The following is a 57,671-nucleotide window of genomic DNA, read 5'->3' on the forward strand; positions in this document are numbered from 1 at the left end:
CACTTCAAAAATCAATTTTTTGAAATATCACTACCAAAAACCTGCTTTAAGTCTAATTCATTTTTTGTAACATTAAATACCATTTAAAAACTGATAAAAAAAAGCTGCCCTCTTTTAGGACAGCTTCCCTGTATTTTAAAACCGTATTAAGTCTCTAAAACTTACCACTTCCATCGGGCTGATACACATATCTAAATGTATAAAACCTCGACTGGCTCTCCTGGGTCGGCCGAGCAGGGGCATCCTTGTAATAGCTCAGAATTTCGAACTTGGCATATCGGCCATTGTGTGTGCGCACCACAAATATGCGCCCTGGTATCGGAAATACTAAGTGTGTATTGATATCGTAGTTGTACCATCCCTGGCCACTACCGGTAGGTATCGCATAGGTGCCCGGGCCGTCTTGTCTGAAGGTGGACTCTGCCGGAGCCTGTTTTACTTCTTCCAGCAGACCGTTTACCATACTTACAGCTGCCACGCCTGTACGATCGGGTTCATCATTGATCCCGATGCGGGCCCCACCGTTTACAATTATGGTCAGTCCCCTGAAGGCAATATCCCAGTGGTCATCGTCTACCACAGTGCCCTTCTCAAAGCTGAATTTCGTAAAAGGCCCTCCTACAGGCTGTCCCATACCACCGGTCTGGGGTGCAGGAATGTTGGTTGCCGTGCGTATTTCAAGGTTTGAAGTGTCGGAAGTGTTTGACTGTTCCTTGTTGCAAGCGACGAATAGAAACGCGATAGTTGCTAGAATTGATGGAGTTCTCATTTTGATAGAAATTGAATGTTAATTATATAATCTTTGGTTTAGAGAGAATGCCTTTCCAATCAGGATAGTGATAGGCAAGCAGCCCTGTATTGGTCAGAAACATTACAGCTGTATAGATCAATTCGCCCACATCGTGCGGCTCCAGAAATATGTGAAACAGTAAAATTTGAAGTGTAATCGGTACTGAAATCACCAGTCCGACGATCCGGTAAAACTGTGTAACAAGGAGCAGTCCGGCTAGGAGCTCGCTGATACCCAGAAACTGCCAGAAGTATCCGGTCTGTTTCATGCCAAAGATGTAATTTCGGATCTTCAGCACATGGTCCGGGATTTGGTCCCATTCGCCGTTTTTGATGTTTTCGATGTGATGTCTTGGACCTACGGGCTGGCTTTTGAATTTTTTGATGCCACCATTGATTAGAATGATGCCCAATGCAAGCGATAAGATGGAAATGAATAGTCGGATGTTCATCACAATTGAAATTGAAGTTTAGTAAAGAGTTGACGTCCTGGTTGATTGGTCAAAAAAACTGGATCTATGTAGTTAAAGAGGTTCAGCGCGCCATATTGCAGCTGAATGTTTTTGGTCAATGAATGATTGACTGAAAGATTAACAAGCCATACAGGCTTTGAAAAGGTGTCATACCGGTCGAGTATTTCATTTTGATTGGTGTCAAACAGTCCGAAAGGACTGCGGTAGAATATTCTGATAAACAATTGCGTGTGGTCAGCTGGCGTATATTGAATCTTGGCATTAGCCATGTGACGGGAGCGGTTGAAGAGGCCGTGGTAATCGCCGGTACTGAGACGTATGGTTTGTAGAGATTCGGGGTTACGGGCAAAGAACTTACCCTCCCGCAGCTGACCGATGACCTCCAGATCGCCGGTGTAGAGCAGCTGATATCCTGCCTGTACGCGCCACTCAGGACTGATGATGTAGCTGCCATTCCACTCCAGTCCGGCAGTATATACGCGATCCACGTTCAGATAGGTAAATACATTTTGGCCGTTGACTTTAGTGGCGACGGCTCGCACATCGATCAGGTCACGTATCAGGTTGCCGAAAAAATTTATATCCGTAGAAAAAGCCTTATGCGTGTAGTGGAAGCTGAGATTGGAATTTACAGAACTCTCTGGTCGAAGCGGATCTCCAAAATCGCTGTGCCGGATGGCTAGAATCTGTCCGGCCTGTTGCAGTTCCTTAAGCCTTCGCTCCACTACATTGTACCCAAAGACCGAATAGCCTACTGCGGGCAAGGTAAAGTCGAAATACAGCTGCCGCAGGTCCGGAGCTTTATATCCATAGCCCATAGACGACTTCACCGTAAATCGGTCTGAAAATCGGTAATTTATGCCCAGTTTTGGGGAGAATTGGGATCTGAACTGGTGATGATGGTCGTATCGGTAGCCCGCTACCAGACTGAATCGACCTGTGTACCATTCGAGCTGTTGAAAGATGTATTCACTTCGTAAATAAGCCGGCTCTCCAAAAAGGCTTCTGTTTAGTACTTCTGAGGTAAGACCTGCTCCATTGGTGACCAATGCATTTTTCACTCGTAGCACATACCGGACTTCTGGCCTGAGAAACCACTGGTTGTACACATTGCGCTCAAACATGGGGTCGCCAAATTCCGGAAGGAGTTCCTCGGCCCATGAATGGGTGGCATACGCATCGAATACTAAGAATGAGCGATTGCTAAAAGTGTGCTCGGCAATCAGCGCTATGTTTTGATCGCTGAGTGTGGACGTGCCTTCAAAAATTTTTTCGACAGCACTGTTCAGAAGTTTGTATTGCTGCCTCTGCTCAAAGAGTCGGTAATCAATGCGTACACGTGACTTATCTGAGTGGCGGTATCCGTAGCGAAGCTGTGTCGTAATGTTGCCAAACGGCTCCACTGTGTTGAACACTTCGCTTTCTGACAGATTGAATCCATCTGATTTGAAGTAGTTTACAAACACTGATGCGTCATGTTTACCATGGGTGCCTGATACGCCTGCCGACAAATCATGTGTGCCGAAGGAAGCAATTCGATAGGCTGCATTTCCGCTGATACCCGGCTTGTTATCAGGTTTTTTGGTAATGATATTGATCACACCCGCCAATGCCTCACTGCCATATAGGGCTGAAGACGCACCTTTGATGATTTCGATGCGTTCGATATTCTGTATCATAAAACGCGATAGGTCAATTACTCCCGAACGCCGTCCAAATACAGGCTGACCGTCGATCAATATCAGTGTGTAATCGGCTTCCATACCCTGCAGTTGTACTCCTTCCACACCTCCAAATGACGGTACGGTAATCAGTCCGGTCATTTCTTGCAGTATCTCGTTGAGCCTTGATACTCCTATTTGCTCGATATGTTCCCGGGTGATGATTTCGATGGGAACGACCACATCCGATTTCTTCACGGCATTGCGAGTGGCTGTCACTACTACATCGTCGAGATATACATCAATGCTATCGGGCGGTGTCTGGCTTACGACAGCCCAATTCACAGTCAAACTGAATAGAAAAATAAACTCTATGCGTCGCACACAGCTCATTCACCCAAAAATTGAAGAATGGCAGAACGGACTTCGCTCTGAGGTGAGGTGGGGTCGAGGGCGTTGATGGTCACAAATGATGGCTTACCTTCACTGTCGCGTTTCAGAATTACCAATTCACGGCGACGAAGCTCCTCATCCCAAATGAAGCGTACTGTATTCCAATACTGTTGGTTGGATGCCCACCATTTTTGTGCAGCAAAGCATCTACTGTCATCGACTTTGCGGTAGATATTCACTCCTTTTTCCTCTGCAATGAGTTGATTCACATTATTTTGGCGTGCGATTTTTTTATTGTCCTGTAAGTGAACCCAGCCATCAGGAGTGATTTCATGCCTGTTATTTCTTTTCAAAATATTGTAATCACTTCTTTTTGTGAACTCACGCCGGGGCAGGGGAGAGTTTGCAGCACTTTCCCAGTACGTTTTTCCGTCCACAAATACCCATGTGCCGTAGCCTTCATATCGGGGGCTGTCATCTACCTGAAAGACGCGTTGCGTCCATGTGCCTTTTGCATTTTTGGGTGTGATGCGCAGCTTTTGCCAGGTGTCATTTCCGATGTAGTCGAGCAACTCTGTGTTTTGATATAGCCAGTCTTGTCTCCAGTGTTTTACTATGGTAGTATCATCCATTATGAGCAGATGCTGAAGAACAATTTTGCCGGGCTTGTCTTCCACGGCCACTACCCACTCCAGACCCTTCTCTTTATATACACCGGAAGATTGGTATCCTTCGTGCTCGCTGTGAACAAATGTTTCTGCAAAGAGAAATTCCACTTCATAGCAGCCGCACATAGCTTTGATAGCAGAGCGCTCACGGGCTTTCTGAGCTATGAGCGCCGAGTGAGCCATTGCGAAGATTATACTGATGAAGGCAAACTTTTTCATTTTATATTTATTTAGACTAATTATAAACAGCGCAAAAATATTTATTTGGAATAATTCTAAACAAACTCCCTTTTATAAGAAAATGTTAAAGCGAAGCATATTGTAAAATGCTCAAAATCAAGTATTCGATTTTTGTGCAAATGCCTGTCTGAAAAGTAAAATCAGCCTGGCTATGCTTCATAAAGTACAATGAGCTGAAGGTGAAATAAGCAGATGCGATAAATCGTACGGAGAGAGCGGTCTATGTACCTTTGTCAAGAAATCAACAGACCTCTATATATGTCACGACCTGTTACCCTTGGTGAGTTTATTATTGAAAAGCAGAAAGATTTTCCATATGCGTCCGGAGAACTTTCACAGCTGCTTAGCTCAATTAGACTGGCATCAAAAATTGTAAACCGTGAAATCAATAGAGCTGGTTTAGCAGACATTCTGGGATCCGTAGGCCAGCAAAATATTCAGGGCGAAACCCAAATGAAACTGGATGTCTATGCCAATGAAGTTTTTATCAACGCCCTGAAAGCCAGAGGTTTGGTGTGTGGTTTGGCATCAGAAGAGAACGATGACTTCATCGCATTCGACGAAGAGCTTCACAAAGACAGCAAATACGTGGTACTTATCGATCCACTTGACGGTTCATCAAACATCGACGTAAATGTATCGGTTGGGACCATCTTTTCTATTTATCGACGCCTTTCTGCACCAGGTACTAAGGTGACATTAGAAGATTTTTTACAGCCAGGTCACAAACAAGTAGCAGCAGGTTATGTGGTCTACGGAAGTTCTACAATGCTGGTATATACCACAGGCCATGGGGTTAACGGATTTACGCTTGATCCATCCCTTGGGGTTTTTTTGCTGTCGCACGAAAACATTAAGATGCCAAAATCCGGAACGATTTACTCCATCAATGAGGGTAATTACGTAAAATTTCCGGAAGGAGTGAAAAAGTACATCAAATATTGCCAGGAGAGCGACCCAGCGACCAAGCGTCCATACACAAGCCGATACATTGGCTCATTGGTAAGCGATTTTCACCGAAATATGCTCAAAGGGGGTATTTATATTTATCCTCAGGGGACAAATGCTCCTAACGGCAAACTTCGCCTTTTGTATGAGTGCAATCCCCTTGCATTCATCGCTGAGCAGGCAGGAGGGTTAGCTACTGACGGATACAGCAGAATACTCGACATCCAGCCCACCGAGCTTCACCAGCGCGTTCCTTACTTTGTAGGAAGCGCCGACATGGTCGCCAAAGCCATGGAATTTATGAACATGTACAAGGACTAAACGTATAAAAATAAAAAATCACTGACACCTTGAAAAGAGATTGGAAAACAATTAAAGAGTACGACGAAATCCTATTTGACTTCTACAACGGTATAGCACGCATCACCATCAATCGCCCGCGTTATCGAAACGCCTTCACCCCAAAAACCGTGAAGGAAATGATCGATGCCATGCACATATGCCGCGAAAATCCCGATATCTACGTAGTAGTATTTACTGGTGCCGGCGATAAGGCTTTTTGTGCCGGTGGCGATCAAAATGTAAAAGGAATCGGCGGCTATGTGGATGAACATGGGGTGCCACGCCTCAATGTCCTTGATCTGCAAAAACTCATTCGAAGCATTCCGAAACCTGTGATTGCAATGGTAAATGGCTACGCCATTGGGGGTGGTCACGTACTACACGTGGTGTGCGACCTTACCATTGCCAGCGAAAATGCTATTTTCGGACAAACAGGACCAAAAGTAGGCAGCTTCGACGGTGGATTTGGTTCATCTTATCTTGCTCGTATCGTAGGCCAGAAAAAAGCCCGTGAGATCTGGTACCTCTGTCGTCAATATTCAGCTAAAGAGGCCCTTGAAATGGGACTTGTTAACTGTGTAGTGCCGCACGATCAGCTGGAAGATGAAACTGTAAAGTGGTGCGAAGAAATCATGGAAAAAAGCCCGATTGCCCTGCGGATGATCAAGGCCGGACTAAATGCCGAACTGGATGGCCAAGCGGGTATTCAAGAGCTTGCAGGCAACGCTACGCTGCTTTACTATTTTACAGAAGAATCCCAAGAAGGTCGCAGAGCTTTTCTCGAAAAGCGGAAACCCGATTTTAAGAAGTTTCCAAAGTTTCCGTAGGTGATGAGGACTTTTCTATTTTATTTGAAAAACCACATGGCAATATAATTACAAATGTGCTGCCTTTGCCTTCTTCAGAAAAGATATAAAAACGACCATCATGTTCCATTACAATTTGTTTACAAAGTTTTAATCCAATTCCGTATGAAATTTCACCATCAGTACCTGGTCGGCCTTTAGGCATTTCATCTGATAATATTTTTTCTATATCAGTTGAAGGTATGCCTATACCACTGTCAGTAACTTTAATGGTCACCTCACTACCAGTAAGAGAAATGCTTATTTTGACAACACTTCCTCTTTTACTAAATTTGATTGCATTGTTTAAAAGATTATTAAATAAACTCCAAATTTTGTAAAAGTCAACATAACAATAACAAGTGTTCTCATATTCTCTTTTTAATAGTATATTTTTTTGTAAGGCCATCAAGCTGTTAGCCTGTATGGATTTGTCTGCAATAATGTTAATACATTGCAATTCTTTTTTAGTAATTCCTTTAGAAGAATTTAGAAGATAGTTGATATAATCAAGTGAAATGGAAGTTTGTTTTTCGATTAATTCCAAATATTCACGTATTACTTCTGATTTTGCATCTGCACTAGCAATTTCCGCTAAACCTTTAATACTTAAAAGAGGATTTCGCAGGTCATGTGCTAAATGTTTTATAAGAAACTTATTATATTGTTGAGAATCTTTTAATTGATTAATAGTTTCTGTTAGTTCTGAATTTTTCTTTTTTAATTCTGAACTAAGAAATCGCTCGTGATTTAAAAGTATCTTATTTTTTTTGATTTGTCTGTAAAGCATGTAAAGCATAATTAATAATATCACAGAAAATAAACTGATGAAAATAATTTTAAACTTGTCTTTTTGGATTTTTTTTAAATACTTTTCTTGAGATATTACATTTAATAAATTTAAATATTCTCTGGTTGCATTTATTTTGTTTGATAATAAAATTACAGAAGAAATACTGTCAATAATTGATTTAGATAAAAGTTTGGATTTGTATGCACATTCGTAATCATTTAACTTTGCACAAATTTGTGATTTAATATCATAAAACTCTGCTGACAATTTATCTTTATAATTATATGAGTAGATTTCAATGCTATCAATAATTTTTTGAGCTTTTTCTCTCTTATTTTGTTTTAAATATGAAAGTGCTAACAAAACTCCTGATCTGAAACGAATTTTCTGATAATAATTAGAATTTGAATAATTTGAATTTATTAAATAAAGGAGACTATCAGCTTTTTTATAATTTTCCTTTTGTAGATAATATTTTGCATAAATGTATTGTAAATCTGTTTTAAACATTTCGATATATTGTCGACTTTCCGGATCTAAAGTCAGAATTGAGTCAATTAGCGAAAAAGCTCTATTAATGGGTACGTTTGCACTGTCATAAAAATGAATCTGAATATAATTATTTGCAAGTAATTTTTGAGCGTGAAATAGTAAGAATAATGATTTATAAATTTCTAAATCTTCAGTTGGACTATACGTTTGTAAAATTCTGATCACTTCATTCAAAAAATCTTTTGACTCTAAATAAGATTCCTTGTTGTATAAAATATTAGCTAATTGAAATAACCGAGCTGCATGTTCATATTCGTTATATGTATTTTCCTGCCTTGTATGGTAAAGGATTTCGATAAGATATGAAGTAGCTTCATCAAACTTTAGTAGCTTGTTTGCTACCATTGAAGCATTATTAAGTGCTATTTCATAGTATTTTGGATATTCATTACAATATTTACGAATAATATTTAGCGCAAGATCGAAATACTTTTCGGATGAAGCATATTCTCCTCTCCAGTAGAGATGGTGTCCGTAAGCTTTGTATTTAATACTTTGAATTATTTCATGATTTTTATAGGATAGTAGTACACTGTCTAAGTATCTTGTTAATCGAATAGAATCAGTATAATAGTCTGATGAAAAAAGGTTCTCAAAAAGATTAACAATCTCGTCATCTGTAAGATTTATCTTTCGATTATGGCTGTAATTTGGCCCACATGAAAAGAAATTAATGGTAAAAAGGTATAAATAGATTATCTTGGTGTAATGGAATGAAAATTTTTTTCTTTGTAAATTTGTAATATTGTTTTTATATAACAAATGAAATATCTTTTTCATCAAAATATAAACTATAACAAATAAACAAAAATTCCTGAACATAGAAATTTTTTTTTATTGAGTGGGTAGAAATTTTTTTTTAAAAATAAAATTTATAGTTACGATTGCAACTATAATGTCCATGCTGAAAGTATTTGCTCAAAATGAAACAGACGAGCGTGCTTTAGTGAGAATTCAGGACGGAATAAGCCTACAAAGAGACACTCTTTTTCTCTTAAATCTTCGTTTAAGAATTCAAAATCGCTTTGGAATACTCTTAAACGATGTGACCAATACTCCAGAATTTGATGCCAGAGTTCGCAGGCTTAGGCTGCGTTTGGATGGTTACGTCTTGAGTCCAAAAGTACAATACTACGTTCAGTTGTCTTTTTCTCAGGCCGATCAAGAGCTCGACCGCAGCAATACACCTCAAATCATTCGCGATGCCATTTTGTACTATGTGTTCTCAGATAAATTCTACATGGGATTCGGACAATCAAAGCTGCCCGGGAATCGCCAACGGGTTATTTCATCTGGTAGCTTACAATTTGTCGATCGATCTTTAGCCAATGCCACTTTTAATCTCGACCGCGACTTTGGATTTTTTTTCTATTACGATACGGATATTGGAATTCAAAAAATCAATGTAAAAACAGCCATTACCACGGGCGAAGGCCGTAATGCACAAATCACATCAGCAGGGCTGTGCTATACAGGTAGGGTAGAGTGGTTGCCCTTCGGCAAATTTGTAAATGCAGGTGATTTTACTGAAGGCGATTTAGAAATTGAAAAAACCTTCAAACTTTCTCTGGCTGCTGGTTATTCCTTTAACCAAAACACCAGCCGCACCGGCGGCCAGATTGGAGGGCAACTCTTCGAGCGCAGAGATTTTTCGACCTTCATAGCCGATGGTATTGCTAAATTCAATGGGTGGGCTTTTCAGGCCGAATACTTTCGTCGGCACACTATTAACCCAATTACGCAAAACTCCGATGGTCAAATCGCCTTTGTGTACAATGGAATTGGCTATGCCGCTCAGTTGAGCAAATTCTTTCAGCCGGGCTGGGAAGTGGCATTGCGCCTAGCTTCTACAGTTCCTGATGACGATATTAAAGCCGTAGCTACGCGTTTTGATGAATATCTAACCGGAGTATCTCGATATCTGCGAGGCCATCGCATCAAAGCACAATTAAATGGCGGGTATATCGATCATTTTCAGCCTTCTGGCCGACGAAGAGATGCATTGCTTACTTTTCAAGTGGAATTTGGTTTTTAGACGCTTTGCACAATGCCTGGTTTATACGTTCATATACCTTTCTGTCACAAGGCTTGCTACTATTGCAACTTTCATTTTTCTACCAATCTTAAATCCTTACGCAGTACACTGAGTGCTATTCGAAAGGAAGCCGAGCTACAGGCTGAAAAATTTCGAGATATTACATTCAATACTTTATACTTTGGTGGGGGTACACCTTCGCTTTTAGATCTGGATTATTTGTCGGAATTGATTTCCGTAATTTGGAGTGAATACAAGCTGCACTCCATTGAGAGCACTTTAGAGGCTAATCCTGAAGACATTACCTCAAAAAAGCTCGAAGGCTGGCTTAAGTTGGGTTTTGACAGACTGAGTATTGGCATTCAAACTTTTGATGATGCGCAACTGAAAACCTTCAACCGCAACCACACGTCCTCTCAAGCCAGGCAATGCATTGATGTAGCAAAAAAAACCGGATTTAAGCACTTCAATTTGGATTTGATTTTTGGTTTTCCAGGTCAAACGCTACAGCAGTGGGACGACGACCTTCAGAAAATGCTTGAAATTGGTCCTGAGCACATCAGTGTGTATGCACTCACACGCGAAGAAGGTACAGCTTACAATCATTTATACAAAAAGGGAATGTTCAAAGATGTTGATGAAACCCTGGTTTCAGATATGTTTTATCTGGCGCGCGAGCGTCTTACTCAAGCGGGGTATCTGCACTACGAAGTATCCAACTACGCTCTACCCGGACATGAAGCAAGACACAATAGCAATTATTGGACAGGTGATTTTTACTTAGGCTTGGGACCTTCGGCACACAGTTATATACACAACACGCGATGGTGGAATTTTTCAAACAATGCTCTGTACGAAAAAGCCCTTTTTACAAAACAAAAATGGTATGAAGAAGAAACATTGACAAATAAAAATCGCTTCAACGAAATTATTATTACGGGAATTCGAACATCCAAAGGTATTTCTATTGAAAAATGCAAAAATATTCTAGATTTTGATGAATTTTCTGATTGGTATATGAAAGTGGAGAGTTTAATAAAAAAAGGAATATTTAAACTCGAAGACGATCGTATAATTTTACATCCTGATTACTTATTCATTTCTGATACATTCGCTGTGCAACTTCTTATTTAAAAAGAAAAATTAAACTTAGATTTTTTTGAAAACAATGCTAAATAAGGCATAAAGAAAGAGAACAGAAACACACCCGCTTGTCGCTGGAGAATCGACTCGGTAAACATTGAAAATACAAAGATCAATACGATGTATTTAGAGGCAGGATGAGCTGAAAAAAACATTACAATTGCCAATGCGCCAATGAGGCTTATAATTCCTATACCACGCTCTGCTATTGCTTGTAAAAATTGATTGTGGTAATTGTATGAGCCATCGCGTAGGTAATACACTTTTTCACCGTCCCAAAACTCTGCATCCACATGCTCGAGTTTGGCCATTAGCAACGAATCAGCAATTCCTGGTTTAAATCCTGTTATGGGAAGGTTTCTACAGACACTTTTGGCTTCTTTCCAAATGAAAACTCGGTGGTTTGTCTGTTTGTCGTTTTTTTTAGCTTTAATGCTTCTAAACTCGTCGATCGTTTCTTGAATACGGCGATGTACTTCTGATGAGAAAAGTGCGCTAAAAGATATTGCAATTATGCTGATTATTAAATAAAAAAATTTTTTTTTGTTAAGTGAGTTTTTGATTGAATCAAGAGTATATGCGATCAGAAGTATAGAAAGTATTACCCATTGCATTCTTGCAGCAAGCAAAACAACAGAAGATATCAGAATAGTCGCTAAAAAAAAAGAAAATACTTTGTTTTTAAAAGTTTTTCCAAAAAAAAGAAAGGCCAGTGAAGTGTTGTAATACATTCCTAAATAATGCACTGGTAAAAAATAAAAAGGTGATCTTTTGGAATATTCTAAGGGTATTTTTTGTAATTCAATTTGAAGAAAATAGACTAAAAAAATAACAGCTGATATAGCAGTAGATGCAACAAAGATTTTTTCTAAAAGTCTAAAAAATGAAGCTTCAAATTCTTTATAATACAACACAAATGGAATCCCCCAAAAGAGCATGGAAATCTGAACAGATAAAATTTCAGAGGTCCGTTTTGATTTCGAAAAGAAATCAATACCCAGTAAATAATAAACAACTAAAAATGCAACAACCCATGAAGCTTGTTTGTCAAATGCAATCAAATGACGGTGAAAAGGAAACATCATAAGCCAACCGATACCAGCTATCATGATGCCAAGGGATGCCGGAAGAAAAGTGGGCTGTAACGGCAAAAGAGCGGTAAAGTAGCACAAACCAATCTGAATCAAATATTTGCTCGTGCTATACCACCCGTTTCTGAAAGACATCAGAGTTTTAATATTTTTCTATATTGTTCTGGATTTGATAGTACTTTGATGGCTTCAGCTACTTCGTTATCAGCTGTGAGTGCTTTTTGAATGCGGCCTTCTTGATAGGCTACGCGCGACACAATTTCTTCCTCTAAATAGCTCTTTATTTCCGCCTTGTTGTTTTCGATATCGTCTTCTTTTGAGTGCTGGAAGCGTTTTTTCAGCTTGAGTAGTTCGCTTTCAATTTCGCTGAAGTATTGTTCGTCCTTGGTGGTTTCCATGATTTCCTGAAGGAGTTTTTCAGTTCTGGTTTGGTAGCTGAGCTCTTTGTCTTTAAGCCAAAGTTTGAAAGCATTCCAATCGCTCTCTGACAGTTGAAACTTTACATCGATGTTGTTTTTGCCTTTTTTTGCCACATATTCGGTAGCCCAGTCGAAGATTAAATTGTTTTGAATTAATGCGGTAAGTACGGGGCTGTACTTGCGAGGTTCAGTTACGATATCGGGGTCAATGCCACCACCGTCGTACACTATGCGGCCATTGCGAGTAGTGAAGCTTCGACGCAGCGAATCGGGGATGGATGAGACAGAGCCATCCTCATTTCTTTGAGAGTAATTAATGGCTTGAATACAACGACCTGAAGGGGTGTAATACTTACTTACGGTCACCTTTAGCTGTGCTCCATAGGAGAGTTTACGTGTTTGTTGTACTAAACCCTTTCCAAAAGAACGCTGTCCAATGATGACACCTCTGTCGAGGTCTTGAATAGCCCCTGATACGATCTCTGATGCAGAGGCTGAACCTCTGTTGATCAGTACTACTATGGGCAAATCAGTGGTTACGGGATTATCAAGGGTTTTATACGAGCGCTCCCATTCTTTTATTTTCCCACGAGTACTTACGATTTCCTGGCCTTTTGGGATAAAAATGTTTGAAACATTTACTGCTTCGCTGAGCAGACCTCCCGGATTGCCTCTTAAGTCGAGAATTAAGCCTTTTAGATCGGCATTTTTCTGAAGGTCAGCGAGTGCTTCTTTAATCTCTTTTGAAGCCTTGTCAGTAAAGTTTGTTAGGTTAATATATCCTATGCCGGGCGCCACATAGCCACAGTAGGGTACGGATTTTAGTTGAATTTCTTCGCGTACAATTTTTAAATCCAAAGTTTGGTCATCGCGCTTGACTTTGAGCATAAAACTTGTGCCAGGGCTTCCTTTTAATAAGGCGCTCACTTCGCTGTCGCTGAATCCTTTGAGGGATTTGCCGTCTATGGCTAGCAGGAGGTCGCCGGGGCGTACACCGGCTTTGTCGGCAGGTGCATCTTTGTACACACTCACTACCATCACATAGTCATCGCGCTTTCTGATGCTTGCTCCAATACCGCCGTATTGGCCGGTTGTCTGTATTCGGAAGTTTTCGATTTCTGATTCTTTGATGTAAGTAGTATAAGGATCTAAAGAACTCAGCATGGAATTGATGGCTTTGTCCATCAACTTTGCCGGATCGGTCTCATCTACATAATATAGGTTAATTTCCTTAAAAATATGGGAGAAAATGTCCAGCTGCTTGTGGATCTCAAAGTAGTTGAGCGAAGTAGCTGAGATAAGTAGCAGTGCGACAAGTGCTATTTTTACGCTGAAAGATTTTTTCATATCTGTGTTTCTTCGATTTTTGAAGGTAATTCTTGAACCATTTTTTTAAAAGCCTCGTCAATTTCAGCCCACAGGGGCATCTTTTTTCCAATGTAAATAAACAACACAGCAATATTCTTATTGTGCAAGTCCAGGAGATTTTTGTGTAAGCGATAGCCCTCGCGCAAGAGACGCTTGATGCGGTTGCGGTCATGAGCTTTTTTGAAAGCCCTTCGAGGGGCAATAAAGGCTACACCGAACGGTTGATTTTCAAGCCAAAGAATTTTGATTGGAAAGAAAACTGCAGACTTGCCGTCAGCAAAGAGCGCATCAAAAACCGCCTTTTTTTTGAGGATTTGAGATTTGGGAAGCCTGAAATCGGCCACGGAGTTGAAAGTCGAATCTACCAAAGTACCCGGGGCGGGACTTGAACCCGCACCCACATTTCTGCGGACAGGATTTTAAGTCCTGCGTGTCTACCGATTCCACCACCCGGGCCAAATGAAAAACCCTCCGATGAACGGAGGGAAGCTCAGAGCGAGAAACGGGACTCGAACCCGCGACCCCGACCTTGGCAAGGTCGTGCTCTACCAACTGAGCTATTCTCGCAAGCGGGCTGCAAAGATATACACGCCTTATTGGTTTGCACAAGGGGGCATGTGAATTTTTCAACCCAATTTTAAAATTTCTTTTGATTTGAAATAAAATGCCTGTTTTTCAGCATTACATTTTTTAATTTTCAACGAACTACCTCTGCTATTCGGTACATTTCTACTTCACATCCTTTGTTGTTTCTGAAAAAGTAGCGCAGTGTGATGCGAAGTCTTTCTTGACAAGCTCCTGATTGCTTTTCTGGCACCCCTCTGAACTGAAGAAAATGTTCAAAACTGGTATTAGTCTGTTGTTTCGGGCTGTTGGTGGTAAATTGAATGGAATTAGCCACAGGCGTATTTACCACCGTAGGCGTATTTGATACTTTTACGCAGGCATTTGTCATACCGGCAGGCTGTATGATAGGTGGATTCTGCATCAAGCTCTGCCAAGGGGTAGGATTGGCATTAGGACATTCAGTTCTTCGCTCAAAGTTTATCAAGGAAATGGTGAGTTGTGTAAAAAAGGTTTCACTCAGCGGAGAAGTAGTAGCTATGCCTGATAGTACAAATCCGGGAACCTGTGGAATGGTGGGATTTGAGAAGGTTATGTTAACCTTGTTACAGCGATTGCTGCTGTCGCAGAGCGATGGGTAGGGCCTAATGTCTTGACGGCTGACGCAAAGGATTTGTCCATTAGCAATTATTAAATCAAAGGTGAATTGTGGAGTGCCATTCGCTGGGGCGAGCTGAATGTCGTATTCGAAATTAAGAGTGCCTCCTGTCAGATTGCCGACTGAAAATGTGAGTTGGTAGGAATGGTTGAGCGTGCCACTTGTAGAAGGGGCAGAGAAGATTGCTCTAGCAGCAGTGATCACTAAAATGCCGTTTACGCCATTTCCACTTATTCCATCGAGAGCGTGCGACATGCGAAGCTTGGCGCCTGATGGCACGTCATGGCATTGTTACGCAAGCGGATGCATTCAGGTATTGGTTGTGGAAAAGATACAGACAGCGTGCTTGCACATCCTCTTATACCTCCTGAAAAAGAGGTACTAATCGGAGTGTTTACCGGAATAGGCGAAGTTGCCACTACTTTAATAGACTGCTGATGCGTGCACGCTCCTAGGTTTATCGGTGTGGCCAAAGGCGATGAAGTGATATTGGCTCCGTTTAGATTCAATGCTAAATGCAGATCGATCCATGAACAGGTTGATTGGTGGTTAGCGTAAAATTAATCGTGTACTCAAGGGAGTTACCAGGCACAGGAGTGACAGATTCTACAGCAAATTAACAGCTCAGTTGAACCTTTACATTCATTGTTAATGTTGTAACGACTAGAAATACAATAGTTGAAGTTGTTCTCTAAGGTTGTGAATATTTGTATCGCTAAGATTTTCATGTTAGGTATTGTGATGTAAGTTGTATTTAAAAATAGTTCAAAATTGTAAATGAATACATGTTTTTTTTTAAGCCATAAATCTACTTAATCAATAGCAACTTAAAATATTAATTTGATTATTAGGTAGTTTTGTCCCTAGCGTTAAGAGTACAAATGATTAAACTCATCAATGTTACCAAATCCTTTAAAAAAGGGGAATTTGCCATTAAAGATCTCAACTTTACGCTTGAAGCAGGACAAACTGCCGGGCTGATCGGCCCAAATGGAGCCGGTAAGAGCACTACTATCAAGTGTATTGCCGGCCTTCTAAGGCTTGACTCTGGGCAAATAACAATTGCTGGCTACCCACATACATCTATAGATGCAAAGCGCAGAATGGCCTATGTTCCCGAAATGCCAGAACCTTATCCGTTGCTCACGGCATGGGAACACATGCAGTTTGTGGCTCAAGCCTACGGAATACGCAACTGGAAACCGAGGGCTGAGGAGCTCTTCGAGCGGTTTGAAATGGTTGACAATCGCAACAAGCTCGGCCGGGAACTCTCTAAAGGCATGCGGCAAAAGGTGAGTATATGTGCGGCATTCTTGCACGATCCTGATTTTATCATGCTCGATGAACCGCTTGTAGGCCTTGATCCGAAAGCTATACGTGAGGTAAAGAACTTGATCGAGGAAGAAAAGACTAATGGCAAAACCTTATTGATTTCTACTCATATACTCGATACCGTTGAGCGTTTTGCTGATCGACTTCTCATTATGCGCACGGGAGAGTTGATTTGGAACGATTCGCCCCTTGCATTGCGGCAGCAATTTGGTGCTGAAGTTCAAACATTGGAAGATATTTTTTTCACTCTTACTCAAAAGTCAGCTGACGATGCACGGGTTTAAAACTCTTTTATTTAAAGATCTTCTGACGTTAAAAAACATTTTCTTTTTGGCGCTTCGCAAGCCGTGGAGGTGGCTTTTCACCCTTGCTTTTATAACGTTTTTTATTTATCAACGCTTCTCAATTGCTACTGGCGAAGTAGATGTATATCCTCATGTTGATGATTTTTCTCTGCCTTCAATTGATGAACAGGATAAAATACAGGTGTTTTTTGCAGCTTTTATTGGTTTGATTATATCCGCTGTTTTTATTTTCATTCTAACCCGAGCAGTAAAACGAAATACCTCATTTTTTACCAACGCTGATGTACATTTTCTGTTTTCTGGACCTTTTAATCCACGACTCTTGCTCATGTATCAATTGATAAAAAGTCTTTTTCCGGCCTTTTTTTCTTCACTATTTTTACTATTGTACTTTTTTCTTTTTATTAGTCCAGAGAGCTATTTCGTTTCTGTACAGCAGGTGTTGCTTCTGGCAATTCCGATGACACTTTTTATCTTTAGTATAAAACCTTTGAAATTTTTGATTTTTAGTTATGTGACGAGGGGTAATGCTGAAGTACGTGTCAAAAATGTTCTTTTCGTGCGAAATTTTTTTGTGGTAGCCGTTCTTCTTGCCTTCGCTTTTTCTTTTAATGAAGGTAGTCTTATTCATGTTTTAGAAGCCGTTTTTAATGAAGGTACATTTCAATTTGTGCCTGTTGTGGGCTGGTTTCACACTTTTATTATGGGCTTAATGGCTGGTAAGCTGGTAGGGTGGGCGAGTATTTTGATTGGAATATATCTTATCGCTTTGCCTCTTGGAGTGTATTGGTTAGGCGATCAATACTATGAAGACATTCTTGCATCTACCGAGCTAAAAACACGTGCTGAGCAGTTTCGTTCTGGTGAAGTTCAAATGAGCGATGAAGTAGAATACAGTTGGGCCATCAATACGAAAAAAATTCGAGAGCATCGCAACTTTGGAAAAGGGGCTATAGCACTATTTTGGAAAAACTGGGTAATGTCGTACCGCCAAACGGGTATTCCTGTTTTAGATGCTACATCTTTTTTCGCTGGAATTCTCGGGTTACTATTGGGTATGGTTATTCACTTTGGCTGGGTTGGCATTGAGGATTTCAGTGGTTTAATTGTTTTAAGTTTTTTGTTTTTAGCTTTTTTGTCGTACAGTGCAGGGCATATGCGCGTACGCATAGGCGATTTGACGCGTCCTCAATTTATACTGATTCCTGATACAGTTTCTCGTAAATTGTTTTATTTTCTACTGCTTGATCTTTTACAGGTGGGGGCATACACCCTTTTGTTTTATATCCCAATTGTGATTTCCTATGGGGCGCATTTTGATCTAATTCCTGCAACGGTTATTGCTGCAATTGCTTTTTATCTTTTGGGTTTTTTATTTCAGCTAAATGTCCGATTGAGAAGTACCAATGTAATTGATCGTTACATCTTTTTGCCTTTGGCATATTTAGGTTTAATACTCTTTGGTCTATTGCCTTCATTATATCTCTCGATTGCTTCTTTTGGATTTTTTAAGTCATATGGAGCCGCTTTTATGGCTGTTGCCATTGTTATCGGTATGTGGGGCATTTTACTGTACATTTTTGCAATAGAGCAAATTGATCAGTTAGAATATTGATTTATTGAAATTTCTTTGTTTTTCGTTGCTCCATTCAATGCTCGAGGCAATGTATTTTTCTTCGTCATTTAGTGCTGATTTCTAGAAATAGAATTTTGAATTGCGGTCAATAATTTTAAAAATTTTCAACAATTTAGGTGATTAACAAAAGTTCCGAAAAATAAAGACTACAGCATACTAAAAAGAAAAACCGGCATGTGCTTAGGTGCAACATGCCGGTCATCTACCTGCTATGAAAAAAAACCCTACTTTTTACTGTGCTGACTGATTAGCTTGGTCGGTGGATGGTGTTTCAGTCTCTTCGTATAATGTTCCTTGTGGTTCTTTTGGATTGGCGGGTGTGGTTCCTCTGAGCGATTTTACATAGCTTGCCACATCCTGCATTTGAGCGGGTGACAGCATGTCTTTCCAAGCGAGCATACCTTTTTCCAGTACACCGTATTTGATTACTTTGAAAATATCCTGTATGCTACCGCCATGGATGTAGTAATCGTCTGTAAGATTCGGACCTACCAATCCACCGCCATCGGAGGCATGGCATGAGGCGCAGTTTTGTTCGAAGATCTTCTTACCAGCTGCCAAGTTGGCCTCAGCAGTAAGGAATTGTACGTTGTTTTCGTCGATGAGGTTGGCAGCAGTTTTTAGGTACTCTTCTTTCTGTTTCTCAGCTAAGGCAAGTTCTCTCTCGAGCTCTTCGACACTTGATGGGCCAGTGCCAAGTACGTGGAAATGGATCAGATAAATAACAGAGTAAATGATGGTAAAGTAGAAGCCCCATACCCACCAGGGTGGCAAAGAGTTATCAAGCTCCTTGATGCCGTCGTAGTCGTGATCGAGCATTATGTCGGCCTCTTTTTCGATAGGCTTAGCCTTAGTAAGCGCATGCATAATGCGCTGATAGAGGGAGGGTTTTACAGCTTCTTCAGCTTCTTCTGTTTCAGCTGCCACTGTCGGAGCTGCAGATGCTGCCACAGCCTTCTTCTGAGCTACCATCAGTTCTTTGATGGCGTTAAATGCGTTATTGACAGTGACGAGCGTAACAATCAGAAGAACAAAGGTGATGAAAAACATCCAGAAGAAGACATCGTTGAGAAGCCCATACCAGTCGAAGCCTGAAGAAGCAGCCGGCTGCTGGTCTTGAGCCATTAAGGCCACACCGGCTAAAGAAAATAGGAGGGTTGATACTTTTTTCATACGATTAGTTTTGAGGGTTTGAATTTGGGTCATCATTCAGAGGCATCTGGCTGAGCTGTTTCATGGTGTTTTTATCGGCCAGGAAGGTTTTGATCAGTATGGCGATAAAAACCGACCCAAACAGTATTAAAGAGATGATAGGATAGATATCCACATTATCGATGGTGGCCAGATGATGTTTTACAAACTTGAGCATGGCTACTTATTTTTGAGCTGTTTGGTTTTTCACCTTAATATCAGTACCCAGACGCTGTAGATAAGCTATGAGCGCGATGATTTCTTCGTTGGGTTTTACGCTGATGTTGGGGTCTTTATTCAACTCGTCAGCGATCATTTGGGCTTGAACCTCCAGATCGATCAAAGCATTGTCAATTTGCTCTTGTGTATAGGGCACGCCCAATTTGGCGAGTTGCTTCATTTTCTTTTGGGTGTAAGCTGTATTAAGGGTTGCGTCATTCTTATCGGTAGTGAAGAGCCATGGATAGCGCGGCATGATGGAGCCTGGGCTCATGGAGGTAGGATCCCACATGTGGTTGTAGTGCCAGCTGTGCGGATACTTACCACCCACGCGGTGTAAGTCGGGTCCGGTGCGCTTGCTGCCCCACAAGAAGGGGAAGTCATACACATACTCACCAGCTTTAGAGTACTCTCCATATCGGGCTATCTCACTGCGGAACGGACGTACGAGCTGAGAGTGGCATGCATTGCAACCCTCGCGGATGTAGATGTCGCGACCTTCGAGTTCCAGAGGTGTATAGGGCTTTACAGAGGCAATTTTTGGAATATTGCTGTCCACCATTAAAGTTGGTACGATTTCAACAACTCCACCAATCAGAACAGCAATGAAAACCAGTACAGTGAAGAGAACGGGCTTTCTTTCGAGAGCACGGTGGAAGGATTCATGACCATGTGCACCATGCGCAGCCAATGCTGGTGCTTCAGCTGGTTCTTCAGCCAAAAGCTTACCCTTCAGCATTGTTTTGGCAAGGTTGTAGGTCATCATAATGATACCGGTCACATACAGCAGTCCACCGAAGGCACGTAGGGCGTACATTGGGATGATTTGTGTCACTGTTTCGAGGAAGTTGCCATACACCAATGTACCATCGGGGTTAAACTGCTTCCACATCAAGCTCTGAGTAAATCCGCTGATGTACATCGGCAGTGCCCAGAAGAGGATACCGATGGTACCTATCCAGAAATGGATATTAGCTAACTTATCAGAGTAAAGCTTTGTCTGATAGAGTCTTGGAGTAAGCCAGTAAAACATTCCAAAAGCTAAGAACCCATTCCAGCCCAGAGCACCAATGTGAACGTGGGCAGGCACCCAGTCAGTGAAGTGTGCTATGGCATTTACGCTCTTAGTTGAGAGCATTGGACCTTCGAAGGTAGCCATACCATAAGCTGTAACGGCTACAACGAAGAACTTCAGTACAGCACTTTCACGCACCTTGTCCCAAGCTCCGCGCAAGGTGAGCAGACCGTTGATCATACCACCCCAAGATGGTGCGATCAGCATCACTGAGAATACAGTACCCAGTGACTGAGCCCAGTCAGGCAAAGCGGAGTAGAGCAGGTGGTGCGGACCAGCCCAGATATATATGAAAATAAGCGCCCAGAAATGTATGATTGAGAGTTTATAAGAATACACCGGGCGATTTGCTGCTTTTGGCAGATAATAATACATCAAACCCAAAATCGGTGTAGTAAGGAAAAACGCCACAGCATTGTGACCATACCACCACTGTACCAATGCGTCTTGTACGCCAGAGTAAATAGAATAGCTCTTCAGTGCATGAACAGGAATTTCAAGATTATTAAAAATGTGTAATAGTGCTACAGTTACGAAAGTGGCGATGTAAAACCAAATAGCAACGTAAAGGTGGCGTTCTCTGCGGATCAGGATGGTCCAAATCATATTAACACCAAAGGCTACCCACACGATGGCAATGGCTATGTCGATGGGCCATTCCAGCTCAGCGTATTCCTTGCTCGATGTGTAACCAAGCGGCAGGGTGATGGCAGCAGCTAAAATGATTAATTGCCAGCCCCAAAAATGAAAACGGCTGAGAAAATCGCTTGCCATGCGTGTTTTGAGCAATCGCTGAAGCGAATAATAAATACCAGCAAACATCGCATTGCCCACAAAAGCGAAGATCACAGCATTTGTGTGCAATGCCCTGATGCGGCCGAAGGTAAGGAACGATGTGTCAAAATTTAGCGCAGGGAAAACTAGTTGAAGCGCCACTGTTAGGCCCACCAGCATTCCAATGATTCCAAACACAATGGCCGCAAGCATGAAGTCCTTGACCGTCCGGTTGTCGTAGTTAAACTTCTCCATTTCCATAGTCTAGAGGGTATTAGTTGTTGTTATTTTTGGGGTTGTTTGTTTTCATGTTCAGCTGTTTCTGGTGTTCTCACTTCATTGTCAAAAAGCATCCGAATGGCAGGGGTTACGTCGTCGTCGTACTGACCCGAGTTTACACTCCATACAAAGGCGATGAGAAAGCCTGAGGCGATTATTACGCTGATAAAAATTAACAGGTAGATGATTTCCATAAGATCTTCAGGATTTGATAGCAAAAGTGGAAGTCGCTTTTATTTCTATGTATGACTGCCCTCAAGTCATTTAGTGATTTTTGTCATACAAAAGGACTTCGTCAATAAGCCAGAGTGTAAGGCACGTTAATTGAATAGTGAATGGCAATGAAAAAGATTAATACAATTCTTTGGATTACTATTTATATCAAATTTTTGATTTCTAGCCTCCCAGCACAAGTTGTTACTAGCGAAGAATCTGATTTAGACCAGCTTGAAGACCGCATCATCGACAGTACGTACATTGCAGAATACGAAACTTTTCAGGGAAAACCGAAGGTGTTGCACGCCGAACCTCTCTTTATCGACTTAATTCGCGACCTAGGTGCACGAAAAGGGGAGGCTGAATGGAATGTGGGATTGGGTCTTTTTAATAAAAAAAATTATGATGAAATTCTCTTTTTTGTTGAATATGAATGGGCTGTGATCGATCGTCTGGGTCTTGAAATCGAAATTCCGGTAAACTTTTTCAGTCCTCATTTGGGGGCAAATCCGAATGAAAGGCCGCAGAACCAAATCGAGAGCATAAAACTAGCAGCTCAATGGACTTTTTATGTTAACACTCACACCGCTACCTCTCTTGCTCTTGGTTACTTAAACGAGACATTCTTCTCGCCTTTAAATACCCTCAAAAGACGCGTCTTTGCTGAAAATAAATACAATCCTTTTTTGATCGCAGCTAAACGATGGGGCAACAACTGGCATTCACTAGTCTATGCCGGGCCTCAGATTTTTCACTCGTTTAATGGGCTTCCATCCCACTCTCAAATTGAATGGAATTCTAATGTTCACTACATGTTGCCAGGTACGCGCAATTTCATCGGCCTTGAAGTAAATAAATATTTAACGCGAAACGATTTTTTTGCAGTCTTTAGGCCTCAAATGCGCCTTCAGATCAAAGACAATTTTCTTATAGGTATTGTAACCGGAATTCCTATTTCGTACACCTATCAAAACCTCAGTACATTTTTCCGAATTATTTGGGAACCAAGCCATATCTGAAAATTATTGAATTTGAACGGATTCTCACGGTACAAAAGCACACTAATTCTTTTAATTTTTCATTTAACCAATATTTTGCAATGATCCACGATTTCACTCATATAATCAGCTATAAAACTCAACTTTTTTTCTATGGAAAGAAATCCAGGAATCTTAGGGTCAACCACTATTTTTTTAACTATGCTATAATTTTCAGATAATCGAATAAGTTCTTCACCACCGTAGATTAAATCCTCAAAAACTTTTTGAGCATATAGCTGAACGCCGGGGTTGGAAATACTGACTGGAATAAATTTTTTATACAAAATTTCTTTCTGTTTTTTTCTTTGTAAGTAGGCATACGAAAGGGTATCTAATGGTATTCTCAAGAAGTTCGGCAGCAAGATACCTTTCGAGGAATTTTCAACCGATTTCATCACTTCCATCTGATGGTAAAGAATCAGATTAACGTGTTCAATGTACTCTAAGGAATTCCAGCCTCTTTGATCCTTATTTTTTAATTGATCCTCTTCGTGATAATAAAAAAAATTTTGTGCTGAGATTAGGCACTTTTGTATGCTTTTTATTGCCCCTTGTACTTCTGCATTACTCACTTTATTCATTGTAAAATTTTTTCATCCAAATATTTTGTCTTACATCTTTAGGATAACATTCATTCTGCTCACTTGGTTTTAATGCCAAATGATCGATGTGTTTTTTTAAAGAGACCTTCAAAAAATTTTCTAATCGGCTTATTTCCTCTTGATTTTTTTGAATCAAATCTTCGTACTTTATGTGGTGAATATTCGAATATGTGTACGAAAGTGCTTGTGTGATGTAGGTGTTCCAAAGGCTAAATCCTGCAATAGGTTCGTCAAATTCAGCTTTATAAACTTCACCAGATTTTTGATTTCGCTTTTGTAGGGAGAGTGCAACATCCCATCCGTTACGAATAAGGTGTATCACCTTCGCTTGTGGAAACTGATTTAACCAGTAGGGGAGAGTGAAGGTGTTTCGAGGGTCTTTCCAGCCCCAGCGCCTATTAATCAGCTTGTAAAAGATGTATTTGCCGTTGCCTTTCAGATCAAAATGAATTTTAAAAAGTTCTTCAGAAGACCATTTATCAAAATGTTCAAAAGCAGGTACAACAGGCTTGTTCCAGTCGCCACCGGACTGCCACATTGCGCGCTGATTGATGCTCAAAAAGTGAAATGCCTCAAAATTGTGATCGCGCTTCACCCCCATATGAATACCAGCTCTGTGTAAGACCTCAGCCAAAAAGGACGTACCCGATCTATGCATGCCCATAATGATGACCGGCCTGTATAACTCAGGATGGAGAGGATCGAGCAATTGGGCAATGTGTCTTAACATGAAGAGCGGCAGCTAAAAAGCAAAGTAAATAAATGGCGTGAGGTCAGCTGAAACTGCTTGATAAACAAGAAATACCGCAAGCACAAAACTGCTCAGCTGCACGGGTCTGGGAGCCTGACAGAACCACTTGCGGTAAGAAATCTTCCAACGCTCTGGCAACCAATGCAATACAAATCCGATACCCATAAGCCAAAAAACACTGGAGTAGCCAGAAAGCACCTGTGGAGCCACTGACCAATCAAAGTGATATGCTATCTGACGCAGCATGGCGATGGCTTTTTCCCAGTCTTCACCTCTGAACCAAGTGCGCGTAAAGGTGATGAAATTAAAGGTAATAAAAATTCCCAGAAATTTCACCAAAGGATGGTTCGGGTTTTTCCAAGGTCGAATTTTTTTCCATTGTTTAAAAATTACCAAACCTAATCCATTAAGCCCCCCCCACGTCACAAAATTCCAACTGGCGCCATGCCACAAGCCGCCAAGCAGCATGGTCATCATCAGGTTAATGTTGGTATCCACTTCTTTTTTGAAAGGTGGATACAATTTTCCAATGAGCCAAACCAGTAGCGCGAGGGCAGCAAAACCAACAAAAATCCAAAGACTTTTTGCTAAAAAACTGATAAAGACCAATATACTAAACATTGAAAAGTAACTGAAAAACGACCCTGTGCGATTGCCGCCCATCGGAATGTACAAGTAATCTTTCAGCCAACTCGATAAGCTCATGTGCCATCGCTTCCAAAACTCACCGACATTTTTGGACTTGTATGGAGACCAGAAATTTTGCGGCAAGTAAAAGCCCATCAATAGTGCCACACCAATTGCAATATCGGTATAACCCGAAAAGTCAGCATACACCTGTAATGTATATCCATAAAGTGCCAATAAATTCTCAAAACCGCCCCAACGCTCCGGATCAGCAAATACCCGATCAATGAAATTAACAGCTATATAATCGGCCAACACAATTTTTTTCACCAATCCGTTGATGATCCAAAAGATTCCCAATCCAAACTCTTCGCGAGTGATGGTGTAGGGCTTGTAGAGCTGAGGGATGAACTCTGAAGCCCGCACAATAGGGCCTGCCACCAGCTGTGGAAAGAAGCTTACATAGAAGCCAAAATCTAATAAATTTTTTACCGGTCTGATTTGATTGCGATATATATCTACGGAGTAACTAATCGTCTGAAACGTGTAAAAAGAAATACCTACCGGAAGTAAAATTTTATCTACCCTAAAGCCTGTGCCAAAGATGGAATTACTAAATTGAGCAAAGTGATTAATAACCTCATATTTAGTATTGAATAAGGCGTTGAAATTTTCCGTAAAAAAGTAGGCGTATTTAAAATAAGCTAATACCGAAAGATTCAAGAAAACACTTAAACCTACCCATACTTTCTTAAGCGTTGGATGCTTAGTTTCATAAATTTTTTTGCCGATAAAAAAATCTGAAATAGTAGAAAAAAGCAGGATGAGAATACTGAGCCCTGAAGACTTGTAATAAAAGAATAAGGAAACAAAAAACAAATATGCGTTTCGCAATAATCGCTTTGGATAAACAATCGAATAAAATCCTAAAACTACTAAATAAAATCCCCAAAAAAAGAACCTTGAAAAGATGAGTGGTTGATCGGGTTTGTAAGTAAAAATATCAATGAACCAACTCCACATTTTTCAGTGTATTAAAAGATGTAGAACGATGTAAATGATTGGCAATTCTATTGATTATAGCTGCACTGATAGCATGGCCAAGAAGTTCATATCCCTTAGGAGTAAAGTGCACTAAATCAGCTGACATCATACCAGCTTGTCGCCAACGTTTCGATGAGCCCAGCCCACCCATGATTTCAAATACATCGATCACTCCAGCTTTGTATTTTGTGGCCAATTCATACACAGCTTCTCGAGCTAAAAGGGCGTTTTTGTTTGGATATTTTTTCTGATAATAACTGTCGGTATTTGTGAGAAAAATAAAAAAAACATCTCTATTCCCTTTTTTAAAAATGTCCATTAGCTTTTCGTAATTTGATTTAAATTGCTCTTTATCGAATTTTCCGAAAGGTACATTTGCATCGTTAATGCCAATTCCAAAAATTACAACATCAGCTCTTAAGAGGCGAACCTGACGAGCAAAATCAGGCTCTCGCAAATAGGAAGAGGTGTTGGCTCCATTCACACCAATGGCGTGATAAACTAAAGAAGGTTTATCCAAAAAAAACTGAATGCCTTGTAATACAAATTTTTGTGCAGAATCGACATAACTTCTTAAAGCAAATTGGTTTGAAGTTGTGGCATTTTCGAGCACAAATTCCGTATATCCAACAGTTGGATTTTCCCAGGTGATTATCACATCTTCTTGTCCTGTCCATACCGGTTTCATGTACTGTGGTCCGAAAGGGTGATAGATTCTAACACGGTCGAAAAAGTATTCTCTGCTGTTAAGCGGAAAAAGTTGGACAGAAAATGTCGCCTCAGGATCGTATGTAGTGGCCGTAATACCGCATAAACCAAATTCAGCAAAGTGCCCAGGCACCGACGATCTATGGCCATGCCATTCGCCTGTAAAGGTTGTTTTGAAGTCAGCCGGATTATTGGTTTCAGCCATTTTGTACGGAAAAATTAAACCTCTCTCTCCGAAAAATTGTGGATGAAGGTGTACTAAGTTGTTTCTAATGGTGTTTGGAAGAGTGCCTCCTTGTACATGTGAGCCGCCAATGTGAACCAGATTAATTTTTCCAACTTTTCCAAGGCTGAGCTTCTCAAGTTTTTGAACAAAAACATTGAATGAAATATTACCGCCCGGAAGGTGCAGATGTATTTTTTCCGCTTCGATGAGGGAACTTCTATGCAGTTGGCCATACATTTCGGTGATCGGTTGTGTAAGCACTAACTCTGGCCAGATGATGGCAATGATTATCAACCAATAACTAAGGTGAAGCCGTGGCTTGTGTTTTTTCTTGATTTTTCTCATGAGCGGGGTGATGCTTTGAGAGATAGGCTTTTTTGTCTTTTTCAAGTTCTTCAAACAGGCGTTCTGCAGCTAATCGAGCCCCCGCCGGTGTAAAGTGTATGTAATCTGTTGTTGCCAATGGAGGCTTTGCCTGAACCCATTCTACCATGCTGCCTTCACCGCCCATAGCTTCAAGCAAATCGTAATATGCTGCACCTGCCAGGGTAACATAGTGCAGAAGTGAGTCTCTAAAGTCTGAAAGCAAAGGATGAGTCACAAATTGGTCTTTTACCTTAATAGCCATATCACTCGGACCAATGAACAAAACAGGAGCATTACCCGAGAGCTTTTTCAGGAATTGAACTTGTCGGGCAATGTTTTGTGCAGCTTTACCGGCATGTTCGCTGTCGCGCAAATAGGGCAAAGCGTTGCCCCCAAATTGCATAATGATGAGGCCAGTATTTTCTCGCTGCATGAAGCGACTTATCTGAGAGGCGTCACACCGGCTAAACGTAGTGCCATCGGCCCCACGCATGGGCACATTGTCGAGTACTAAACCCACTTCCTGCTCCAGACTAAGGCTATACACATCAGGACTGTGCTGTGCAGAAAATTCCATTCGGATGTGACTGCCTGATGACTGGAGTTTTATCGTGACCAAGGTATCTTTTTCAGGAAGAGCTGGGATTTTTACTTTTTTCAGCACTGATCCATTTTCCAGAACTGTTAAATCGAAGGGCCAGTGATTGTTCCCGAGCAGGATTTTTAGTAGAGAGTAGTTGCGAGACCTTAAAAAGCCTTTTTTAGAGGCACTCACCTCTATCCATGCGGTTACTGCTTCCCTGCATTCAGAGGTATCAATGGGTGTAAAGCGTGCAAAACTCAAATAGGGGCCAAATCTACGATGGAGTATGTCGGGACTTTGCGTACCATAAGCCGTGTAGCGCACCCAGTTAGGGCTATTCTGATGCTCGGCTGATAAATGTGGAATCCAAGCATTAGCTGGTAAATAACCCATTCCTCCGCCACCATGCATTGCTTGCCAGCGCTCGCGCAGGTACGAAGTGATTCTATCGTTTTCTATTTGTGAGTCTCCAAAGTGAAAAATCCGAATTTTTTTGCCTTTATTGTCTTTTAAAGCATCGTAAAATGGAGCTAAGGGACTGATTTCGCCGAGGTAGTTCAGAATTTTTCTCTTTTTGGAAACACTGGAATCGGGCAGCTCTTGCTCCAGAAGCAATAATGAGTCGGATATATGAGATGTAAGAACAACGTTTGCTTTCTTAGATTTTTGAGGTAAAAAATCAGACACTTGTGCAAAGTGTACTTTGATTCCAAATATCTTAAAACCCTCGGCCGGAACGAGAATCATGAGCAGAAACAGTACAAAACCTGCAGTTAAAAAAAAGAAAAAAACGTCTTTTGGTTTTACATCAGCGCTCATCGTGAGTAGAGCTGCAAAATACGATTTAGTAAAGTTATAGGTATGTTTGGTAAAAAATTTTTACAAACCAATTTTTAAGACAGGTTCGAACTTTTAATGTTAATGAATGCACTAATATCCTTTTTCGAGGAATTATAATCAGCTGATAAATGGATTTTGCCATTATCATTTCAGTATGCTACGCTCATATTCTAAGCTCAAAAGTGCATGATGGACTTTTAGTGTATTTTGCATCGATTTTTAGCCGTACTTTCAATGAAGTTTTTTCACCTGCCACACCTTACTAAGAGCATATTTTTATTCTTCAGGCTTCACAAATTTTTTTCGTTATTAAAAAATCCTTTTTTGTGGACAGCCTACATGGTTGATGTCGGGCGATTCGCCTACGCCCACCGCAAAACCGATTTTAACGACTTCTTCAATCCCTACCGAAAATACGAGGCTCGATATCTGTTGTACAACTATATTATTGACAGGGAGAGGCTTGATAAACAAAAAGTAGCATATCTTGAATTTGGAGTATCTAAGGGTTTTAGTTTGAAGCATTGGAGCGAGCGTTTGAAAAACGAGCAAAGTCGATTGTTCGGATTTGATACATTCAAAGGCTTACCGGAAGCTTGGGGCAGCTACAAAATGGGCGATATGAGCGCAGGTATGCAGGAAATCTCAACGGAAGATGCGAGGGTGCATCTCATAAAAGGCCTGTTTCAGGAAACCTTAACGAGTTGGCTCGGTCAACACGACATCTCGAAATATGATCGGAGGGTGATACATCTCGATGCCGACTTGTACTCTTCAACCTTGTATGTACTTACAGTAATTTTTCCTTTTTTAAAGATAGGTGATATTATTTTCTTTGATGAGTTTAATGTTCCTCTACACGAGTTCAAGGCTTTTGACGATTTTTGAAAGGCTTATTACACAGAATTTGAACTACTTGGAACTGTAAACAACTATTTTCAAGTAGCCATGAAATACAAGGGACAAAAACTTCCCGAGATTTGAGAATGTAAGATGTATTCCAATCGAAAGAGTATTGAAGGTCCCTAAAAAACAAAAATCCTTGTCAAGAAACAGGCTTGACAAGGGTTTTTTTGCGAAAAACTTTATTTGAGCTTATTTTTTGTGAATGTGTGCATAGGTATCGGCTGGGATGCCTCTCAATTCACAGAATTTGCGCACGGTTTCGGCGTAGGTTACTACCTTGTCTTTGTAGTAGTTTATGAAGAAGTTCTTTTCTTCTTCGGTGGCTTCCAGTTGATTGAGAATGTTGAGCAAGTGCATCTTCATATGGCCTTTTTGAATGCCAGACGTAACCAAAGCGCGAAGCGCGGCAAAGTTCTGGGCAAGGCCTGAGGCAGCTACGATGCCCATGAGTTCGGTGGCTGATGGTTTGCCGAGCAGTGCCAGCGAGAAGCGCACCATCGGATGTAGTGAGGTAAGTCCGCCTACAACGCCGAGCGCAAGAGGAAGCTCTATCCAAAAGCGGAAAGTGCCGTCTGAAATGTCGCAGTGTGTGAGCGAACGATATTGCCCGTCGCGGGCAGCATAGGTGTGACCTGCAGCTTCTACGGCTCTGAAGTCGTTGCCAGTAGCGATTACTACGGCATCGATGCCGTTGAATATGCCTTTGTTGTGCGTAGTGGCGCGGTATGGCTCGATCTCGGCGATGCGCACAGCGCGATAAAACTTTTCAGCAAACTCTCGTGGACTGATTTCGTCGTCGGCATTGAGCTGGTCGATGGCGCACATTACTTCAGCGCGCACGATGCACTCAGGTGTGTAGTTCGAAAGGATGCGCATCACCACTTGAATCTGCTTTTCTGACTCGGTAAACTCGTCAGATTCAGCCATCAGGATCGTGAGGGTTTTGGCCATCTGTTCGAGGCAAGAATTGATGAAGTTAGCCCCCATGGAGTCACAGGTTTCAAAGCGCGCCTCGAGTTGATAGTACCCGTCGAGTTTATCGGTTTTATTTTTTAACTCAATGCTCAAGATGCCTCCACCACGGGCCTGCATATTGGCAGTGATGTGATGTGTGTCTTCGTAAAATTTTTGTTTGTTTTTTTCGATAAAACGAGCCAACTTCTCCCCATCGCCAAAGTACATAAAGTGTACATGACCAATTTTTACTGTAGAAATTACTGTAGCCGTAAAGCCACCGCGTTCAAGCCAGAAGTTGGCTGATTTAGCTGCTGCAGCGACCACCGAGCTTTCTTCAATGGCCATTGGCAATGCGTAGATTCGGCCGTTGATAAGAAAGTTAGGAGCGATGCCAAGGGGTAAATAGTAATTAGTAATAGTGTTTTCGATAAATTCGTCGTGGAGTTTCTGCACTTTGGGATCAGGGTGGAGATAACTGTTCAGAAAGTCGATGTACGACTCGTCACCGTTCAGGTATTCGTTTAACAACCATTGAATTTTGGCTTCTTTACTGAGTTTTGAGAATCCTTTGATGGCGCTTCCTTTCGTCATGTTGATTTTTTGAATGATTACTTTGTAACGAATAGTGCATTAGATTGTTTTAAACGGCGACGTTGTATTCGCGCAATGCGTCGTTTAAAGAGGTTTTAAGATCTGTGCTTGGTTTGCGCTGTCCGATAATGAGGGCACAAGGCACGTGATAGGTGCCAGCGGCAAATTGTTTCGGCATGCTGCCGGGTATCACCACAGAGCGCGGGGGCACATACCCGCGATATTCCACGGGTGTTGAGCCAGTTACATCGATTATTCGAGTGCTGGCAGTGAGTACTACATTGGCTCCCAGCACAGCTTCCTTACCAACACGCACCCCTTCTACTACAATACAGCGTGAGCCAATAAAGCATCCATCTTCTATGATTACCGGACTGGCCTGCACAGGCTCAAGTACGCCACCTATACCCACACCGCCCGATAGGTGTACCTCTTTCCCAATTTGGGCACAGGAGCCTACTGTGGCCCAGGTATCTACCATAGTGCCGCTATCTACATATGCACCTATATTAACATAAGAGGGCATCATTATAACACCAGATGCTAAGTAAGCACCATATCGTGCCACAGCGTGTGGGACTACACGCACACCAAGTTCTTTGTAGTTGCGTTTTAAAGGAATTTTGTCGTGAAATTCCAATGGACCAGCTTCGATGGTTTCCATTGATCGAATGGGAAAGTAGAGAATCACGGCTTTTTTTACCCATTCATTCACTTTCCAGGTATCACCCACTGGCTCTGCTACTCTCAGCTTGCCTTTGTCGAGTAGGTTTATTACTTCTTCAATAGCGGCTAAAGTTTCTTCTGAGGTAAGTAGGGAACGATTTTCCCAGGCAGTTTCAATGATACGTTGGATATCAGTCATTTATTTTCTTTAAGACAAGGCACAAAAGTAGGTTTTAGGCTCCTAATCAGACGTGAAAATGGACACCTAAAGACAAATGTTTGGTCAATCACTGTGTTTACTTTATTTAATGTGAATAATTTTTGTAGAATTCAGTGCTGAAATGTCTGTATTTTCAGGATTTTAGCTTCCATGAAAATTTTAGGAGCTCTAATAGCCTGCATTAGTCTGTCTCATTGTTTTTTACTTGCTCAAAATCAGGAAGAAATCAAAATGCCTGAGAATTTCGGGCCTCCGCTCGACATTCCTCTCCAGTTGTCTGGTTCGTTTGGTGAGTTGAGGACAAACCACTTTCACGGTGGGCTCGATCTTCGTACAGGCGGGATGGAGGGAAAGAGAGTCTTGGCAGCTGCCGATGGTTATGTTGCAAGAATTAGCATAAGTCCTTATGGTTATGGAAAAGCATTATACATACAACACCCCAATGGATATATGACTGTTTATGCGCATTTGCAGCGTTTTAGCCCGATCATTGAACAGTATGTCCGACAGGAGCAGTTTAAAAGAGAGTCGTTTGAGGTAGATCTCTATCCTCAGCCATGGGTTCTTTCCGTAAAAAAAGGCGAATTGATTGCACTTTCTGGCAATACAGGAAGTTCTGGCGGTCCGCATCTTCATTTCGAGATTCGGGACCAGGGCGGTGAAAGAGCTTTAAATCCTTTGAGCTTCGGCCTTCAGGTGCCTGATAACAGACACCCCGAAATTACCCAGCTATTCATTTATGAGATAGAGGATAATTTTCTGGAGATAAAACGTAATGTCTATACCGTGCGAAAAGTAGGGGGTGGAATCTACAAGCTCGACCGAGATACCCTGCTGATTTCACCACGCACTGGTTTTGCAGTAGAGGCATTTGATTATCAAAACGATTCTCCCTTTCGAAACGGTGTTTATTCCATTGAAAAATTCATAGAAGACACGCCCGTATACAAGTTTATTGCCGAAGGCATTCGCTTCGACCAAACACGTTATTTGAACGCGCATATCGATTACGATTTGAAATACAGTGCAGGTAAAAATGTGCACAGACTCTTTGTGCTTCCAGGTAATCAGCTGGATGCGTATCCGATACTGATAAACCGAGGGCTTTTAAAAATTCCCCCTGACAGTGTAGCTAAAGTTCGCATTGTAGCAAGAGATATTGCAGGAAACGCCTCAGAACTCACTTTTTGGGCAAAGGGCACAGCCGGCGATCTGCCGGCCGTTGTACGCGACCGAACGGGCATTTTTGGTTTCAACGAAGATATCTTGATTCGTGACGAGAGCTTTGTCTTTTTTGCCGAAACAGGCACTTTTTACCGACCGCAAAAAATCGCGTTTTCTACTGTTCCGCTTATGGCTGGAGGTATTTCAGCTGTTGTGAATTTTGGAATGGAAAGCGTACCCTTTCACAAATTTGCTACACTTAAACTCCGAGTGGATAAGAATCATCCGAATGCTTCCAAATTTGTAATGGTGAATGTGGTGGGGAATAAACGCAGTGTCATCACTGGTACACTCGATGGGGAATGGTTTACAGCCAGAATCCGTTCGTTTGGCCGATACGCGGTTGAAGCAGATGTCAGCCCTCCGAAAATCACACCTGTAAACATCCCTACTAATGGCAACATGCAAAAAGTGCCAGTCATGCGCTTTCGAATATCGGATGACCTGAGCGGCATTAAGAGCTATCGTATGGAAATCGATGGCAAATGGGTATTGGCTGAGTTTGACGGTAAAACTGGTTTGTTTTTTTACCCGTTTGAACATGCTGCATCGGGCAAGAAACACGAAGTGTATGTGCGCGTGACCGACGCCGTAGGTAATACGAGCGAATACAAAACCTCAATTTTAAGATAAAATCTTGAGCAAGAAAAAAATGATGAAAAGATTATTGATTGTTGTCTTAGCTTCTTCTGTGTCTATGGTCAAAGCTCAAAGCGATGAATTGGCTGAGGATTTTAAGAAACTCTTTTATCACGCACTAACCACTGAGCAAAGCTATCAATGGCTCAGAAGCTTGTGTAAGGATGTAGGCCCCCGTATGGCAGGTTCGCCAGGCGATCGCAAGGCCGTGGAGTGGAGCGTGGCATTGATGAAAAAGCTGGGTTTTGACACCGTCTATACTTTGCCTGTTGATGTACGTCATTGGGAGCGAGGCAGAGAGTCAGCTATTGTGAGATTAGGTGGTAAAAAAATCCAATTAAATGTAACTGCCCTTGGTGGTTCCGTATCTACAGGAAAAAGACCACTTCGCGCAGAGGTAGTTGAGGTTCGCGACTTTGACCATCTGAAAGAACTAGGAGAGCGCGTACATGGTAAGATCGTCTTTTACAACTACCGCATGCGCAAAGATTATATATCTACTGGTGCGGGTTATGGCGATGCAGTGAAATACCGTTGGTCAGGCGCTGTAGAGGCTTCGAAATACGGAGCTGTAGCTGTACTTATTCGTTCAGTCACAACTCGCGCCGACGATTATACTCACACAGGCGTGATGACTTATGAGGGAGCTGAAGTCAAAATTCCGGCCGGTGCCTTGAGTTATCTCGCGGCTGATCAATTGGAACAAATCCTTCGTCAACATCAGAATGTTTTAATGGACTTAACTCTCGAGAGCTTCGATCGAGGCCGTACTACCTCCTACAATGTGATAGGTGAAATGTATGGCACTGAGCGCCCGAATGAGGTATTGATTGCTGGTGGCCACCTCGATTCATGGGATCCGGGTGAGGGAGCTCACGACGACGGAGCTGGTGTAGTGCACAGCATAGCTGCAGCTGCCTACTTGCGCCAGCTCGGCATACCTACCCGGCACACTGTACGCGTAGTATTATTTGCCAACGAAGAATTTGGCCTCGACGGCGCTAAGCAGTATGCCGAATGGGTAAAAAATAATGACACCAAAACAATTCGCCTTGCCGTAGAAAGTGACGGAGGAGGACTTTCACCAAGAGGTTTTACACTCGACGCTCCTGATTCGATTGTTCAGAAAGTGCGCAGCTACAGAGAGTTCTTTTACCCTTATGGAATGTATGAAATGGGCAAAGGAGGTTCAGGTGCCGATGTAAATCAGTTAAAATCGACCGGAGCGGTTTTAGCTGGTTTACGCGTTGACGGCCATCGTTATTTCGATTTACACCACACCAGTCGCGATGTGTTTGAAGAAGTCAATCCTCGTGAGCTCGAAATGGGATCAGCAGCTATGGCTGCATTCCTGCTCTTGTTTGATCAACTTATTTTTTAACCCAAAAAGATTTTTAGAAAACAAAAAAATGGTAACATGCACTTCACGACCAGAAGTAGGGCGTAAGCACTGCGGTGTAGATAATGCTGCATAAACTCTTCACCATCTGCCACCGGCGCCACCCCCGCCAAAGCCACCACCACCGAAGCCTCCCCATCCACCTGAGCTGCCTCCCCAGCCAGAGAAGCCGCCTCCACCGCGGCCTATGGGTGGAAAAATGACAGGACCCCCACCGCTGATGCCACCGCCACGACCAGGATTTCTCGCTACAAGGTACAATACCACGAGGATTATCAAGATGATGACCCAAGCGGGAATCTCATCTTCACCATTTTTGTGGCCAATTTTTGGAAAGTTTTCCTCGGCACCGCGTGTCTTGATGGCTTCAATGGCTAATCGGAGCCCTTCGTAAAAGCGCCCTTGATGAAAGTAGGGCTTCATGATTTGCTCTACGATGCGCTTGGCAATGGCATCAGGCAGAAATCCTTCGGCCCCGTAGCCTGTTTGGATAAAAATGGCTCTGTCTTCAAGGGCTATATAGATGAGTATACCGCTGTTCGCTTCTTTACTGCCCGGGCCCCAGGCGCGTGCTATGGCAAGCGATCGATCAAATGCGCTCTCTCCCTCCAAAGAGGGTTCGATGCATACGGCTATTTGTATGCCGGTACTGTCTTCAAAAGCTATTAGCTCTTGACTTAGACGTTGAGCTTCTCTTGGCGAAAGAAATGCTCCGGTGTAGTCATTCACCGGAGCTCTGTACTTCGGTATAGGTCTTTTACTTGCCGAAAGCGACAGTGTGCCTATTAGAAAAAGTGAAGCAATCCAAAGCTTCCACCAGTTAATCATACGAAATATGGTTTGGCAGCTCGTTCACGCTTGACTTTTTACCAGGGAAGAACTTGGCAAGAGATTCGCCCGCTTGTTTTACTCCTTTGATGATTCCATTGGCAAAGAGGCCTTTCTTAAATTCAGCAAGCATCACGTCGCGCGTTGCGTCCCAAAAGTCCTGTCCTACAAGGCGGTTGATGCCTTCATCGCCAATGATGGCGAATTCCTTTCGGGCCGGACAGATGAAAATCAAAACCCCGTTGTGCTCTTGGGTATTGTCCATGCCGAGCTCGGCAAACTTATCAACAGCTGCCAACAAGATGTCGTCGTAGTCATGTTTTGAGGTGATGTGAATGCGAATTTCTCCGCTGGTTACGCACTCTGCCTCTTCGATGGCTTTTTCGATGCGCTCTATTTCTTCAGAGGTGAGAAAATCAGAAAGCATAGTTTGCTATTTGAAGTCAAACTGCACATTCGGAGCTTTTTCGGCACCTGCTTCGCTTTTGAACATTGCCTTTGGCTCAAAATCAAAAAGGGAGGCCCAGAATTTGCCTGGGAAGCGCTTGACGGCCTTGTTGTAAACGGCTACTACTTCGTTGTAGTCATTACGCGCTGTGGCGATCCGGTTTTCAGTGCCTTCGAGCTGTGCTTGTAGTTCCAGGAAGTTTTGGTTAGCCTTTAGTTCCGGATATTGCTCTACTACTACGAGCAATCGGCTCAGTGCTGAGCGCATCTGATCTTGAGCGGCTTGAAATTCGGCGAGCTTTTCTTCCGTCAGCTCATTGGCATTCAGTTGAATACTACCCACGCGTGAGCGGGCTTCAACGATTTCGGTCAAGGTAGATTTTTCGAAGTCGGCGGCGCCTTGTACGGTTTGAACCAGATTGCCGATGAGGTCGTATCTGCGTTGGTATTGGGTCTGAACATTGGCCCACGCCTTTTCAGCATTTTCATTGAGATCTACAAAAGTGTTGTAAGTACTACAGCCGTTAGCAGCTATCAGCAGTAGGATTACTACAATAGAGAGCAGAATAACAGTTCCTTTTTTCATGACAGTTTCAAAAATTTTCTTGCGAAGGTAGGAGGCAGATTCTTTTTAGCGAGATCTGAGTCTCAAATTAAAAGCTTTTTAATCTTCGGTTGTGAGTTGTTCTAAGGATTGAGTTTCGCCTGCGGCTAGAGTCTGGTCTGAGCCAGGTAATGGGGCAACCGATTTGGGGTATTTATGCATCCAAGTGATTAACTGGCCGATCACAAAGGCATCGTCTGGCAGAGGTGTGAGGGTTTTTCGAAAGGCTTCGAATCTCTGTAGCTCATAATGAAGTCGATAGTATCCATAGCCGAGCGCAGTATAATTTTCAATAGCGATAACAGCAGTTTCATCTAGGGAGCGTCCCGGCAGTTTAAGCAGGAAATTTTCGCCCGGATACATGATTTTTTTTACTAAGTGTACGGCAGCCTTATGTGTGCCAGGTTTAGGAAATTTCATCAGTTTTCTGAGCAGTACATTAGCCTTATGTCTTTTTTCGAAGGCTACTACGCTCTCAGGCAAAAGATTGTCGCTGTCCTTCAGAATAAACTTTCCATTTTTCCACACGACTTGCCAACTCGACATATATAAGGCATCGACTTGCAATTCCACCGGATTTGCAAGTGACTGGGTGTAGAGTTTTAGTTTAGAAATAAGGTCATTTCCAGTTAGTTCTGTTTGGATATCAACAACTTGGTCTTTTAGCGCGAAATCGAGTAAAAAAATATTGTTCAGCTCTGAAAAGAGATTTTTCGCAAATCCGGTTTTGAGGATCTTTCCGTTGGCATCGCGCAAGTAAAACACACCTGCTTCGGGTTGAACCAAATCGAGCAGCCGGGCCAGTTTGCCGGCATCGTGATGACGAGTAATGTCTAGATTTAGAGGCTTAGCGCTTGATAAAATGTCTTTTTGCTGGTCTTTTTCTAAAAGTATTTTGAAGAGCTCGAGCGTTACGCGGGCATCGCCGGCGGCACGGTGTCGCTGTGGATTATAAATGTTTAGCTCCCTGGAAATATTCTCTAATCCATAAGATTTTAAGCCTGGAATCAATTTTTGTGTCAATTTAATGGTATCGAGCGTTTCACGGCGATATTCGTAGCCGAGGGAGGCAAATTCTTGTTCGAGCATTCGATAGTCGAATGCCACGTTGTGACCAACCAAAACAGCTCCATCGGTAATCTGAATGATGCGCTTAGCTAGTTCGTGAAATTTGGGTGCACGCCGAAGCATGTTAGGGGTAATGCCAGTGAGCTTCTGCACGTACGGATGTATAGCTCCATCAGTATTCACCAGGCTGATAAGTTGATCCACTACTTCGCGTCCGTCAAAACGAAAAATAGCGATTTCGATGATCTTTTCTTGTCCGCGTTTGCCGCCGGAACTTTCTATATCAAGCACTGCATACATCGCTACAAAGTAATTGACCTTTGGAACAATTCCTTAGCAAAAGAGCCTAAAAAAATCGGATTTGAGGAATTTTATGTAGTAAAAAAGACTACATAGCCTGTAATTTCGCCCATATTTCACACACTAAATCGAATACCTATGAAAATAATCGTTCCGATGGCTGGAAGAGGCACGCGCTTGCGCCCACATACACTTACTACCCCTAAACCTCTTATCCCAATTGCCGGCAAGCCGGTAGTGCAGCGATTGATGGAAGACATTGTAAAAATCTGCGGTCAGAAGGTAGAAGAAATCGCTTATGTAATCGGCGATTTTGGTAAAGAGGTAGAAAAAATGCTCGTTGATGTAGCTGAACGCTTGGGCGCTAAAGGAAGTATTTATTATCAAGATCAGCCTTTAGGTACGGCTCATGCCATACTCTGTGCTGCGCCATCGCTGTCGGGTCCGGTGGTCATTGCGTTTGCCGATACTCTTTTCCGCGCTGATTTCATACTCGATAGCAGCCTCGATGGAGTTATATGGACCAAGCGCGTGGAGAATCCTCGACAATTTGGTGTAGTGAAAAAGGACGAAAACGGCTTTATTACTGAATTTGTCGAAAAACCTGAACACTTCGTTTCTGATGAGGCCATTATTGGAATTTACTTCTTCAAAGACGGTGAGTATCTGAAGCAAGAACTTCAGTATCTGATCGATAACGACATTAAAGACAAAGGCGAGTACCAGCTGACCAATGCTATGGAGAATATGAAAAACAAGGGCTCGAAGTTTAAAACGGGCACAGTAATCGAATGGATGGACTGCGGTAACAAAAACGTGGTACTCGAAACTAATATGAAAATCCTCGACTTCGTAAAAAATGAGGAACAATTGATTAGTAGGGATGCGGTGATTGAAAACAGCACTGTTGTAGAGCCTTGCTTTATAGGTGCAGGAGCCAAAATAGTGAATTCGAAAATAGGGCCCTATGTTTCCATTGGTGAGGGTACCACTGTTGAAAATTCTGAACTCACTCAAACCATCGTAGGCCAAAATACCGTTATTAAAAATGTGAACCTTACCAATTCGATGATTGGTAACAAGGTCTTCTTCAACGGAAATTACCGTGAGGTAAGCATAGGAGATTATAGTACATTGGAATAACTTTGAAAAGTTTTCATCATCACATAGTTCTCGTCTGGCTTTTGGTACTGATTTTACCAGCGCCGAAATTCGGATTTGCACAACAAACTGACGAAGGCGTCGATCTGGCTGCTGTGCATTCTGCTTCATTGCCGTTTGACAACACCTTCATGGAGGCCAATAGGGCGATGATGATAGCCAACTACACAGAAGCACTGGACTATTTAAGGCAGTGCATGGCGCTTAAACCCAACGAAGCCTCGGTACATCACCTTATGGCCAAAGCGTACAAAGAGCTGGAGCGGCCCGATGAGGCAATCTTTCATGCCGGCGAAGCAGTACGACTAAATCCTCAAAATCACTGGTACTATGTAGCTCAGGCTGAGATTTACGAAAAGTACAACTACTTCCGTCAGGCAGCAGATGCCCTAATGTCGGCCTCCAGTCTAGTGACAAAAGGTTCGGAGGGTCTGCAGCTTCAGGCCGTTGATCTGTACATACAGGGCATGGAGTACAAAACTGCCCTGAAGGTGCTCGACCAGCTTGAGAAAAAAGTAGGCTATGACGACGACATTACCCGTCGGCGTTACAATGTGCTCATCAAGATGGGCAAGCGCAAAAAAGCTGAAAAATTGCTTGAGCGGTTGAAAGAAGAAAAACCTGAATCAGACATGTTGCGCGGTGCGCTGCTGAATCACTACAAGTACTTCAAACAAGTCAAAAAAACAGAAAAGCTTCTGCTTGAGTGGACAGCATTCGATCCAACCAATGGAGAGGTCTGGATCGAACTTGGGAATCTGTATGCTGAAAATCAACAACCGGCTAAGGCCATAGAGGCTTACAAAAAAGCCATTAGAGCAACTAACCTCGATGCTCGAAAACGGGTTGAGATTTTGCTCTTCGTAAGCAGCCGATACACTTCGATCACTTTCGATGAAATAAAAGAATTAAGCGTATTCATTGCCCAAAAACACCCCTATGCTCCGGAGCCCCAAGCCCTGTTAGGCGATGTGCTGGCTAAGGAAGGAAGTCGCATAGAAGCCATCCAGGCCTATCAAAGAACGCTTCGCAATGGAGGAGATAAAGAGTCTGTATATCAACAATTAATCCTCTTGCTTAGCGAGGAGGGCAGAAATGCCGAAGCCCTGACGTATGCCCAGGAGTGCATACAGAAGTATCCGGACAACTTGCTCGGCTATGCTATTGGGGCTATGTCGGCTTTTCAACTTTCACAATACGATAAAGCTGTAGAACTTGCTGAAGCTGGTCTTCCGAAAGCCATAGGTAATAAACCTTTGAAATTTCAGCTTACCTATGTGCTGGCCGAAAGCTATCACAAACTTGGAAACAACCCAGCCAGCGATGAATACTTTGAAAAAGCTCTTAATATTGACCCCAACAATATCTCTGCCCTGAACAACTTTGCCTACTATCTGGCCGAAAGGGGCGAAAAATTAGACAAAGCTCTTATGCTTATTACAAGAGCTAATAAACTACAACCAGCTAACGCAACCCTGCTCGACACCTGGGCATGGGTGCTCTACAAAAGAGGAGAGTACACTGACGCACTTGTAAAAATTCAAAAAGCCATAGAAAATGGTGGCTCTGAGGTATCAGTGATACAAGAGCACTACGGCGATATTCTTCACAAGCTAGGTTTTTACTCGCAAGCCCTGGCAGCATATTCAGCTGCTTTAGAAACAGCTAAAGACAAAGACCACCTTCTATTAAAAATTCGAAATACTCCTAACCGTTGAAATACTTCATCTCAGCCATATTAGCCCTATCACTTGTTGTAGGGTGCAAGAGCAAGAGAACTGTTGTCACAACTCCCTCAGCACCATCTGAGCCGTCGATAGCTGAGAGCATTTTGTCGCGTATTACTTCGCAGCCTTACCTTACACTGAGAGGCAAGGGGCAATACCAAGACAATTCTTCAACTCAAAGCTTCAGATATGAAATACGCATACAGAACGAAGACAGGCTTTTGGTCGAAATGTCGGATCCTTTATTGGGATTGCGCATTGCCCGCCTTTACGCCGATCGAGATACAATTGTTTTCATCAATCGGGCTCAGAGACAATATGCCGCAGGAGGTCGAACGACTCTGCATCAGATTGTGGGTCTCGAAGTAGAAACCGACGATCTCATCCGACTGCTAAAAGCATTGCCCGTTCGCTGGAATGCACCTTGGGAAGGTATGCAACGCGAGCCTGATATGATTCATTTGTACTCCATAATCCCTATCAATGCTTTCGATAAGGTAACGGGAGAATTGCACATCACAGGTTTTGATTTTAAAATACGCAAACAAATTCTCTCCAACATTCCCTATCGCCTTACGGCAGAGTATGAATATGCTGGTGAAGACCCATTTGCTCCCAAACAGATTGCCCTACATCTGACTGCTAATGGCAATTTTCTAAAACTACAACTCGTAAACGATCGCCTTCAGACGGATTCTTTTGACATTAAAATTCCGGAAGTTCCCAATGGATATGCTCCGGTTTCTTTCTAAAATCTTTCTGATCTTCTTCTGCTGGAATCTTACTGCTCAGCCCATTTCACAGCGTGAAAAACTCCAGCAGCAGCGCGCCAAGTTGATGGATGAAATCAAGCTGGCCAACTATCTGCTGCAGGAAAATAGGACCAATCGCGCTAACAGTCTGACGATAATTGAAACACTTACTCAAAAAATTCGCATCCGAGAGCAGCTCATCGACAATCTTCAAGCGGAGCTTGAATACATTCAGCGAGAAATCGAAGAGTCGAGCACTGAAATTCAACATCTGGAAGAGGAGGTCAGGCTTCAGCGCGAGCACTACGCACAAATGATAAGAAAAGCCTACAACAGCCGCAGCCCAAACATGCGCCTACTCTTTATACTTTCGAGTCAAGACCTATGGCAGGCCATTCGGCGCATGCAGTATCTCAATCAGCTGGCAAAGGCTCGTCGTAAGCAAGTAGAACTTACTAAGCAAAAAGAGAAACAGCTTCAAGAATATCTGAATGAGCTGAATGCCAAGCGAATAAGTCAGCAGCACTTACTTGCGAATCAGACCGAAGAACGCAATCAACTTGCGGCTGAAAAGCGCATGCTCGAAGAGCTCGTACAAACTCTGAACATCCAAAGCCGTCAACTCGAGCGCCAGATCGCTGAAAAGCAACAACAAAGTCGAAACTTAGAACGTGAAATACAACGTCTCATCGCCCTGGAAATAAAACGCGCCCGCGAAGCTGCAGAGCGCAAAGCACTGGAAGAACGCGCTGCTTCTGTGGGCCTGGCTAAAAACAAAGATTACACAGCCAAAACTTCAAATGCAGAACTCGAACGCCTGATCGCGCGAAAAAAGGCAGAACTCGAAGCTGCTGCTCGGCGTGCTTCGCAGGCTGCTTCGGCGACACCTCGTAAAGAAACACCTTCAACCACAATACCTGCTCAAACTTCTGCAGCTGCCGACGATGTGCTGCGCTCTACCCCCGAAGCGCGCCAGCTCGCTGCTAATTTTGCTGCTAACCGTACGCGCTTACCCTGGCCAGTAGAAAAGGGCATCATCGTACAGCGCTATGGCAAGCAGCAGCACGAGGTGGCTAAATACGTGGTAGTGGATAATCCGGGTATCAATATCGCTACGGAGCGCGGTGCTAAGGCCCGGGCTGTATTCGATGGCGAAGTGAGCGGTGTGCTTCAATTGCCAGATGGCTCAATGGCAGTGCTCATCAAGCATGGCAACTTCTTTACTGTGTACGCGAATATGACCAACATTCTGGTAAAAGCAGGAGATCGCGTGCGTACGAAACAGGACATCGGTACTGTATTCACCGATTTTAAAGAGGGTAAAACAATTCTGCATTTCGAAGTGTGGGAAGGTTCGCGCCATATGGATCCTCTATTATGGCTACAGCGCTAAAAATTAAGTAATCTGATTTTAGTAGTTTTTTTTTTGCCACCTGGATTGACACTGACCGGTAAACGATGGTACTTGCTCCGAGCAATCACGTGGTTATCTAGTGTAAAACTTGATCTTTTGTGAAAAACTGAATCGGGAAGATAAAAAACAAGAAATCTTCGAAACACTTAATACCAGAAGCCGCCAAAGCCAGTTCCTTTCAATGGATAAAGGGGTAGGGAGGAATAAGTTCGTTTATAGTAAGAACAGGCTAAAGAATCATAGCTGAGGCAGCAAAGGCCAAACCGCCACCGGAGCCGATGAGCATGATGAGGTCGCCTGGCTTCACTTTGCCTTCGGTCACAGCATGGTGTAGAGCCGTAGGGATGGCGGCTGAACCGGTATAGCCATAGTGGTGCATGATGGTGATGGCCCGATCGTGAGGAAGGGAGAGGTTGTCCATCGTCTCGCGCAGGGAGTTGATGTTGATTTGCGTCATAAAAAACATACGGACGTCTTCTGGGGTGCGGCCAATGTGACGGAGTACCTTGTGGGTCATCATGGTCCACATTTGCGGGTTTAGCTCCTTTGGGAATTTACGGACGAATTTCAGGTAGTGGTCTCCCTCAGCAAGTATTTCAGGCGTTACAGGTTGGGCAGTGCCTCCGGCGTATATGCCCATCCAGTCGAAGTACTGCCCTTGGGTGATTTGAATGCCGTGGAGATACCCTCTGTCGGTACTCTCTTCAGCCCTTAAAACAGCGGCCCCTGCTCCATCAGCAAAGAGGGTAACGGTTTTTTTGTCTTTGGGATTCAGATAGCGGCTCATAGCATAGGCGCCAATGACGAGCACGTATCGATACTGTGGGTCGGCAGCGATGTACTTTGATGCCGTGTCAAGGGCTGATACAAAGCCGGCACAGGCCGTATTCACATCAAAAGTGGCTGCATTCACAGCTCCAAGCTTGTACTGAACTACCGAGGCTGTAGAAGGTGAGATGTACTCGGGCGTATCGGTGGCGATGATGATGAGGTTGAGGTCTTCGGGGCTTATCCCGGCATTGCTCAGGGCCATGCGGGCAGCGTCAAGGCATAGGGTTACGGTCGATTGGGAAGGGTCGCACCAGCGCCTTTCATAGATTTCAACGTTCTGCCGAAGCCAAGTATCTACATCTTCGCCGAGGGTTTCATTGAAGTAAGAGTTTGGCAATATTCTATTGGCAAGGCCTATGCCTGTGCCTGCTAATACAGCTCTTCTCATGAGATTAAATTGTGATTCCACCATCGACGCTCAGGCAGGTACCGGTGATGAAGGAGGCTTCGTCGCTTGCGAGAAATAGGTAAGCAGATGCGATGTCTTCAGGCTTGCCGAGGCGCTGCAGAGGGGTGCGTTCGAGAAGGGCATTGATGACTTTTTCAGGTACAGTGGTAATCATTTCGGTGGCAATAAACCCCGGTGCAACAGCATTTACGCGAATTCCTTTCCGGCCGAGTTCTTTGGCCCACACTTTCGTCATGCCGATCAGGCCGCTTTTGGTGGCTACGTAGTTGCTTTGGCCGAAGTTTCCGTACAGAGCTACGACCGATGAGGTATTGATGATGACCCCACTGCCGCGCTCTGCCATGTGTGCTGCTACAGCCCGGCCACAGTTAAAAACGCCAGTGAGGTTTACATCGATCACCTGTTGCCATTGTTCGTCGGTCATTTTCAGTAAGGTGGCATCGCGCGTAATGCCAGCGTTGTTAATGAGCACATCCACTTTGCCGACGAGCTCAAGTGTCTTGCTCAGAGCTTCTTTTACGGCCGCAGAGTTGGCAGTATTTACGGCGAGGAAGTGTGCAGGTGAAATTTTGGAAAGTTCTTCTACAGCTTTATGGCCTTTATCTTCGTTGATGTCCCATATGACCACGGTAGCGCCTTCATAGGAAAAAGCTTTGGCTGAAGTAAAGCCAATGCCAGCTGCACCACCGGTGATGATAACCGTTTTGCCTTCAAATCTTTTCATAAAAAAACGGATAATTTCTTCTTAGCAAAAATCTCTTACTAGGAGTCCTATGCCCATATTCAGAACAGGACAAGGATCATTGACATAATCAGAATTATTTTCTTAAAAAATTTTATTCATCTGAATATCAATGATCAAGATACTTAATCAGCACAATGACTTTACAGGGTTTTTAATCTTTTAGGAGAAACTCCTGAATCGCAGATGCGATTTTTTCGGAAGCGTCTCCCTGGCCATAGAGATTTTTGCTAAAGTCAGGCTGGTTCGACATGCTTTTTTCAAAGGCATGTAGGATGTGCTGGGGCTGCCAACCGGCCAGTGTATTGTAGCCACCTTCCACCAGTTCGACCCACTCTGTCTCTTCACGTAGGGTGATACAGGGCTTTTTAAAGAAGAAAGCTTCTTTCTGCAGACCACCGCTGTCGGTGAGCACAATGCTGCAGTTGTGGAGCAGCATGAGCATGTCGAAGTATCCGACGGGCTCGATGATGTGAAAATCGACTGTTAAGTTTTGGTTTTCCAGCGTTTTCCGGGTGCGCGGGTGCAGGGGTACCACTACCGGTTTTTGCTTGTGAAGTTGATTCAGCCCTTCGACGATGCCTTTTAAGCGCTCTGGATTATCCGTGTTTTCCTGTCGATGAAGGGTGGCAAGAGCAAATTTTCCAGGTTCGAGACGGAGTTTTTGAAGAATGGTTGAATGATGTTTGGCTTTTTGGAAGTAGTAAAGGGCAGCGTCGTACATCACATCACCGGTCCGCACGATTTTAATCGGGAAGTGTTCAAAGCCTTCGTTTTTAAGGTTTTGCACAGCTGCATCGGTCGGGCAAAAGAGTAGTGAAGACACCCGATCGGTGAGGACACGATTCACTTCTTCGGGCATGCGCATGTTGAAGGAGCGAAGACCTGCCTCTACATGAATCACTGGTACATGCTGTTTCACAGCCGCCAGCGCGCCAGCCAGCGTAGAATTGGTATCGCCGAAGACCATCACTGCTGACGGTTTTTCAGAAAATAGAATGTTTTCAATTCCTTCGATCATGCGACCGGTCATAGCACCGTGGGTCAACGAATGAATTTCGAGTCTGTGAGCCGGCATAGGTATATCCATCTCGCGAAAGAAAACTTCCGACATCTTCTCATCGAAGTGCTGGCCAGTATGCACTATAATTTCTTCCAAATCGGTTCTTAGCAATGCCCGGCTCACGGCTGCAGCTTTAATAAATTGAGGTCTAGCCCCTAAAACGGTTAGGATCTTGTGATTTTTCATGAAAGATTTTTAATGATTTCTGATATTTCTTTTGCGATATATCCACGCGAATATTTATAGATGGATTCGGTTTGTACTAAAACGCCACCTTTTTGGTATTGGTTGTAAAGGTCTGATAATACAGCTATGGCCTTCTCTGAATTATCAAAACCAACGGTTCTTCCGGCTTTGGTTTCTTCGAGCACACGGCTCATGTCGCCATCTTCCGGACCAATGCCCAGGATGTATTTGCCTGCTGCGAGATATTCGAAGAGTTTGCCGGTCATGATGCCGGCGGCATTGGGCGTGTTGTTTACAATGAGTAGATTTATTTGGGAGGATTTTTGGAATTTTATTGCCTCTTTTCTCGGAACAAAAGGAATCCATTCTAGCTGTTTTTCCAAGCCAAAATCTTTGATGCTTTCAAGAATTACTGCATCTACTTTTCCGACAAGACGTATTACCAAATCGCTTCTAAAATGGGGTATGTTCTCACACAAGTATTTTAAACTTTTCCAAAGTACTACCGGATTGCGCGAGGGGGGTAAAGTACCTACGTGTGTGAGCACAAATTTTTGATCTGTTTTAACCTCCGTTTCTTCAAATTCTTCTGGATCAAAACCATTAGTAATTACGTGAATCGGTTTGGTCGTTTTAGCCTCAAATTCCTTTTTCATATCTGTCGAAACGACCAATACAGCATCTGCAGACCAGAGCACCTGATTTTCTAATCGACGATGTCGGGCGTCAGCCCATTTAGTAAGTTTCAGTTCGCGATAAAAGTCGATGTTGGTCCACGGGTCGCGAAAGTCTGCAATCCAATGGATACCCAGTTCTTTTTTCAATCTTAACCCAATCAAATGCATCGAGTGTGGAGGCCCGGTGGTAATTACAGCATTCACCGGATTTTTTTTGAGATACTCTGTTAAAAAACCGATGGATGGCCGTATCCAAAACATACGGGCATCCGGAATAAAAAAATTGCCTCGAATCCAAACGGAAAGTTCATTTAAAAAAGTCTTTTTTTTGTTCTGCCCGGCAAAGCCAAAACCCGTTTCTTTTTTTTTGTTTCCGGTGAATATTTGGTAAAGTGCGTAAGGTTCAAAAATGGGCTTTTTTATGATTTCAATTCCTTCGGGAATTTCCTTCAGCGTCGATGGATCTTCGTATTGAAGCTCGGGATTTGAGGGGGTGTAAACGATGGGTTCCCAGCCTAGATTTTTGAGGTGTTTTGTGAATTTCAGCCACCTTTGTACAGCTATTCCGCCGGAAGGTGGCCAGTAATAGGTGATGATTAGCAGCTTGTTGTTCGAATGTTCCAAATCCAGACCTTAGCTTGGCAAATGTAAACGGCCGAGAAGTAACTCTGTTTTCTTTTTCAGCTGGCTATGTTCAACCGATTGAACTGTCATACCATTTCATCCGATGGTTTTTGAAAATTTTGATTTGTGGAGGGATCGTTGAAATTTTTCAAAAACATTAGTGGGAAAACGTTAAATATCTTTTCGGTTTTTTAAATCAGACAATTCGATACTTCAATACAAGATATGTTTGCTTTGCCAAAAAATACTTTTAATGTGTGGTATTTCAGGTTTTGTGGATAAAGCGCTTCCCGAAGTAGAGGCAAGAACGGTGATTTTGCGAATGGTAAACAGCCAGTCGCACCGTGGCCCTGATGATCAGGGCATCGAAAGTCCGTCGTCGGGGGTATGGTTTGGCCACAATCGACTGGCCATCATCGATCTTTCACCCGATGGACATCAGCCCATGTCGCGGGGGCACCTGACCATCACCTACAACGGCGAAATCTACAACTACCTCGAAATCCGCACTGAGCTCGAAAAGGCAGGTTACCGCTTCACAAGTCATTCGGATACAGAGGTTATCCTAAGGGCGTTCGAACGTTGGGGGGCTGATTGCGTGCAGCACTTTCGGGGCATGTGGGCCTTTGCTATATGGGATGCACAAAAAAACCGGCTTTTCTGCAGCCGCGATCGCTTTGGCATCAAACCCTTTCACTACATCCACAAGGGAGAGGCTTTTTACTTCGCCAGCGAAATAAAGGCGTTGAAGCACAGCAGGCTTTATTCAGGCCGGCTCAACAGCTTTCAGCTGATGCGCGATGTGCAGTTGGGTTGGTCGGTTTATTCTAATGAAACACATTATTACGAAATAAAACAACTTAGGCCAGGTGAAAATTTGATCTTCGATGGTCATTCGGTTTTCATCTATCCATATTATTGCCTTGAATGCATTCATTTAAACTCTACAAGCCAGCAGCCGGCCGAAGAATTTAAAGCCCGGTTTTTTGATAGCATTCGCCTGCACATGCGGGCTGATGTAGAGGTAGGTAGCACTTTCAGTGGTGGGCTCGACAGTTCGGCTGTGGTCAGTGCTGTTCAACATCTTTTTTCGCCCGGGAAATTTCAGACCTTTACCGTATGGTACGACGGGGCTGACGAGCGACCCTTTGCCCAACAAGTGTGGGAGAAATTTCCGACCATTACACCGCACACCCTTCAGCCCGATCCCAATGAAATATCAGATGCTTTTGTGCGTGCCACCCGGCAGTACGACATACCGGTGTCAGGCAGTTCATACCTCTCTCAATATTTTGTGATGAAGCTTGCCCACCAGCAGGGCATCAAAGTGCTGCTTGATGGACAGGGCAGTGATGAGTATCTGATGGGTTACCACCACTCGCTCTACAGACTCTTTGCTACGTACATCCGACAGGGAAAACTTTTGACATTTATCAGAGAGCTTTTTACCTTCAGCCAAATGCAGCACTGGGGTGCACGGAAAGTGATCGACTTGTTTCTAAAGTCAATGCTCAGCACCCTCTTTACAGAACAGCAGCTGTACAGACTTGAATATCATCACTTTTATCCCAACGCCTTTGGCCGTATGCTGAAGACCAGTTTCTTTCTCAAACACATCGACGACCAGCCGCTGCGAAATTTCTCTTGGCATTTGCTGTACACGTCCATTTTGCAAACCCTTCTGCTGCACGAAGACCGCAACTCTATGGCCTTCAGCATCGAAGCTCGAGTGCCGTTTCTCGACCATCCATTGGTAGAATACACTTATTCACTGCCACCGCACTGGAAAATTCAGAAAGGCTACACCAAGTATGTCCTGCGACAAGCATTAGCCGACATCATGCCGGCGGGCATTACATGGAGAGTAGATAAAAAAGGCTTTGTGACTCCGGGTGAAATCCTTTGGCTGCGCAATCAGCTGCGATGGCTGCTCGACGAACACCTTCACTTGCCACTCATCGAGCGTATGGTCTGGGAGCGCGAGAAAGAGAAATTTTTGAAAGGCGACAACAAAAATGCCCGTTGGGTTTGGCGGGTGGCTTCATTGAATTATTGGTATAAAAATTTGAGATAACGAATCGATTTCAATTAACGGAAAATCAAATTCGCACTGATTTTCAGCATTGGAACATTGGCCATTGCAGAAGTCCTGGTCTGAGTGGGTACCTTTGCAGCATGAAAACGGATCTGCGCTCACTCAGTCACGAAAAGCTCGTACAATACATCACATCCTTGGGCGAAAAGCCTTTCAGAGCCAGGCAGATTGAGACGTGGCTCTGGCAAAAGAGCTGCACTGACTTTGAGCAAATGAGCGACCTGCCAAAAGCACTGCGCGAGCGCATAGCTGCTGACTTTCAGATTCACCCAGTGAAGGTGGACCAAATTCAGCGCAGTGCTGACGGTACTATCAAAAACGCAGTTCGATTGCGCGACGGAATGGTAGTGGAAAGCGTGCTGATTCCTACAGAGAAGCGCATTACTGCCTGTATTTCGAGTCAGGTGGGGTGCAGCCTTGATTGTCGCTTTTGTGCTACTGCCCGCCTAAAGCGCATGCGCAACCTCGATGCTCAGGAAATCTACGATCAGGTGGTGGCCATCAGAGAACAGGCTGAATACTATTACGGGCGCAAATTGACCAACATCGTCTACATGGGCATGGGTGAGCCATTGCTAAACTATGCCAACGTAATGCGCTCTATTGAAAAGATCACTTCGCCTTCGGGCCTCGGCATGTCGGCCAAGCGCATTACACTAAGTACGGTAGGCATCGCCAAAATGATCAAAACCCTGGCAGACGACAATCCCGGCGTAAAATTGGCCGTTTCCCTTCACTCAGCCATCGACGAGGTCCGTTCGCGCATCATGCCCATCAATCAGAGCAACGACCTGGCTACGCTTACAGAAGCTCTTGAATATTGGTATGCTCGTACCCGAAGCCGAATCACTTTCGAATATGTGGTTTGGAAAGGCATAAACGACCGCGATGAAGACATTCGCGCCTTGGTTAAACTGTGCAAGCGCATTCCGTCAAAGGTCAACTTGATCGAATACAACTCCATCGGTGACCCCAACTTCGAACAGGCCGATCCGGAGCGTATCGAAGCCTACAAACGCGCACTCGAAAACATCGGCGTAGTAGCCAAAATTCGCAGAAGCCGCGGAAAAGACATCGATGCCGCCTGTGGCCAGTTAGCCAATAAAAACGACGTGGCGCCTGAGATGCCCAAAAAAGAGCTTCCAAAAACTCTTTAAGCATGTTAAAATAAAAAAGCCGCTTGATGGGCGGCTTTTTTAATATGCTGGAATAATTCTTAATTATTGCAATCTCGCGTTTACAGGAATTGTGAACGACATGCGCACAGGTTTTCCTCTCTGCTTCGCAGGTTGAATTTTGGGATTCAAATTATTCAAGCTCTTTACAGCTTCGAGTGCGGCCTGGTCGAGGTTGGGATCTACCCCGCGTGCCACGGTTACATTACTCACTGAACCATCCTTGTCAATGATAAAGCTGATATAAACTTTGCCTTGAATGCCAAGCTGACGAGCTATTTCCGGATATTTAAAATTGCGGGCTATGTGCTGCTGAATTTTCAACTGGAAGCACTGTGAACGAGCCTCTTCGTCTTTTTCTTTTTCGCAACCTGGGAAAACAGGTTTATTCTCGACGATGGCGAAACTGAAGACTTCTTCCACTTCTTCTTCTACCACCTCAATGGGCTTAACTTCTTCTTTCTGAGAAGTTTCTGTGGATTCCATCACCAGCTCTTCCTTGAGCTCTACCTTGTCTTCCACTACGTTGATAATGTCTTGAGGTGGGGGTGGAGGTGGTGGTTTTTGCTCGCGTTGGGTGACGATTACCTCTTCTTCATCAAGAACGGTTTCAAGCTCACCAAGGTCGGCAATCACGCGGTCATAGGTCTTCCACTCGATGGCGATGTACACGACAATGAGCGCTATAAACAAACCTGCTAGAAAGAAGGTGCTCTTTTTATTTTCCAGATCAGCGTCGGGCGATTTTTTGAGTTCCATCGTGGGGTCGTTTATGGCGGCTAAAATAAAAAATTTTTTGTAGTAAGGTTTTGATGGATTAAAAATTAATGCTTCAGACAAGCCTCCAAGACTCAACAGAAGTAGGAAAGAACAAAATCTGCGTATTTTTGAAAGCACAAAAGATTTCCTGGCTTTTGATCAATCGGTTTTCGATACGCACTTTTTCACAAAACATTACAGTCTGGTTGGGAATCCTGGCCCTTATGTTTCCTACGTTCGGGCCAATGTCAATATATCACTTTCAGAAAAGCAAAATCCGCAAAGAAGTAAAAAACCAGATTCTGGCTTCCATATCTCTATCCGAATTGACTGTTTTTCGCTCTTCGGATATTTCGCAGCACAGAGTACACTGGATTGAAGAGAATGAATTCGTGCTTAATGGTTTTTATTACGACGTTGTGAAATGGGAGCATACCGATACAGGCAGCATAGTTTATTGCTGGCCCGACCATGAAGAGTCACACCTTGAACAGTTGCGCTCCCAAATTGCATCATCTCTCCTTAATGCCCAAAAGCACGACAAACCTTCAGAGTTTATTGGTTACCTGATGTTTATTAAGGGATTTTTTAAGGACGCTTTTGCAATGTGCCTTGTCAACTACCTATTTCAAGAGTCTTGTTTTCAGTTTATATTTGATTTGATTTCATCCTTCATAAGTCGGATGGACCATCCGCCAGAAACTCTTTGATTTCAGCAATACTATTAATGTAGTGAATCCTGGCATCGCTGCCTTGCTGTAATCGACCTACTTTGTAAAATCTACATAATGCACACGATGCCTGGAAGACTAAGACGATGTGTCAGTTCAGATGTCCTTTGATCCCTTCGAAATCTTGCCTTTAAAATTCTTGAAGGTCTGGATTTATTACGCTGAACTTAAAACAGATTCATTCGAAATTCATAACAATTTAACTACAATAGAAAAAATGAAAAAACTTGTTTATCTCATATCCCTATGGCTTGTGGGGGCTTCACTCCTTTACGGCCAGATCCTTACCATTACCGACTTGGTGACAGGTGAACCTATTGAGCGCGCTACCATCACCAGCCGAGAACCCAGACTTTTTACTTATACCAATGCGCGAGGACAAGCAGATATCTCTGATTTTCAGACAGCATCTGGTATAGAGATCCGTTCAATTGGCTATGAAACCCAATACCTTACCTATGATCAGTTGCGCAGACTTGATTTCAAACTACAGCTGCGTCAGACAAACGTTAATCTCGATCAGGTGACTGTTTCAGCTTCTCGCTACACTGAGGAAAGTCGAAATGTTCCTCAGCGCACCGTTAGTCTTACGCAAAAGGATGTGATGCTCTTGCAACCGCAAACAGCGGCTGACCTGCTTGGCCAAACGGGTGAGGTCTTCATACAAAAAAGCCAACAGGCTGGAGGAAGTCCTATGATACGGGGGTTTGCCACAAACCGACTGATGTACACTGTTGATGGAGTTCGTTTTAATACTGCCATCTTTCGCGGTGGGAATATTCAAAACGTCATAAATCTCGATCCTTTCGTTGTCGAGCAAGCAGAAGTAATCTTTGGTCCAGGCTCGATCATATACGGATCAGACGCCATCGGGGGAGTCATGACCTTCCACACCCAAAATCCCGAGCTCACGCTTACTGATAAGGTGCTTATCAATGGAAAAGCCCTAGCGCGCTATAGCTCGGCCAATCGAGAGAATACCGGGCATTTCACCCTCAATGTGGGTGGTCGCAGGTTTGCTTCGCTCACAGCTGTGAGCTTCTTTCGATTCGACGATCTGCGCATGGGCAGCCACGGACCTGAAGAGTATCTGCGTAACATTTATGCCACGCGCATCGACTCTGCTGACCGCATTCTCTACAACCCCGATCCACGTGTGCAAATCCCCAGCGGTTACGACCAGTTTAACATCTTGCAAAAGTTGCGCTTCAAGCCTTCTGCCCGCTGGGACATAAAATATGGCTTTCACTATAGCGAGACATCATCCTATTCAAGATACGATCGCCTGCATCGCTACCGCAACAATGGCCTGCCTGCAAGTGCCGAATGGAACTACGGCCCTCAAATCTGGATGATGAACCACCTCAGCGCCATACACAAAGGTCAGAACACCCTATACGATCAACTTACTCTGAGCCTAGCCACCCAGTATTTCGAAGAGAGCCGCATAGACCGCAGCTATGGGCAGAGTCGTCGTCGTACACGCATAGAGCGGGTCATGGCACATTCCTTTAATGCCGATCTACAGAGAAGTATCGGTCGCAAAGCATCGCTATACTATGGCCTAGAATACGTTTGGAATCAGGTAAACTCCACCGGCATAGATACGCGCATCAACACCGGCCTTGTAGAGCGCGCTAGCTCGCGCTATCCCAATGCCGATTGGAGTACTTACGCAGCCTACGCCAAGTACCAATACCGTACTTCTGAAAAACTCCTTATCGAGGCCGGTACGCGCTTTACCAGCTTCACTACCACGGCCGATTTTCGTCAGAATCTCGACTTTTTCCCCTTTCCTTTCGAGCAGGCTGATTTGAACTTCAGCAATCTTGTAGGCAACATAGGCCTGGCCTACACACCCGATCGCACTACTAAGATCAGCGCTGTACTAAGTACAGGCTTCCGCGCTCCAAATGTGGACGACATCGGCAAGGTCTTTGACTCCGAGCCTGGATCTGTCACCGTGCCAAACCCTGCTCTTAAAAGCGAATACGCTTACAACGGCGAGCTCTCCGTGATGAAAACCTTCGCCGATCAGCTTAAGGTAAGCCTCACAGGTTATTACACCTTCCTGCAAAATGCCCTCGTGCGTCGAAACTTCCAGCTCAACGGTCAGGATTCCATCCTTTACGACGGGCAGCTCAGTCGGGTTCAAGCCATACAAAACGCAGCTCAAGCAACGATATGGGGCCTACAGGCACTCCTTGAGTACGACTTTGGAAACGGCCTCACAGCTTCCACTCAAGCCAATTACCAAAAAGGCGAGGAAGAAATGGACGATGGAACTTTAAGCCCCTCTCGCCATGCTGCGCCCTGGTATGGCGTCACCCGCATCACTTATCGCATTAATCGACTGAATTTTCAAGTGTATGCCATGTACAGCGGGGGGTTTACCTTCGACATGCTCAATGTAGAAGAGCGCGGCAAGCCAGAGATTTATGCCCGCGACCCCCTCGGCCGCCCTTATTCACCCGGCTGGTACACCCTCAATGCTAAGGCCTATTACCAGCTCACTGATCAAGTCGGCCTCACCTTCGGCCTTGAAAACATTACCGACCAGCGCTATCGGCCTTACAGTTCAGGCATCGTTGCACCGGGTCGAAACTTCGTAATGGCCATTCGTGCGACGTTCTAATCCATTTCAATCTTTATTTCTCACCAAACCGCTCCTTCCCCAGAAGGGCGGTTTTTTTATTTTATCTAACTTTATACTGAAGCTTCTACACATACTGGGCTAATGTGTCTTTTTTACTTTCGATGGCAGATGTTTCAGGGCCGATTACTTTAACCAAATGGAAACATGGATTAATGCGGATTTTTTTGCAGATTTACGTAAATTGATTTGTTACTCTCTCTATAAGCTACAAGCAGTTTTGGAATAGACTTTCCTTATTTTTAACGACCGATGGATTAAGATAGCCTGAAGGGCAAATAATAATCATTAAATCGAGGAATCTTTCTTATGCTACCTTCAAATTTGTGCGACTTAACAATCGTGTTTAAAACTTATTTTTAAAAAACATTACAGCATACCATCTTAAGACAGGAGAGTTGATAAGTACACTTGCTCAGGTAATTAAAGTTCAGAGGTTTCTAACAATAAAGATAAAAATCGCGGGCTTACTTGCGGCCTTCCAATACATGGTTTAAAAGCCAATAATAAAGTATGTACACTAAAGTGCGTGCCATACTCCTTTCTTCGGTTGCAGCCTCAGGTGGTGCGGTAATCATTACTTCTCTGACCGATGTGTATGGAAAGATATCTCTAATTACTAAGGGAATTCACAGTAAAAAAGCCCTTGTTAAACCGGCATATTTGATGCCCTTAAATATTCTTGATCTTCAAATTGATTTTCGGCAAAATAAAGATTTGCACTACATACGCGAAGCCAAGCCTTTTTTGATACCTTCATCGTTAGAGGCTCAACCTGTAAAGCGAGCAATCTCCTTTTTTGTGGCTGAGGTACTACAGCGCAGTCTTCACGAGCATCAGCCTTTGCCAGCTGTGTTTGAATTTGTGTTGCGATGGATCGAAGCATTTGACGAGTCAGAACATTCTACAGGACTTATTGTCCACTGGCTTTTGGCTCATCTCATTAAAGTGTTAGGCATAGAACCCAATCTTTTGCCTGGGAATCATTGGCTCGATTTGGTAGAAGGGAAGTCAGTGGCCGAAGAGCCATATCACCCCCACAAGGTGAAACCCGAGTTGGCTACGCAGCTCTATTTGCTTTTCAATAAGACAAATATGTATAATCCTGACAGTGTTGGTAAGACTACAAAAGCCGAACTACTCGATGTCTTGCTGCTGTATCTTCGCCTGCACATTCCAGAATTTGGTACGCCTAAAACATTATCTGTTTTAAAAGAACTTTTTGAATAAATCATGCAACAGGAAGAATTTGATAATACTATGCCGCCGGGACGACCTTTGTGGCTTGACTTACTGACGCTTACAGCCAGCGTTTTCATGGGCATCATTGCAGGCTCCATAGTAGCCTCTATCACCATTCCATTTGTACTTCAGATACCCGTAGATCAAATCCCTGACATCTTGATGGGCAGCCTATCACATCCAAAAACGGGAGCTGTACTGCGCTACATACAGTTTTGGACGTCAGGGTTGGGATTTTTGGGTGGTGGTTGGTTTTTTCTGGCTAAAGTGGTGCGGTCGATCCATCAAATAGGTTTAGATGTGAAATCGCTGCCTAAACCGCTTTGGTTATCGCTTGCTTTGGGGTCGATGGTCATGTTGCTACCAGCTACTGAGTGGCTGCAGTGGCTCAATAATCAAATTGTGTTTCCTGAAGCACTTTCGGCCGTTGAGGCCAATCTGCGCTTTTTACAGAAGACAAATATGGATCAAATTAAGCTCATGATTGAGCCAAATAATCCCGATGTATGGCCGTACACACTGATTACAATAGCCATTCTGCCGGCTGTAGGTGAAGAGTTGGTGTTCAGGGGAGCCTTGCAAAACTTAATGATTCGTAAGTTTGGTGTAAAACCAGGTATCGTACTAACTGCATTAACTTTTACCCTGATACACAGGCAGTTTTACAACATTCTGCCTATGTTAGCACTTTCGCTTTTGCTAGGGTATGTGTATTACCTCACCGGTTCACTGCTTACCACCATTGCCATGCATTTGATCAACAATGCCTTGTCTCTCTTTATGGT

At 43.4% G+C, this 57,671-nt stretch carries 50 protein-coding genes and 2 tRNA genes (1 of these 52 running past the window's edge); 21 read left to right on the top strand and 31 right to left on the bottom strand.

The genetic code is table 11. From position 1 onward, the window contains the following. Positions 1-154: 154 nt before the first annotated feature. The 4 genes from EIP89_RS06460 to EIP89_RS06475 are packed head-to-tail and all read right to left on the bottom strand — an operon-like array spanning position 155 to position 4,203. On the bottom strand, positions 155-769 hold the full coding sequence (locus EIP89_RS06460) for an HmuY family protein (protein WP_124397856.1): 615 nt from the start codon (positions 767-769) through the stop codon (positions 155-157). Between the two features lie 22 nt (positions 770-791). Beyond that, the gene (locus EIP89_RS06465) at positions 792-1,241 is read right to left on the bottom strand and encodes a DoxX protein (protein ID WP_124397857.1); all 450 of its coding nucleotides are present in this window, start codon (positions 1,239-1,241) and stop codon (positions 792-794) included. After that, on the bottom strand, positions 1,241-3,316 hold the full coding sequence (locus tag EIP89_RS06470) for a TonB-dependent receptor plug domain-containing protein (RefSeq protein ID WP_124397858.1): 2,076 nt from the start codon (positions 3,314-3,316) through the stop codon (positions 1,241-1,243). The genes EIP89_RS06465 and EIP89_RS06470 overlap by 1 nt, the downstream gene beginning before the upstream one ends. Then, positions 3,313-4,203 (bottom strand): DUF6607 family protein, encoded by an 891-nt coding sequence (locus tag EIP89_RS06475; protein ID WP_124397859.1) that lies wholly within the window; start codon positions 4,201-4,203, stop codon positions 3,313-3,315. The genes EIP89_RS06470 and EIP89_RS06475 overlap by 4 nt, the downstream gene beginning before the upstream one ends. A gap of 279 nt (positions 4,204-4,482) precedes the next feature. Between EIP89_RS06475 and fbp the strand changes: the two genes are divergently transcribed. After that, positions 4,483-5,493 carry a class 1 fructose-bisphosphatase gene (gene fbp, locus EIP89_RS06480; protein WP_124397860.1) on the top strand — a complete coding sequence of 337 codons (1,011 nt, stop codon included), beginning with the start codon at positions 4,483-4,485 and terminating at the stop codon, positions 5,491-5,493. Between the two features lie 29 nt (positions 5,494-5,522). After that, positions 5,523-6,341 (top strand): 1,4-dihydroxy-2-naphthoyl-CoA synthase, encoded by an 819-nt coding sequence (menB, locus tag EIP89_RS06485; protein WP_124397861.1) that lies wholly within the window; start codon positions 5,523-5,525, stop codon positions 6,339-6,341. Here menB and EIP89_RS06490 read toward each other — a convergent pair. Next, positions 6,316-8,484: a tetratricopeptide repeat-containing sensor histidine kinase gene (locus EIP89_RS06490; protein ID WP_160160543.1), complete on the bottom strand. Its 2,169-nt coding sequence runs from the start codon at positions 8,482-8,484 to the stop codon at positions 6,316-6,318. The two genes, menB and EIP89_RS06490, sit on opposite strands and share 26 nt — an antisense overlap. Before the next feature lie 121 nt (positions 8,485-8,605). Here EIP89_RS06490 and EIP89_RS06495 point away from each other — a divergent pair, with 121 nt between their 5' ends. Together EIP89_RS06495 and hemW are read left to right on the top strand one after the other, a co-directional pair. Continuing rightward, positions 8,606-9,739, top strand: a complete 1,134-nt coding sequence (locus EIP89_RS06495) for a porin (RefSeq protein WP_160160544.1) — start codon at positions 8,606-8,608, stop codon at positions 9,737-9,739. Positions 9,740-9,751: 12 nt separating this feature from the next. After that, positions 9,752-10,873, top strand: coding sequence for a radical SAM family heme chaperone HemW (hemW, locus tag EIP89_RS06500; protein WP_124397864.1), 1,122 nt, complete (start codon positions 9,752-9,754; stop codon positions 10,871-10,873). Here hemW and EIP89_RS06505 read toward each other — a convergent pair. The 6 genes from EIP89_RS06505 to EIP89_RS06530 form a co-directional block, all read right to left on the bottom strand. After that, entirely contained in the window at positions 10,870-12,108 is a 1,239-nt protein-coding gene (locus EIP89_RS06505) for an O-antigen ligase family protein (protein WP_124397865.1), read from the bottom strand. The two genes, hemW and EIP89_RS06505, sit on opposite strands and share 4 nt — an antisense overlap. Beyond that, positions 12,108-13,739: a S41 family peptidase gene (locus EIP89_RS06510; protein ID WP_124397866.1), complete on the bottom strand. Its 1,632-nt coding sequence runs from the start codon at positions 13,737-13,739 to the stop codon at positions 12,108-12,110. The genes EIP89_RS06505 and EIP89_RS06510 overlap by 1 nt, the downstream gene beginning before the upstream one ends. Further along, positions 13,736-14,161: a ribonuclease P protein component gene (gene rnpA / locus EIP89_RS06515; protein WP_124397867.1), complete on the bottom strand. Its 426-nt coding sequence runs from the start codon at positions 14,159-14,161 to the stop codon at positions 13,736-13,738. Before rnpA ends, EIP89_RS06510 begins: the two co-directional genes overlap by 4 nt. Beyond that, positions 14,131-14,216: transfer RNA gene (locus EIP89_RS06520), tRNA-Leu, on the bottom strand. The genes rnpA and EIP89_RS06520 overlap by 31 nt, the downstream gene beginning before the upstream one ends. A 38-nt stretch (positions 14,217-14,254) precedes the next feature. Next, positions 14,255-14,327: transfer RNA gene (locus EIP89_RS06525), tRNA-Gly, on the bottom strand. A 130-nt stretch (positions 14,328-14,457) separates the two neighbouring features. Further along, positions 14,458-15,261: a hypothetical protein gene (locus EIP89_RS06530; protein ID WP_124397868.1), complete on the bottom strand. Its 804-nt coding sequence runs from the start codon at positions 15,259-15,261 to the stop codon at positions 14,458-14,460. Positions 15,262-15,285: 24 nt separating this feature from the next. Here EIP89_RS06530 and EIP89_RS11700 point away from each other — a divergent pair, with 24 nt between their 5' ends. The 3 genes from EIP89_RS11700 (at position 15,286) to EIP89_RS06540 (ending at position 18,234) form a co-directional block, all read left to right on the top strand. After that, on the top strand, positions 15,286-15,420 hold the full coding sequence (locus EIP89_RS11700; RefSeq protein WP_262607422.1) for a hypothetical protein: 135 nt from the start codon (positions 15,286-15,288) through the stop codon (positions 15,418-15,420). A 443-nt stretch (positions 15,421-15,863) separates the two neighbouring features. After that, the gene (locus EIP89_RS06535) at positions 15,864-16,598 is read left to right on the top strand and encodes an ABC transporter ATP-binding protein (RefSeq protein ID WP_124397869.1); all 735 of its coding nucleotides are present in this window, start codon (positions 15,864-15,866) and stop codon (positions 16,596-16,598) included. A 46-nt stretch (positions 16,599-16,644) separates the two neighbouring features. Then, the gene (locus tag EIP89_RS06540) at positions 16,645-18,234 is read left to right on the top strand and encodes a putative ABC exporter domain-containing protein (protein ID WP_245966113.1); all 1,590 of its coding nucleotides are present in this window, start codon (positions 16,645-16,647) and stop codon (positions 18,232-18,234) included. 252 nt (positions 18,235-18,486) lie between these two features. Here EIP89_RS06540 and EIP89_RS06545 read toward each other — a convergent pair whose 3' ends face one another. From EIP89_RS06545 to ccoS, 4 genes are read right to left on the bottom strand one after another with little or no spacing between them, the layout of a single operon-like run. Continuing rightward, positions 18,487-19,428 (bottom strand): cbb3-type cytochrome c oxidase N-terminal domain-containing protein, encoded by a 942-nt coding sequence (locus EIP89_RS06545; RefSeq protein WP_160160546.1) that lies wholly within the window; start codon positions 19,426-19,428, stop codon positions 18,487-18,489. 4 nt (positions 19,429-19,432) lie between these two features. Then, complete coding sequence (locus EIP89_RS06550) at positions 19,433-19,624, bottom strand: CcoQ/FixQ family Cbb3-type cytochrome c oxidase assembly chaperone (RefSeq protein ID WP_124397872.1); 192 nt, start codon at positions 19,622-19,624, stop codon at positions 19,433-19,435. Between the two features lie 6 nt (positions 19,625-19,630). Next, positions 19,631-21,775 (bottom strand): cytochrome-c oxidase, cbb3-type subunit I, encoded by a 2,145-nt coding sequence (gene ccoN, locus EIP89_RS06555; protein WP_124397873.1) that lies wholly within the window; start codon positions 21,773-21,775, stop codon positions 19,631-19,633. 23 nt (positions 21,776-21,798) lie between these two features. Continuing rightward, the gene (ccoS, locus tag EIP89_RS06560) at positions 21,799-21,987 is read right to left on the bottom strand and encodes a cbb3-type cytochrome oxidase assembly protein CcoS (RefSeq protein WP_124397874.1); all 189 of its coding nucleotides are present in this window, start codon (positions 21,985-21,987) and stop codon (positions 21,799-21,801) included. 147 nt (positions 21,988-22,134) lie between these two features. On the opposite strand from ccoS, the gene EIP89_RS06565 reads away from it, so the two are divergent. Next, entirely contained in the window at positions 22,135-23,028 is an 894-nt protein-coding gene (locus EIP89_RS06565; RefSeq protein ID WP_124397875.1) for an HAEPLYID family protein, read from the top strand. Positions 23,029-23,087: 59 nt separating this feature from the next. On the opposite strand, the gene EIP89_RS06570 is transcribed toward EIP89_RS06565, so the two are convergent. From EIP89_RS06570 to EIP89_RS06590, 5 genes are read right to left on the bottom strand one after another with little or no spacing between them, the layout of a single operon-like run. Further along, the gene (locus EIP89_RS06570; RefSeq protein ID WP_124397876.1) at positions 23,088-23,630 is read right to left on the bottom strand and encodes a hypothetical protein; all 543 of its coding nucleotides are present in this window, start codon (positions 23,628-23,630) and stop codon (positions 23,088-23,090) included. Continuing rightward, entirely contained in the window at positions 23,623-24,381 is a 759-nt protein-coding gene (locus EIP89_RS06575; protein ID WP_124397877.1) for a sulfotransferase, read from the bottom strand. Before EIP89_RS06575 ends, EIP89_RS06570 begins: the two co-directional genes overlap by 8 nt. A 12-nt stretch (positions 24,382-24,393) precedes the next feature. Further along, positions 24,394-26,052, bottom strand: coding sequence for an MBOAT family O-acyltransferase (locus EIP89_RS06580; RefSeq protein WP_124397878.1), 1,659 nt, complete (start codon positions 26,050-26,052; stop codon positions 24,394-24,396). Then, entirely contained in the window at positions 26,033-27,352 is a 1,320-nt protein-coding gene (locus EIP89_RS06585; RefSeq protein ID WP_124397879.1) for a GDSL-type esterase/lipase family protein, read from the bottom strand. The genes EIP89_RS06580 and EIP89_RS06585 overlap by 20 nt, the downstream gene beginning before the upstream one ends. Continuing rightward, positions 27,309-28,775, bottom strand: a complete 1,467-nt coding sequence (locus tag EIP89_RS06590) for an SGNH/GDSL hydrolase family protein (protein WP_148086792.1) — start codon at positions 28,773-28,775, stop codon at positions 27,309-27,311. Before EIP89_RS06590 ends, EIP89_RS06585 begins: the two co-directional genes overlap by 44 nt. 345 nt (positions 28,776-29,120) lie before the next feature. Between EIP89_RS06590 and EIP89_RS06595 the strand changes: the two genes are divergently transcribed. Next, on the top strand, positions 29,121-29,684 hold the full coding sequence (locus EIP89_RS06595; protein ID WP_160160547.1) for a class I SAM-dependent methyltransferase: 564 nt from the start codon (positions 29,121-29,123) through the stop codon (positions 29,682-29,684). A 207-nt stretch (positions 29,685-29,891) separates the two neighbouring features. Here the strand turns inward: EIP89_RS06595 and EIP89_RS06600 are convergent, their stop codons facing one another. Beyond that, complete coding sequence (locus tag EIP89_RS06600; RefSeq protein ID WP_124397882.1) at positions 29,892-31,250, bottom strand: hydroxymethylglutaryl-CoA reductase, degradative; 1,359 nt, start codon at positions 31,248-31,250, stop codon at positions 29,892-29,894. Between the two features lie 49 nt (positions 31,251-31,299). Beyond that, entirely contained in the window at positions 31,300-32,115 is an 816-nt protein-coding gene (locus EIP89_RS06605; protein ID WP_124397883.1) for a 2,3,4,5-tetrahydropyridine-2,6-dicarboxylate N-succinyltransferase, read from the bottom strand. 252 nt (positions 32,116-32,367) lie between these two features. On the opposite strand from EIP89_RS06605, the gene EIP89_RS06610 reads away from it, so the two are divergent. Then, positions 32,368-33,993, top strand: a complete 1,626-nt coding sequence (locus tag EIP89_RS06610; RefSeq protein WP_160160548.1) for a M23 family metallopeptidase — start codon at positions 32,368-32,370, stop codon at positions 33,991-33,993. Between the two features lie 19 nt (positions 33,994-34,012). Further along, a complete protein-coding gene (locus EIP89_RS06615; RefSeq protein WP_124397885.1) occupies positions 34,013-35,380 on the top strand; it encodes a M20/M25/M40 family metallo-hydrolase in 1,368 nt (455 codons plus the stop codon). A 99-nt stretch (positions 35,381-35,479) separates the two neighbouring features. On the opposite strand, the gene EIP89_RS11705 is transcribed toward EIP89_RS06615, so the two are convergent. The 4 genes from EIP89_RS11705 to EIP89_RS06635 form a co-directional block, all read right to left on the bottom strand. Next, complete coding sequence (locus EIP89_RS11705) at positions 35,480-36,226, bottom strand: TPM domain-containing protein (protein ID WP_124397886.1); 747 nt, start codon at positions 36,224-36,226, stop codon at positions 35,480-35,482. After that, entirely contained in the window at positions 36,219-36,653 is a 435-nt protein-coding gene (locus EIP89_RS06625) for a TPM domain-containing protein (RefSeq protein ID WP_124397887.1), read from the bottom strand. Before EIP89_RS06625 ends, EIP89_RS11705 begins: the two co-directional genes overlap by 8 nt. Positions 36,654-36,659: 6 nt before the next feature. Beyond that, entirely contained in the window at positions 36,660-37,259 is a 600-nt protein-coding gene (locus tag EIP89_RS06630; RefSeq protein ID WP_124397888.1) for a LemA family protein, read from the bottom strand. A gap of 78 nt (positions 37,260-37,337) precedes the next feature. Next, the gene (locus EIP89_RS06635) at positions 37,338-38,645 is read right to left on the bottom strand and encodes an exonuclease domain-containing protein (protein WP_124397889.1); all 1,308 of its coding nucleotides are present in this window, start codon (positions 38,643-38,645) and stop codon (positions 37,338-37,340) included. A 138-nt stretch (positions 38,646-38,783) separates the two neighbouring features. Between EIP89_RS06635 and EIP89_RS06640 the strand changes: the two genes are divergently transcribed. Genes EIP89_RS06640 through EIP89_RS06655 form a run of 4 tightly spaced genes read left to right on the top strand, consistent with a single transcriptional unit; the run spans position 38,784 to position 43,678 of the window. Next, positions 38,784-39,788: a sugar phosphate nucleotidyltransferase gene (locus EIP89_RS06640; protein WP_124397890.1), complete on the top strand. Its 1,005-nt coding sequence runs from the start codon at positions 38,784-38,786 to the stop codon at positions 39,786-39,788. Between the two features lie 2 nt (positions 39,789-39,790). Continuing rightward, positions 39,791-41,524, top strand: coding sequence for a tetratricopeptide repeat protein (locus EIP89_RS06645; protein WP_124397891.1), 1,734 nt, complete (start codon positions 39,791-39,793; stop codon positions 41,522-41,524). Continuing rightward, positions 41,521-42,285 (top strand): lipoprotein insertase outer membrane protein LolB1, encoded by a 765-nt coding sequence (gene lolB1, locus EIP89_RS06650; protein WP_124397892.1) that lies wholly within the window; start codon positions 41,521-41,523, stop codon positions 42,283-42,285. Before EIP89_RS06645 ends, lolB1 begins: the two co-directional genes overlap by 4 nt. After that, positions 42,260-43,678, top strand: coding sequence for a murein hydrolase activator EnvC family protein (locus tag EIP89_RS06655; RefSeq protein ID WP_124397893.1), 1,419 nt, complete (start codon positions 42,260-42,262; stop codon positions 43,676-43,678). The genes lolB1 and EIP89_RS06655 overlap by 26 nt, the downstream gene beginning before the upstream one ends. Positions 43,679-43,928: 250 nt before the next feature. Here EIP89_RS06655 and EIP89_RS06660 read toward each other — a convergent pair whose 3' ends face one another. From EIP89_RS06660 to EIP89_RS06675, 4 genes are all read right to left on the bottom strand, one after another. Beyond that, positions 43,929-44,918: a 3-oxoacyl-ACP synthase III family protein gene (locus EIP89_RS06660; protein ID WP_124397894.1), complete on the bottom strand. Its 990-nt coding sequence runs from the start codon at positions 44,916-44,918 to the stop codon at positions 43,929-43,931. Between the two features lie 4 nt (positions 44,919-44,922). Beyond that, on the bottom strand, positions 44,923-45,663 hold the full coding sequence (gene fabG, locus EIP89_RS06665) for a 3-oxoacyl-ACP reductase FabG (RefSeq protein WP_124397895.1): 741 nt from the start codon (positions 45,661-45,663) through the stop codon (positions 44,923-44,925). A gap of 172 nt (positions 45,664-45,835) precedes the next feature. After that, positions 45,836-46,930, bottom strand: coding sequence for a non-hydrolyzing UDP-N-acetylglucosamine 2-epimerase (gene wecB / locus EIP89_RS06670; protein ID WP_124397896.1), 1,095 nt, complete (start codon positions 46,928-46,930; stop codon positions 45,836-45,838). After that, positions 46,927-48,231 (bottom strand): glycosyltransferase family 4 protein, encoded by a 1,305-nt coding sequence (locus EIP89_RS06675; protein WP_124397897.1) that lies wholly within the window; start codon positions 48,229-48,231, stop codon positions 46,927-46,929. The genes wecB and EIP89_RS06675 overlap by 4 nt, the downstream gene beginning before the upstream one ends. 253 nt (positions 48,232-48,484) lie before the next feature. Here EIP89_RS06675 and asnB point away from each other — a divergent pair, with 253 nt between their 5' ends. Further along, positions 48,485-50,305 carry an asparagine synthase (glutamine-hydrolyzing) gene (gene asnB / locus EIP89_RS06680; RefSeq protein WP_124397898.1) on the top strand — a complete coding sequence of 607 codons (1,821 nt, stop codon included), beginning with the start codon at positions 48,485-48,487 and terminating at the stop codon, positions 50,303-50,305. Between the two features lie 101 nt (positions 50,306-50,406). After that, the gene (gene rlmN, locus EIP89_RS06685) at positions 50,407-51,483 is read left to right on the top strand and encodes a dual-specificity RNA methyltransferase RlmN (RefSeq protein ID WP_124397899.1); all 1,077 of its coding nucleotides are present in this window, start codon (positions 50,407-50,409) and stop codon (positions 51,481-51,483) included. A 63-nt stretch (positions 51,484-51,546) separates the two neighbouring features. On the opposite strand, the gene EIP89_RS06690 is transcribed toward rlmN, so the two are convergent. Next, positions 51,547-52,260 (bottom strand): energy transducer TonB, encoded by a 714-nt coding sequence (locus tag EIP89_RS06690; protein ID WP_124397900.1) that lies wholly within the window; start codon positions 52,258-52,260, stop codon positions 51,547-51,549. A 68-nt stretch (positions 52,261-52,328) separates the two neighbouring features. On the opposite strand from EIP89_RS06690, the gene EIP89_RS06695 reads away from it, so the two are divergent. From EIP89_RS06695 to EIP89_RS06710, 4 genes are all read left to right on the top strand, one after another. Continuing rightward, positions 52,329-52,970: a hypothetical protein gene (locus EIP89_RS06695; RefSeq protein WP_124397901.1), complete on the top strand. Its 642-nt coding sequence runs from the start codon at positions 52,329-52,331 to the stop codon at positions 52,968-52,970. A gap of 238 nt (positions 52,971-53,208) precedes the next feature. Continuing rightward, positions 53,209-55,626, top strand: coding sequence for a TonB-dependent receptor (locus EIP89_RS06700; protein WP_124397902.1), 2,418 nt, complete (start codon positions 53,209-53,211; stop codon positions 55,624-55,626). Positions 55,627-56,157: 531 nt separating this feature from the next. Next, positions 56,158-56,874, top strand: coding sequence for a DNA repair protein RecO (recO, locus tag EIP89_RS06705; RefSeq protein ID WP_124397903.1), 717 nt, complete (start codon positions 56,158-56,160; stop codon positions 56,872-56,874). Between the two features lie 3 nt (positions 56,875-56,877). Continuing rightward, positions 56,878-57,671: the 5' portion of a CPBP family intramembrane glutamic endopeptidase gene (locus EIP89_RS06710; protein WP_124397904.1), read on the top strand. It continues 133 nt past the right edge of the window; 794 of the gene's 927 nt are visible here — the first part of the coding sequence; the start codon lies at positions 56,878-56,880; the stop codon falls past the right edge of the window.

This window comes from Thermaurantimonas aggregans (genome assembly GCF_003851885.1).
In the GTDB taxonomy this organism is placed as follows: domain Bacteria; phylum Bacteroidota; class Bacteroidia; order Flavobacteriales; family Schleiferiaceae; genus Thermaurantimonas; species Thermaurantimonas aggregans.

Excerpts from the sequence above, each read along its gene's own strand:
- EIP89_RS06460 (WP_124397856.1), bottom strand. The coding sequence starts at position 769 with ATGAGAACTCCATCAATTCTAGCAACTATCGCGTTTCTATTCGTCGCT.
- EIP89_RS06465 (WP_124397857.1), bottom strand. The coding sequence starts at position 1,241 with ATGAACATCCGACTATTCATTTCCATCTTATCGCTTGCATTGGGCATC.
- EIP89_RS06470 (WP_124397858.1), bottom strand. The coding sequence starts at position 3,316 with ATGAGCTGTGTGCGACGCATAGAGTTTATTTTTCTATTCAGTTTGACT.
- EIP89_RS06475 (WP_124397859.1), bottom strand. The coding sequence starts at position 4,203 with ATGAAAAAGTTTGCCTTCATCAGTATAATCTTCGCAATGGCTCACTCG.
- fbp (WP_124397860.1), top strand. The coding sequence starts at position 4,483 with ATGTCACGACCTGTTACCCTTGGTGAGTTTATTATTGAAAAGCAGAAA.
- EIP89_RS06490 (WP_160160543.1), bottom strand. The coding sequence starts at position 8,484 with ATGAAAAAGATATTTCATTTGTTATATAAAAACAATATTACAAATTTA.
- EIP89_RS06495 (WP_160160544.1), top strand. The coding sequence starts at position 8,606 with ATGCTGAAAGTATTTGCTCAAAATGAAACAGACGAGCGTGCTTTAGTG.
- hemW (WP_124397864.1), top strand. The coding sequence starts at position 9,752 with ATGCCTGGTTTATACGTTCATATACCTTTCTGTCACAAGGCTTGCTAC.
- EIP89_RS06505 (WP_124397865.1), bottom strand. The coding sequence starts at position 12,108 with ATGTCTTTCAGAAACGGGTGGTATAGCACGAGCAAATATTTGATTCAG.
- EIP89_RS06510 (WP_124397866.1), bottom strand. The coding sequence starts at position 13,739 with ATGAAAAAATCTTTCAGCGTAAAAATAGCACTTGTCGCACTGCTACTT.
- EIP89_RS11700 (WP_262607422.1), top strand. The coding sequence starts at position 15,286 with ATGCATTCAGGTATTGGTTGTGGAAAAGATACAGACAGCGTGCTTGCA.
- EIP89_RS06535 (WP_124397869.1), top strand. The coding sequence starts at position 15,864 with ATGATTAAACTCATCAATGTTACCAAATCCTTTAAAAAAGGGGAATTT.
- EIP89_RS06545 (WP_160160546.1), bottom strand. The coding sequence starts at position 19,428 with ATGAAAAAAGTATCAACCCTCCTATTTTCTTTAGCCGGTGTGGCCTTA.
- EIP89_RS06550 (WP_124397872.1), bottom strand. The coding sequence starts at position 19,624 with ATGCTCAAGTTTGTAAAACATCATCTGGCCACCATCGATAATGTGGAT.
- ccoN (WP_124397873.1), bottom strand. The coding sequence starts at position 21,775 with ATGGAAATGGAGAAGTTTAACTACGACAACCGGACGGTCAAGGACTTC.
- ccoS (WP_124397874.1), bottom strand. The coding sequence starts at position 21,987 with ATGGAAATCATCTACCTGTTAATTTTTATCAGCGTAATAATCGCCTCA.
- EIP89_RS06565 (WP_124397875.1), top strand. The coding sequence starts at position 22,135 with ATGAAAAAGATTAATACAATTCTTTGGATTACTATTTATATCAAATTT.
- EIP89_RS06570 (WP_124397876.1), bottom strand. The coding sequence starts at position 23,630 with ATGAATAAAGTGAGTAATGCAGAAGTACAAGGGGCAATAAAAAGCATA.
- EIP89_RS06575 (WP_124397877.1), bottom strand. The coding sequence starts at position 24,381 with ATGTTAAGACACATTGCCCAATTGCTCGATCCTCTCCATCCTGAGTTA.
- EIP89_RS06580 (WP_124397878.1), bottom strand. The coding sequence starts at position 26,052 with ATGTGGAGTTGGTTCATTGATATTTTTACTTACAAACCCGATCAACCA.
- EIP89_RS06585 (WP_124397879.1), bottom strand. The coding sequence starts at position 27,352 with ATGAGAAAAATCAAGAAAAAACACAAGCCACGGCTTCACCTTAGTTAT.
- EIP89_RS06590 (WP_148086792.1), bottom strand. The coding sequence starts at position 28,775 with ATGAGCGCTGATGTAAAACCAAAAGACGTTTTTTTCTTTTTTTTAACT.
- EIP89_RS06600 (WP_124397882.1), bottom strand. The coding sequence starts at position 31,250 with ATGACGAAAGGAAGCGCCATCAAAGGATTCTCAAAACTCAGTAAAGAA.
- EIP89_RS06605 (WP_124397883.1), bottom strand. The coding sequence starts at position 32,115 with ATGACTGATATCCAACGTATCATTGAAACTGCCTGGGAAAATCGTTCC.
- EIP89_RS06610 (WP_160160548.1), top strand. The coding sequence starts at position 32,368 with ATGCCTGAGAATTTCGGGCCTCCGCTCGACATTCCTCTCCAGTTGTCT.
- EIP89_RS06615 (WP_124397885.1), top strand. The coding sequence starts at position 34,013 with ATGATGAAAAGATTATTGATTGTTGTCTTAGCTTCTTCTGTGTCTATG.
- EIP89_RS11705 (WP_124397886.1), bottom strand. The coding sequence starts at position 36,226 with ATGATTAACTGGTGGAAGCTTTGGATTGCTTCACTTTTTCTAATAGGC.
- EIP89_RS06625 (WP_124397887.1), bottom strand. The coding sequence starts at position 36,653 with ATGCTTTCTGATTTTCTCACCTCTGAAGAAATAGAGCGCATCGAAAAA.
- EIP89_RS06630 (WP_124397888.1), bottom strand. The coding sequence starts at position 37,259 with ATGAAAAAAGGAACTGTTATTCTGCTCTCTATTGTAGTAATCCTACTG.
- EIP89_RS06635 (WP_124397889.1), bottom strand. The coding sequence starts at position 38,645 with ATGTATGCAGTGCTTGATATAGAAAGTTCCGGCGGCAAACGCGGACAA.
- EIP89_RS06640 (WP_124397890.1), top strand. The coding sequence starts at position 38,784 with ATGAAAATAATCGTTCCGATGGCTGGAAGAGGCACGCGCTTGCGCCCA.
- EIP89_RS06655 (WP_124397893.1), top strand. The coding sequence starts at position 42,260 with ATGGATATGCTCCGGTTTCTTTCTAAAATCTTTCTGATCTTCTTCTGC.
- EIP89_RS06660 (WP_124397894.1), bottom strand. The coding sequence starts at position 44,918 with ATGAGAAGAGCTGTATTAGCAGGCACAGGCATAGGCCTTGCCAATAGA.
- fabG (WP_124397895.1), bottom strand. The coding sequence starts at position 45,663 with ATGAAAAGATTTGAAGGCAAAACGGTTATCATCACCGGTGGTGCAGCT.
- wecB (WP_124397896.1), bottom strand. The coding sequence starts at position 46,930 with ATGAAAAATCACAAGATCCTAACCGTTTTAGGGGCTAGACCTCAATTT.
- asnB (WP_124397898.1), top strand. The coding sequence starts at position 48,485 with ATGTGTGGTATTTCAGGTTTTGTGGATAAAGCGCTTCCCGAAGTAGAG.
- rlmN (WP_124397899.1), top strand. The coding sequence starts at position 50,407 with ATGAAAACGGATCTGCGCTCACTCAGTCACGAAAAGCTCGTACAATAC.
- EIP89_RS06690 (WP_124397900.1), bottom strand. The coding sequence starts at position 52,260 with ATGGAACTCAAAAAATCGCCCGACGCTGATCTGGAAAATAAAAAGAGC.
- EIP89_RS06695 (WP_124397901.1), top strand. The coding sequence starts at position 52,329 with ATGCTTCAGACAAGCCTCCAAGACTCAACAGAAGTAGGAAAGAACAAA.
- EIP89_RS06700 (WP_124397902.1), top strand. The coding sequence starts at position 53,209 with ATGAAAAAACTTGTTTATCTCATATCCCTATGGCTTGTGGGGGCTTCA.
- recO (WP_124397903.1), top strand. The coding sequence starts at position 56,158 with ATGTACACTAAAGTGCGTGCCATACTCCTTTCTTCGGTTGCAGCCTCA.